We start from the raw sequence: 53,086 nt of genomic DNA on the forward strand, positions 1-53,086 counted from the left end.
AGATGCCAGAGCCCTTTTAAGTAGCACGGATTGGGTAATTACTAAGATCGGTGAGGCTCGAATTACTGGAGCTGATGATACTGCCTTAATAGAAAAATATGCTTCAGTTTTGGCAGAGCGGGAAGAGGCTCGGCAGCTTATTAATGAGCTTGAATCCTAGTCTACTACCAGCGCCTTGAGCGCTTTTTTTGTGCCAGAAATACGCAGCCTAGTGCGTACTAGCGCTGCGTATTTCTATCGATGCGCACTAATCTCGACACTCGCTTTTCTGCCTTAAGATGGCTTTGAGTGAGTCCTGCAGCTCTTCGATCTGTTCAATGAGTTCGGGTTGAGAGTCTGTAGGGGCTTGTGAGATGTCTGCGATTAAAACGGAGGCGAGTTCGCAGTAAAGGCGTGAGAGTTGTTCCATGATCAATCTTCCTTGATTGTTAGTTGAGATTTAAGAGTAGGGCATCCTGCCCAAGATATCCATAAAGCTCCCTCGTGGGAGTGGTAGAGAGAAAGCGACTCAAAGAAAGTACCAGTTTCAGTGAGCCGTCAGATCACGTAAGCGTGCTACGTGAACCAACCCAGGGCTTTCCCACCTTGTCGACAAGGCGCGGAGAGTCTATCAAAACTTTTGGTAGGTTCACATGCAAAATTTACGATGCAAAAGATGTAATAAATTATTAGCTAAAGGGGCGTTTGCTTATATCGAGATTAAATGCCCGCGCTGCAAACTGTTAAACGCGAGCACCACGAGTGCCAACTGCGGAGTACCAGACCGTGGCAAAACCAATCATTCCTAGGATCGGCGGGAAGCGCCAGCGGGGGGGCAGTGTAAGCAGATATAAACTAATATCTTTCCCGAAATCTCTTTGCGGCGGCAATCATGTTGCCTTGAATAGTTGCATCATTGAGCTTGTCATGAGCTGGTGGGTCTTCAACGGCTAATATACAAAAATAATTTTGATTAAATAAGCCTCTGCAATAGATGATAAAGCGATCACTAGTGCGAAACTCTTGAGCTTTATTGAGCCAGTTTTTGTGATTTAGTTCAGAGTTGGTAGTGGCTATATGGATATGCCAAATATCTGCATAAACTGCTTCATCAGGCCTATCGTTCGGCTTGTCTTTGCCAAAGTAGGGTATATCAAGCGGGTAAGAGGTTAAGTTATGTTCGGCTATTAGATTTGGATTTGCCATGTCATCAGCTACCTCACGAACTAGGCGATCTAGCTTGTACGCCTTGAGGTCTAATTGAAACTTATTTAGCTGTTCACGAGCTGTGTAATAATGCTCTAAAGAGGGGTAGTTTTCAGGCTTGTTTAGTTCTGGGAACAAAAATACTTTTACTTCCATGTACTTTAATCAAGAAGTTAAACGAAACTCCAATCCTCATCTTTGTAATCCGAATTGGGCTTTTTGCTGTAAGCTTTTAAGCTCGTTTCAGCTAAGATACGAACCGCCTCATCAGATGGCATATAGGCTCTAGTAGATTCGTTACGCGCAGAAACGCCCCCTGTTTTTTCAGGGCTAACTTTTGATGCTGAACGACGAGAAAGCCCTTTCATACGATGAGGCCCTCTCTTTTGTCCAGCTTTAACAAAGTTAAATGTTGTAGCGCTCATAGTCATCACCATTGTGTTAATACATCTACAAGTATCGTATTAATATAATCAAAGCGCAAATCTACCAGAAGGTTAAATTGTGATCAACTGAAACAATGTGAAAAATGAAAGCGTGTTTGCAATCTCTGATTCCCTGATCTACTATCCGTTTTGAGGCGTCAGAACCTCTTGTAAGCGGATGAGCAACCAACCCCGTCAGCGTTGGCTTTTTTATGCCCAAAATTTATGGGCAGCACTCCTGTTATGTCGGGAGGGCAGTAGTCATACAATACCTTCGGGGAAAGCTACTCGCGGTTTCTTACAGCCGTTCTGAACCTCCTGACACCCAATCAGCTATTGGGAAAATTCAGAAAATTGTAAGGGGATCATGATGATCACAACAGGCAAGAGGCCGACTCTAAACAAGCGTTTTCGCTTTTCCTCTAAACACCTAGGAGTCAACGACCCAGCGTCAAACTGGGATGTCACACCAACCGATAACTACCGCTTAGCGTGCTTAAATGGCCGCAGACTGGCGGCATGTTACTTATTGCAAATTCAATCCGATCCGAGTCTCGCTGGCACTGGCCTATTAGGCCATATTGCGGGTGATATTGATTTTCAGGATCAAACGGCCACTAAAGGCCACTGGGTAGGCTTCTTCAGCTACCTCGAAGAGCAGCTTTATAAGGCTGCATCCATTTGCGACATTTACTTAGACCTAGCAAAAGCCCAACAGCAATGGGATGACATTGCTGCACAGCGCGTACAGCTCGAAAAGCAGGAGGAAAACCTATGAACATTATGCCGTTTCAATTTCACTCTGCACCAGTTCGGGTGGTGGAGCGCGAAGGTGAGCCATGGTTTGTAGCGAAAGATGTTGCTGAGTTGCTTGGCTATAAGCGTTCGAGGGATGCTATATCGCAGCATTGCAAGGGGGCGGTAAAACACCGCCTCCCTACAGAAAGCGGAACGCAAGACATGCAAATTATTCCCGAACGAGATGTTTATCGGCTGGTTATGCGTTCCAAGATGCCAGAGGCCGAAGCATTTGAAGAGTGGGTGGTGGGTGAAGTATTGCCAGCGATCCGCAAGCAAGGCTCATACTCACTAAACAAGCCGGAAGACCTCAGCAAAATGGACGTGCTCAAAATGGCACTGGAGTCCGAAGAGCAGCGGCTAAAGCTGGAGCAAGAGAAACAAGACCTAATCGCTCAGATAGAGGAGGCCGCACCGAAAGTCTCATTTACTGAACAAGTTCAACGAGCGCCCGATACGATCAGCGTTGCCGAAGCCGCTAAGATCATAGGCACTGGCCAGCGGCGCTTATTCGACTTTCTCCGCAATATTGGCTGGATTTCACGAAGAAACGAACCATACCAAGAGAAAATCGAACAAGGTTTACTTAATGTGAAGCTCAGCAACTTTCAGCACCCAGAGCACGGATTAAAGCAATCCGTGACTACCGTGGTGACAGGAAAGGGGCTAACGAAGCTCAAGCAATTGTGGGATAAACACCACCCACAGCTTCATTAAGTTATACAGCGCGCCCCTGATAGGGGGGCGCTTCTTCTAAATCTTTACCTATAACATCCTCGTTCGTGACGGCCACCAAGAAATAAGTTGCTATCAACAATAGCGCTCAAGCTGTATAATCCCGCGCAATTATTTCTTTTAATTTCATTTTATCCCGTTGTATCTCACAAAGATAAGTACACAGTTGAGTACATAAATTTTTACAACGGGCTTAATTAGGGTCAAAATGTCTAATAAAATCAATCATATACGCAATTTTAGTATTATTGCCCACATCGACCACGGTAAATCAACGCTGGCCGATCGTTTTATACAAAAGTGTGAAGGGTTAACTGAGCGTGAAATGGCGGCTCAAGTCCTAGATTCGATGGACATCGAACGTGAACGCGGCATCACGATCAAAGCGCAGAGCGTAACGCTTGATTACCACGCTCAAGATGGCAAGGTGTATCAATTGAACTTCATTGACACTCCTGGTCACGTGGATTTTTCATACGAAGTGTCTCGCTCTCTGGCGGCATGTGAAGGTGCGTTATTGGTAGTCGATGCAGCTCAAGGTGTAGAAGCACAATCAGTAGCCAACTGTTATACCGCTATTGAGCAGGGGCTTGAAGTGATGCCAGTGCTTAACAAAATAGACCTACCACAAGCAGAACCTGAACGTGTGTGTGCTGAAATTGAAGAAATTATTGGTATTGACGCAATGGATGCGGTCACTTGTTCCGCAAAAACAGGTGTCGGTGTCGATGATGTACTGGAGCGTTTGGTTGCAACGATTCCCCCTCCTGAAGGAGATGTCGAAGCGCCTCTACAGGCACTTATCATAGACTCTTGGTTTGATAATTACTTAGGTGTTGTTTCATTAGTTCGTATTAAACAAGGCACACTTAGTAAAAAAGATAAAATATTTATAAAATCCACGAAGCAGAGTTTTCCTGTGGACAGTGTCGGGATCTTCACACCGAAACGTAAGGAGACTGGTGTCTTACGGGCTGGTGAAGTAGGTTACGTAATCGCTGGCATCAAAGATATCCATGGTGCGCCTGTGGGCGATACGATTACACATTCTAGTACACCTGACGTCGACCAACTTGAAGGTTTCCAGAAAGTAAAACCGCAAGTTTATGCAGGTTTGTTCCCTGTAAGTTCGGATGATTACGAAGACTTTCGAGAGGCACTTGATAAGTTAACGTTGAATGACGCGTCGCTATTTTTTGAGCCGGAGTCATCGGATGCGCTTGGGTTTGGTTTTCGCTGTGGCTTTCTCGGAATGTTGCACATGGAAATCATTCAGGAACGATTGGAGCGCGAATACGACCTAGACCTTATTACTACCGCGCCTACGGTAGTATATGAAGTAGAATTGAATTCGGGTGAAATAATCAATGTCGATAGCCCGTCGAAGATGCCAGACCCTGGTTCTATCAAAGAGATGCGTGAACCAGTTGTCGAAGCAAATATTCTGGTTCCTCAGGAATATTTAGGTAACGTTATATCATTGTGTGTTGAGAAGCGTGGCATGCAAAAAGATATGTTATATGTCGGTAGTCAAGTTCAGTTACGTTATCACATGCCAATGAACGAAGTAGTATTGGATTTCTTCGATCGCCTTAAGTCTTGCAGTCGTGGGTTTGCCTCATTGGACTATGCGTTTAGTCATTTTGAAGCGGCACCACTGGTGCGTTTGGATGTACTAATTAATGGTGATCGAGTGGATGCTCTTGCGCTAATTATGCACCGAGATAATGTTCAGCAAAAAGGCCGAGCGTTGTGTGAAAAAATGAAGGAGTTGATTCCTCGTCAGATGTTTGATGTCGCCATTCAGGGGGCCGTTGGAGCCAAAGTTATTTCGCGAACGACGGTAAAAGCATTGCGTAAAAACGTTACGGCGAAGTGTTACGGCGGCGATGTGAGTCGTAAGAAGAAACTGCTTCAGAAGCAAAAAGAAGGTAAAAAGCGTATGAAACAGGTCGGTAATGTGGAAGTTCCACAAGCTGCCTTCCTCGCTGCGCTCAAAGTAGACAGTTAAGAAGATTTAGCCAGGGCCGCATTTCAGTGCGGCTCTTTTGCTTGGAGAAGCTGTATGGATTTTGATTTTGAATTGATCCTCGCCGTTGCATTTATCGTTGTGGCGCTTGCGTGGGGTTATGATCGCATTGTTTGGGCACCAAAGCGTAAAGCAGTCATGGCAGGCATGACACCTGAGGCGTTGGCTTTGTTAGATAAGGAGGCCAAGCTCAAACTTGCTGGAACCCCTAAATGGTTGCTTGAGGCTAAGTCTTATTTTGTCATTATTGCTGTGATATTTGGTTTGCGATCATTTGTCGTAGAGCCGTTTCAAATTCCGTCTGGTTCAATGTTGCCAACATTGAAGATTGGTGACTTTATTTTAGTCAACAAGTTTGACTATGGTGTCCGGCTACCCGTTTTGAATACTACTTTGATTCCAACCACAGAACCGCAGCGCGGTGATGTTGTCGTATTTAAATACCCAGAAAACCCAAGCTTAAACTATATTAAGCGTATGGTTGGCTTGCCTGGTGATGTGATCAGTTACCACGACAAGCGTCTAATGATAAATGGGAAGCTAGTTGAAGAAGATTTATTGGCTGAGCTTCCAGTTTCTTTGAACCCTAATCGTGAGCCAGTAGCGGTCTTTGAAGAACAACTGGGTGATGCGGAGCATCAGATATATAAAAGTTATCGCCGCAATCCACTAGAAGGTGACTGGGTGGTACCTGAGGGGCAGTATTTTGTTATGGGAGACAACCGAGATAACAGCGCTGATAGCCGTGTCTGGGGGTTCGTACCAGAAGCGAATTTAAAAGGCCGAGCATTTTATGTTTGGCTGCATTGGGATGATTTTTTTAGCCTCCCAAGTTTTAAGAATAATGGTTTAATTGAATAGTCGTTTTTGGAGAAGTTTTGAACTCTTTTTATGAAAAATTGAGTCGTCGCATAGGTTACTTTTTTGCTGATCTAGGGCTGTTAGAGTTGGCGCTTACCCATCGTAGTTTTGGTGGGAAAAACAATGAGCGCCTAGAATTTTTGGGTGACTCTATTCTTAATTACGTCATCGCAGAAGATTTGTTTCACCGCTTTCCTAAAGCCAAAGAAGGTGAGCTCAGCCGTTTGCGAGCATCGCTGGTGAAAGGAGATACGTTAGCTGAGCTGGCTCGTGAATTTCAGCTTGGAGATTGCTTAAAGCTTGGTGCTGGCGAACTTAAGAGTGGAGGGTTTCGTCGTGATTCGATTCTCGCTGATGCAGTGGAGGGGATCATTGGCGCAATCTATTTAGATGCCGGTATGGATGTTTGCCGTCAGCACATTTTGGAATGGTACAAAGAACGTCTTGACGCGACGTCGTTGAAGGTCGTAACTAAGGATGCCAAGACTCGCTTGCAGGAATTTTTGCAAGCGCGCAAGCATGCTTTGCCGCAATATGAAGTCGTCGATATTGTTGGCGAGCCCCATGCGCAAACATTTTTTGTCTATTGCCAAATTGAGTTGTTCGAGGCTCCTGTGGAAGGTAAAGGTAACAGTCGTCGTATAGCTGAACAGAATGCCGCAGCAATAGCGCTTAAACAATTGGAAAAGAAATAGATGCAAAACGAAGAAGCTATACAGGACATTACCCATTGTGGATTTGTGGCGATTGTGGGTAGGCCAAATGTTGGCAAATCTACGCTAATGAATCACATATTGGGTCAAAAGCTATCCATTACGTCCCGTAAACCGCAAACGACTCGTGACCAGATATTAGGTGTTCAAACCAAAGGCCATATTCAAACGGTATATGTTGATACCCCCGGTTTGCATAAAGGTCAGGACAAAGCCATAAACCGCTTTATGAATCGTACAGCATCGTCTGCATTGAAAGATGTGGACGTGGTGTTGTTTGTTATCGATGCCGAGCGTTGGACAGATGAAGATGATGTTGTGCTATCTAAGCTCCGTTTTGTTGATTGTCCGGTTGTGCTTGTCGTCAATAAAATCGATAAGTTGGAAGAGAGGGACGCTCTATTACCAAGAATGATGGAGCTTTCTGAGAAGATGGATTTCGCGCAAATAGTGCCTATTTCTGCGTTGCGAAACAAAAATTTAGATCGACTAGAAGCGTTAGTTGAAAGCTATATCCCTGAAGGTAGCCAGTATTACCCCGAAGATCAAATTACCAATCGCAGTTCACGATTTTTGGCGTCAGAAATTGTACGAGAGAAAATTACACGACAACTGGGGCAGGAAGTTCCATATGAAGTGGCAGTACAAATTGAAGAGTTTGTTTTTGAGGGGGCCACAATCCACATCAGCGCGTTGATCTTAGTGGAGCGTGACGGACAGAAGCGCATTATCATAGGTGATAAAGGCTCTAAAATTAAACTAATAGGCAAAGAAGCTCGAATTGATATGGAAAACTTATTTCAGCAGAAAGTGATGCTGAATCTATGGGTCAAAGTACGTTCAGGGTGGTCTGATGATGAACGTGCGTTGGCTAGTTTAGGGTATCAAGACGAGTAATTTTAGTGCGAGTGACAGGGTATGTGATCCATACGCGGCCGTTTCAGGATGCTAAAATATTAGTAGATCTGTTTACAAAAGAGTTGGGATTGGTTCGCTGCGTACTTAGACGTAATGCAAAAGAGGCTCGGGCAACCCCCGGGTCTTTTTTATTGCATGAGATAGAGCTTGCGGGACGTGGAGAGCTTAAGACCATTAGATCTATTGAGGCATTGGAAAGTGGCTCGACACTTCAAGGAAATAGCCTATACAGTGCTTTTTACGTACATGAGATTATAGAGCGATTAGTGCCGACGAATCTGCCATTGGAATCACTATTTTTACTCTATCAATGGTTGGTTAATAATCTTCGTCAAGGTGTTTCTATCGCGCCCTTGCTACGTCGATTTGAAATTGGGTTGTTTGAAGAGCTTGGCATTGCCATCAATATGGCAAGTACTGCGCGAGGCGATCCATTACAGCCACTTCAGCTGTATCAGTTTCATGCGAAGTTCGGTTTGCGACCTTATTTTGGAGATCAGCCTAAAGTAAGACCCATAATTTATCTTGATGGACGGATCGCGCAGGCTTATGCCGATGGAAAATGGACGGATAAAGCGGTATTGGCTATGGCAAAAGAGCTCCATCGGGCTTGGTTAGATAACGCCTTAGGAGGAAAAACTTTGAAATCTCGTTCCCTGTTACCCTCGCGTTCCCATGAAGGTAGGCGGCTTTGGCAGGTACCCGTATTCGAGTACAAGGACTATATATGATTATTGGTGTAGGAACCGATATTGTCGAAATTAAGCGGATTTCTGCTTCAATTGAACGTTTAGGTGCTAAATTTATTAAGCGAATACTGACGCCCTCAGAACAGGAGCAGTATTATGCTATTGCTCAAAGGGAAAAAGCGGATGCTTTTGTTGCGAAACGTTTTGCAGCAAAAGAGGCGGCGGTTAAAGCAATGGGAACGGGTTTTGGCTCCGGTGTGAGTTTTCAACACTTTTGCGTGAAAAATCGGCCGTCTGGGCAACCTTATTTAGAAGTGGATGAGGTGATTGAAAATATGCTTGGAGAGTCCGCTAGTTGGTTTTTGAGTTTATCTGATGAGCATCATTATGCGCTTGCGTTTGTGACGCTGGAGGCCATGGAATAAGAGTTTGTATATTCTCTAGGCGGCTAATTGCGTCTGTAAAATCTTGGAATATTTCATCAACTTCGTCAAAACCTAACTCTTTTAGGTGTGTTTCTAAAAAGTTTGCATGCTTCGTTACTTCAATGGTTCCTGAGTACTTACTGGCGCCATGAATTCTGTGTACGGTAGCAATCAGTTTATTCAGATCTTGGGCTTGATAGTGGTGATGGAGCAGCCTTTTGTCTTCTTTTAAAGACTCCATGAACATTTCAAAAAGCTCTTTTGCTGCATTTGTTTTATTCCCAGCCATCGAGAGTGCTCGATCAAGATGGAAAACTTGAGCAATTTGTTGAGAAACTTGAGTGCTATGATTTCGCTCTTCATGGCACCACTTCAATATGGTGTTGATTAGGATATCTTCGTTAACGGGTTTGGTTAAATAGGCGTTCATGCCGCTGGCCAATATAGATTGCTGTTCTTCTGCTAGAGCGTGAGCCGTTAGCGCAATAATAGGAGTTTCTTTATATGCTGCCATTTGTCGCAGACGTTTAGTGGTTTCCATTCCATCCATTTGCGGCATCTGGATATCCATCAAAATCAAATCAAACTGCTGATTTTCTGCCATATCAATGGCCTGAATCCCTGAATACGCTAGGCTAAGTTTGATTCCATGTGGGTCAAGCCAGTGGCCTAATAGTTGCAAGTTTATAGGGGTGTCATCTACTGCAAGGATATGAATTCCCGATAGATTTATGTGATTGTCAGTCACGTTCACGTGGTCAGTTTTAGGGTCATCATCTGGGATGGTTAAACTATGTTTAGCATCAAATGCGGTTTGATTGATTTCAACATTTGTCAGTGCTTGATAGAGTTTGCTTGGATTTATAGGCTTTAACAAAATGTGGCTTACAGATTGGTGTAATTGAGAATGTTGAGAGATATAGCCGGTCGGCTTCGTCATTAAAATGCAAGGGACGTTAAAGCGCGTGCTTAAATACTGGACGAGTTGATGAGTATCTTGACTAGTTTGAGCGGTGCTTTCTACATGCAATAAGGCGCAATCGAACGGCTTATTTTTCTTGTGAAGTGTACTGACGAGCTGGTCAATTGTATTGGTGTATTCATAAGTGACCTCAATGTCATCTAAGCAGCTTCTTAGATAGTTACGATAATTGGTATTGGGCTCCATGATAAGAACATGCTTGTTCAATGGCTGCAGAGGGGTGCTGCACTTATCAGAGGGGGTTAACTGAATACTAAAATAGAAATTTGATCCTCGGCCAAGTTCACTGGTTACGTTAATGGATCCATTCATTTGCTCAATGAGCTTTCTGGTGATCACTAGCCCTAGGCCTGTACCTGCAAAGTTCCGTGAGCGGCTAGGGTCGACTTGAGAAAAAGGTTTGAATAGTTGATTGAGTTTGTCATCTGGGATGCCCATCCCTGTATCAATGACTTGAATACTGATTCCTAATGTGTTTTTGCTCTGGCTCGTTAACGTAGCGATTACTTGTACTGATCCAGCCTGCGTGAATTTGATTGCATTCCCAACTAGGTTTGTAAGAATCTGCCGTACGCGCACCGCATCACCTCTTACCCATTCAGGCAATTGAGCGCTATACGATGGAATGAGATCTATGTTTTTGTCGTCGTTTAGAAGTGTCGAGGACAGCGTTTGAAAGACTTCATCGATGATATCTCTTAAATTGAAGTCGCTTGGTTCTAAAATGAGTTTGCCGGCCTCAATTTTAGAAAAGTCCAAGATATCTCCGATAGTTGCCAGTAAGTTATTCGTAGAGAGTTCTATGGTATCGACGTAAGAGCGTTGTTGATTACCAAGATCATCTTTTTGTAACAGTTGTGTGTAACCTAAAATAGCATTGAGAGGGGTTCTGACTTCATGAGATATGTTTGCCAGAAATTGTGATTTTAAACGGTTTGATTCCGTTGCTTCTTTATTAGCTATGTGTAATTGAGCACTTTTTTCTTCCAGTTGCAGAGCATGCTCGCGAGCTTCCTGTGTCGTTTGTGCGATCTCTTCTTCTAGCTCGGAGCGATAATTGTCCAGGCGATTGGCGATGTAGCGAAGTTCGCTTTTGGTCTGAAGCATGTTTACGGGGAGCTGTATATCCCGAGCTTTTGCGTAATCTCCATTCGCGATGTGGGTGACCGCATCAACAGTGTGTGACCAAGGTCTCGTGCAGTGTCGAATGTACCAACGACATGCAAAACCACAGCCAATCAAGAAAGTGATGACGTATAGAAGGCTGGCAGCAATGTTGCTGATGATGCTTAGAAGTAAATCATTGGTGGATGCTAAAACTTGAATCCAGCCAAGTAGATCGCGGTTAGGCCCTTCGTTGCTGGCCGTAGCACCTACTATTGATAATTGTTGAGAGTCGGTGTTTGAGTTGGAGAGATTGTTGAGGTTTGCATTGTCGTTACTTGAATAAAAAACAGGAACAATTACGACAAACAAATCACGTTTTTTTATATAGAAATGTTCTGAATCTGGTTGCAGATCGACAGAAGCTTTATGCTCTGTACCTAGACTATCAATACGACGACCTTTGCTATCATAGTAGCTTACACCAACAACATCAGGTTGACGCAGTAAGCTTTGAATATTGTTAGACAGTAAGTTTTGGTCGTTAAAAAGTAGAGCATATTCGCTGGCGCTGGCTGATTGTTCGGCGAGATAAATGTTGATTTGTTCAAATTGGTCAATCTGCTTAAAAGTTTGATTGACGGACGAGTAAATAGCTGCCAGCAAGCTGAGTGCTAATATGGGGATAAAGATAGCTCTCCAAAGCGCGGATTGGATTGAAACGGGTGGCGTGTCGCGCATTGAATTTCCTACTTATCTAAGGCCAATCTAGTAGCAAGCTATGTTACCTTTACCTTTTCGTCTTGCACATTCGCGTTCGTAGTTTTCACAAGCAAGTACTTTTGTTCGTGAGGGGTTGCTGATGGTTTTGCACTCACGCCATTTCTTACGAAGCTCCGCATCGGGTATATCTGCGGATGGACCTGCGAACATATCACAGCCAGACAGCGAGGCTATCACTAAAATGGTACCAACAGTTATCGGCATACGCATGGTTTGTCACTCCTAATGCAATAGTATAGACCTAAGTTTATAACGACTTTGTATTGTAATCTGAATTTGAAGTGCTTTCTAATAGGTTCTAGTTACAAAGCGTAAAACATTAATTTTAAACGAATCTCTAGTATCTGGCTTTTATGAAAGAATATCCAACAATTGAATCCATTATTGGCAACACTCCCGTTGTGAAGCTGCAACGTATAAATCCTAATCCAAGCAATACAATTTTGCTTAAACTTGAAGGTCAAAATCCCGCAGGTTCAGTAAAAGATCGTCCAGCGCTTAACATGATCGCCGAAGCAGAACGCAGGGGGGGCATCAAGCCAGGTGACAGTTTAATCGAAGCCACCAGCGGTAATACGGGAATTGCGTTGGCCATGGCGGCTGCGATTAAGGGGTATACCATGCACTTGATCATGCCAGACAATATGAGCCAAGAGCGGAAATCAGCGATGTCCGCCTACGGAGCAGTTTTGCATCTTGTGACCAAAGAAGAAGGTATGGAGCGAGCCAGAGACTTGGCGGCAGAAATGGAAGCTGCGGGAAAGGGGAAAGTTCTGAATCAGTTTGGAAATGACGATAATCCAAATGCTCATTACGTATCGACAGGCCCAGAAATTTGGCAACAAACTGAAGGAACTGTCACGCATTTTGTCAGTTCGATGGGAACTACCGGCACGATTATGGGGATATCAAGATACCTTAAAGAACAAAATTCAGAGGTACAGATTATTGGTTTGCAGCCGTCTGAAGGCAGTAGTATTCCCGGGATACGCCGTTGGCCGAGAGAATATCTTCCTTCAATATTTGATGAAAGTCGCGTCGACCATGTAATGGATGTGGAACAAAATGATGCTGAAATTACAATGCGACGACTTGCCAAAGAAGAAGGGATTTTCTGTGGTGTATCGTCTGGTGGAGCAGTTAGCGCCGCGTTAAGACTTTCTGAGCAAGTTGAAAATGCCGTAATTGTGGCAATTATATGTGATCGTGGTGATCGTTATTTATCAACGGGTGTTTTCAATGATTGATTGGCAATGCCTAGCCTAGGTAGAGAGCACGATATGCGGTATTATTGGCCCACTTTTTTTTGCTAGAGATAGAACCTTGAAAAGCAGATCTCCTCGCCGCCCTCATGGTCGTAAGAAGGCCACGTCTCCTATTAATCCGATTCGCATTCTCAATATTGAGGATATGACAAACGAAGGAAATGGTTTAGCCCGAGAGAGTGGCAAAGTGACTTTTGTTGAAGGTGCTTTAAAAGGTGAGAGCGTTGAGGCTCGAATCACCAAGGAAAATAGCAAACTGAATCAGGCCGTCACGACTAAAATACTGACAGCTAGTTCTCAGCGCCAAATACCTGAGTGTGAGCATTTTTCCCAGTGTGGAGGATGTCAGCTTCAGCACCTAAATATCGACGGCCAGCGAGATTTGAAAGTTGAATGGCTGAAGAATCAGCTACGTCATATTGAGATCCCTTCTTACATCTCGATGCTTAGTACGCAGGAGTTTTCATACCGCCGCCGCGCTCGTTTAGCCGTGCTTGCTAAGAAAGGTGACGTGTTTATTGGTTTTCGAGAGAAGTCCTCAAAGGGGATCGTCGATGTGAAGATGTGTCCTGTTTTAGTTCCTGCTTTACAGGAAGTTTATCAGGCGCTTCGCCTAGAATTATTGAAAACCCCATTAACAGCAAAGATTGGTCATATTGAGCTTTTGGAAGATGCTCAAGGGGCAAGTGTCGTCTTGCGTTTGGCTCGTTCAGCTAACCAGGCTGAGAAAACTTTGCTCGATCATTGGGCTCAGTCGCAGGGCGTTGCACTATATTGGCAGCAGCCAGATGAAGAGCGTGTCGTGTGTGACGCCTCACATTTTTACAGTGTTGACAATTCTCAGATTAATTTTCATCCCCAAGACTTTATTCAAGTGAATGAAACCATTAATTTGTCAATGGTGTCACAGGCTGTGGACTGGTTGGAATTAACGGCTGACGATGTCGTATTGGACCTATTTTGTGGTGCGGGTAACTTCTCATTACCTCTGGCAAAGCGAGCTGGTCGGGTTCTTGCAATAGAAGCAGTAGAGTCAATGGTTGACAAGGGGCGTTTAAATGCTGAGCAAGCTAACCTTAGCAATGTGGAGTTCATTGCTGCGGATCTTACACAATCACCACCGAACAAGATTAAAAAAGCCAATGTTAGTAAGGTTTTGTTGGATCCCCCTAGAGCGGGGGCGTTGGAGTTTCTGCCAACGTTAGTCACGTTAAACCCTGACTATATATTGTATGTTTCTTGCAATGCTGCAACGCTCGCACGAGATGTTGCGTACTTAGTTGAAAAAGGATTTCGAGTGACTAAGGTTTGTATGATGGATATGTTTCCTCAAACCACTCATATTGAAACAATGATGTTACTGCAGAAAGTGTAAAAAGATACCAAAAGGGCAGTTTATGGTTACAGTGCGAAAGGATCACCCTGTACTTGCGGATGGTTCCGTTGACATCGATGCTTGGATGTCACAATTTTCAGATAAGATCGACGAAGGCAGTCGAGTGCCATTACGCATGGCCTGTGCTCTTGCGCGTCAGGCGGAAGCTGCCTCAGGCCGACCGTCTTTTTGGGGGCCGCAAGCCAGTACGTTTCGTGCAGGTCTTGAGATGGTTGAGATACTTGCAGGTTTCCGAGCGGATCAAGATTCATTGATTGCGGCAGCTCTATATCGTGTCGTACGAGAAGATCAGTTAGACCTATCCAAAGTTAGCGATATGTTTGGTCGAAAAGTAGCCTCTCTAGTTGAAGGGGTTATGCGCATGGGGGAAGTATCAAAAAACCTCTCCAAAGATGCTACTGCCGAAGTTTTAGGTAGCAACGACAACCAACTCGAATCATTGCGGAAAATGCTTGTATCCATTATCGATGATATTCGTGTTGTACTGATCAAATTAGCTGAAAGAGCATGCGCGATTAAAGAGGCAAAGCACCAAGACCATGATCGCAAAGAAGCGGTTGCTCTAGAGGTGCAAAGTGTCTACGCCCCGTTAGCCCATCGATTGGGTATAGGGCATATTAAGTGGGAGCTTGAAGATCTATCCTTCCGTTATCTTTATCCGAGTGAATACAAACGCATAGCCACCTTATTGGACGAAAAGCGCCTTGATCGCCAGCAGTTCATCGAAGACGTGATATCGGTATTGCGTGAGCGAATGGAAGCAATCGACATCCATGCGGATATTATGGGGCGAGCAAAACACATATACAGTATTTGGCGAAAAATGCGTCGAAAAAACATCGGCTTTGATGAAGTATATGATGTTCGGGCTGTTCGGATTTTAGTTGACGAACCAATGCAGTGTTACGGTGTTCTAGGGATCGTCCACAATCTTTGGAAGCCAATCCCCCAAGAATTTGATGATTACATTAGCAACCCGAAATCTAATGGTTATCAATCGCTTCATACTGCAGTGATGGGCCCCAGAGGCCGTGCCTTAGAGATTCAAATTCGTACTCATAAAATGCATGAAGATGCAGAGCTGGGTGTATGTGCTCATTGGAAATACAAAGGCACAGATTTATCTTCAAACAGCTCAAGCTACGAAGAGAAACTGCAATGGTTGCGCACCATTTTAGATTTTCATGAAGTGCAGGGTGATTTAGAGTCGCTCAGTGAGCAAGTGCGCAATGATATCGAGCAGGATCGTATCTATGTTTTCACGCCGGGTGGTCATGTTGTTGACTTGCCCGTTAATGCGACAGCGGTAGACTTTGCGTATCGGGTGCATACTGAGATTGGTCATCGATGTCGTGGAGCAAAAGTAAATGGCAAAATCATATCGTTGGTGACTCACTTAAAAACGGGCGATAAAGTCGAAATATTGACGACGAAAGAAGGTGGGCCTAGTCGAGACTGGTTGCACCCCGCATTGGGTTATGTAAACACTAACCGAGCCCGAGCAAAAATACACAGCTGGTTTCGTAGAGAGGATCGTGAAAAGAACTATGAAGCGGGTCGTAATGTCCTCGACAAACAGCTTAAACGTCTAGGTATTGAAGAGAGTAAACTCGACTTTAAAGCTATTGCTGAGCGCTGTAACTTTTCAAATGGTGAAGAAGTATATGTTGCACTGGGTGCTGGTGATCTTCAGTTGTCTCGAGTTTTGCGGATTATCGATGAGCAGCATGGCCTAGATGGCACACCAGCAGTGCGTCCTATACGCGTTAAGAAAAGTCGTCATAAGTCGTCAGATAATGATATTACCATTCGTGGTGTAGGGAAGTTGCTTACTCAAATAGCCAAATGCTGCACGCCCATACCTGGGGATGACATCGTAGGTTATATCACCCAAGGGCGTGGTGTATCGGTGCATCGACAAGATTGTATCAATATGGCACAGCTTACTTTAGATGAGCCAGAGCGGGTGGTTGAAGTCAGTTGGGGGGAAGAACTTGATAACCTCTACCCGGTTAATATTCAGGTTCAAGCCTATGATCGAACAGGCCTATTGAATGATATTACGGCTTTACTAGCGAACGAATCGGTAAACCTGTTATCGATGAATACACTATCCGCCAAAGCAGATCATACTGCGTCGATTCGATTTACGATTGAAGTTGGGGAAATCAGTGTTTTGTCTAAGTTGTTGCATCGTATCAACCAATTACCCAATGTCCTGAATGTTTTCAGGGAGCGAGATAAATGAGATACGACATGGATGATCTATTAGCATTAATGACTATGTTGCGGGATCGTCAGTATGGATGCCCTTGGGACATCAAACAGAATTTTGAAAGCATTATCCCCTATACGCTTGAGGAAGCCTACGAAGTACTTGATGCGATTGTTCGTGAAGATCGCGTAGAGCTTAAGGAAGAGTTGGGGGATTTGTTATTTCAGGTGGTGTTTCACGCTCAAATCGCAAGTGAAGAAAATGCCTTTAATTTTTCTGATGTAGTACAAACGATTATACAGAAAATGATTCGCCGGCATCCCCATGTGTTTCCTGATGGCACCTTTGATAGCTTTGGCAAGCCTTCAGTGTATAGCGATGAGGAAATGTCACAGCAATGGAAAGCAATTAAAGCCGAAGAAAAGCGTTTGAAAGGCAAAGCTGAGCAAGGGCTGTTAGATGTAGTTCCTGAAAGTATGCCAGTCTTGATGCAAGCGGTTAAGCTTCAAAAAGAAGCGAGTAAGGTAGGCTTTGATTGGGATAACATTACCCCTGTTTTTGATAAGATTCGTGAAGAGCTAGACGAACTAGAAGAGGCTGTAAAGGAATTATCGAGAGATGAGGCTGAGGCTGAAATGGGGGACGTATTGTTTGCTATCGCTAATTTATCGCGTCACCTTTCCATTTCACCTGAGCAGGCTTTAATGCGAACTAACGTAAAATTCCGGCGCCGTTTTCATTATATAGAAACCGCATTGTCGCAGAATAAGAGACCATTAAGCGATTGCTCCTTGGATGAATTGGACCAATTGTGGGATAACGCTAAAGCTCAAGGTTTGTAAGATTTGTTCGTGCCTTCGAGTGACCTCAGATTGAAAGGAGACGTGTTGTGACCGATCGTCAGGCTTCGTTAAGAGAAAATGTACGTTTGTTAGGTGATTGCTTAGGAGAAACAATGAGTAATCACTTAGGTAAAGAGTTTCTGGAGACTGTTGAAAATATTCGGTTGCTGTCTAAAGATGGTCGCCAAACAGGGGACTCTAGTGCATTAATCGAAGCACTAGAGGCGTTAGATGATAAAGATATTGTTCCAGTTGCGAGAGCATTTAACCAATTCTTGAATTTATCAAATATCGCTGAGCAGTACCATCGTGTCCATAGGCGTCGCACCAATGAGAGTTTGGGGATTTATAAAAACCCTGTTGGTGATTTGCTGGCGCGTCTTAAGGAACAGCAGATCAGTCCTGAGCAGATGATTGAATCATTGCGCTCCCAAGCGATAGATTTGGTATTGACCGCGCACCCTACTGAAGTGGTTCGACGCTCATTGATACGTAAGTTTGATAACATATCCAGTGAATTAGAAGCGTTAGATAAAGATAATATTCTACCACTTGAAGAAACCAAGCATGTTCGCCGTTTAAATGAAATTATTACCCAAGCTTGGCACACTGACGAGATTCGTGATCAGCGGCCGACCCCAGTGGACGAAGCTAAATGGGGGTTTGCAGTTATTGAGCAATCACTTTGGCAAGCTGTCCCGCGATTCTTCCGTCAGCTTGATGAACAGTTTGGTGAGTATACTGACCAAGAGCGACTGCCGCTTGATTTAGCTCCCATTCGATTTGCAACATGGATGGGGGGAGATCGAGACGGAAACCCTAATGTGACTCACTCTGTGACTGAAGAGGTGGTGTTGTTAGCGCGTTGGATGGCGGCTGATCTGTACCTTAAAGATTTAATGAATCTTCGCTCTGAGTTTTCTATGACTCAATGTAATGACGCATTGCGTGCAAGAGTTGGTGACAGTACGCAACCATACCGTGAAATCATAAGGCGTTTAGAAAACAAGATCTCGAAAACCAAAGATTGGGCTAAGGCTCGCTTAGACGGCCAGGCGATCAGCGACGAAGGAATAATGCTGGACAATCAAGAGCTGATCGAGGATTTATCTTTATGCTATCAATCGCTTTTAGATTGCGGGATGAAGGTTATTGCCAATGGGTCGGTCTTGGACCTCATTCGTTGTGCTGCCACATTTGGTATGACCTTAGTTCGTCTAGATGTGCGCCAAGATGCGTCTAAGCATATTGAAGTCTTATCTGCGATTACGCGTTTCTATGGCCTCGGAGATTATGCTGAATGGGATGAAGCTTCCCGCCAAGCTTTTTTACTGGCAGAGCTTAACTCTAAGAGACCTTTAATACCGAATGATTGGTCTCCAGAGCCGATGGTCGAAGAAGTACTTAGTACATTTAAAACCATTGCTAGCGGTTACAAAAACTCTTTTGGTTCGTATGTTATTTCAATGGCGAGTGCACCTTCAGATGTGTTGGCGGTCGCCTTGTTACTAAAAGAGTCTGGCGTGCAATTCCATATGCGCATAGTGCCCTTGTTTGAGACGCTGGCCGACCTAGATAATGCGGAACCCATCATTGAGCAGCTGTTTTCTTTGCCTTGGTATAAGGCGTATATCAATGGTCATCAAGAAGTGATGATTGGCTATTCTGACTCCGCCAAGGACGCGGGACAAATTGCAGCGACATGGGGGCAATATCGAGCGCAGGAAGCTCTGACTAGGTTATGTCAAAAACATGGTATTCATTTGACCCTATTTCATGGCCGAGGTGGTACGGTTGGGCGAGGCGGCGGTCCCGCACATGTTGCGATTTTGTCTCAGCCCCCTGGTTCGGTGAAAGGCTCGATCCGCGTGACTGAGCAGGGTGAGATGATTCGTTTTAAATTTGGTATTCCCGATATCGCAGTGCGTTCACTGGAGTTATATTGCTCAGCGGTATTAGAGGCCTCATTGATACCTTCGGCTTCGCCAAAAGAAGAGTGGCGTGCGCTAATGGATGAAATGGCTGAGGAGGGCATGAACCAATATCGCGCGATAGTGAGAGGGCATGAAGACTTTGTACCGTATTTTCGTACGATCACTCCCGAGCAAGAGCTTGCCAAATTGCCACTAGGCTCGCGTCCTGCGCGTCGAAAATCTGATGGTGGTGTTGAGAGTTTACGCGCAATCCCGTGGATTTTCGCATGGATGCAAATCCGTATGATGCTACCTGCTTGGCTTGGTGCGGAGAGTGCGTTGCAACAAAGTGTCGATTCTGGAAACCTTGAAAAGCTTCGTGAAATGCATAAAGAGTGGCCATTTTTTGGTGCTTATCTTGATATGTTGGATATGGTGTTGGCCAAAGCAGAGCCCGATATCTCCGAGTACTATGAAAAACGCTTAGTACCTGAAGAACTGCAAGGACTAGGTCGGTTGCTAAGACGAAAATTGTCTCAAGTGCGTGATTTGGTTAAAGAGGTTAAACAACAAGAGCGTCTCATTGAAGATAACAAAACGATTAGGCAGTCGATCGATGTTCGCAACCCCTATATTGACCCTTTGCATTACTTGCAAGCAGAGCTTTTACATCGAAGCCGCATTGATGATAACAATAGTGCGGTGAATAAGGCTCTTATGATTACCATGGCAGGTATTGCCAGTGGCATGCAAAACACGGGCTAAATATAGGGAAAAGTCAAAAATATGTAACATAACGGCACTGTTAGGCCCTAAATATACTGGATTGTTTGCAAATTTAGCTCGGCTTTCTGTATTCTAGGCTGCCCTAAATTTTATGTTAGCGAGCGTAAGAAGGCTTTGCCACAGTATGTTTGTGGTGTAAGCCAATGACGAATACTTCTTATAGGCTCGCGATTACCAGTTTTAAAGCAAACTTTTGGAGATATATTTATGCGAGTTATTTTGTTAGGCGCTCCAGGCGCCGGTAAAGGTACTCAAGCCCAGTTTATTACTGAAGAGTTTGGCATTCCGCAAATTTCGACAGGCGACATGCTTCGTGCGGCAGTAAAAGCGGGTACAGAACTTGGTTTAAAAGCAAAAGCGGTAATGGATGCAGGGCAACTAGTATCTGACGATATTATCATTGGGTTGGTTAAAGAGCGTTTGAAAGAAGACGATTGTGTCAAGGGGGCGCTATTTGATGGTTTCCCTCGTACTATCCCTCAAGCTGATGCCTTGAAAGAAGCAGGTGTAGCGATCGACTTTGTAGTAGAGATCAATGTTGCTGATGAAGAGATTGTGAAGCGAATGAGTGGTCGCCGAGTTCATGAAGCATCCGGCCGCACGTATCATGTTGTGTATAACCCTCCAAAAGTAGAAGGGAAAGACGATGAAACAGGCGAGGAGCTCATTCAGCGACCAGACGATACAGAAGAGACTGTGCGCAAGCGTCTTGGTATTTATCATGATCAAACAGCACCACTTATCGGGTATTATCAAGCTTGGCAAGAAACAGATGCCGCAACAGCTCCTAAATTTGTAAAAGTGGATGGCGTTGGTGATTTGAATGAAATTAAACAAGGCTTGATTGCAGCACTAAAGGCTTAATCGTTAAATGACCGCTATTCTCTCTATCGATACATCAACGCCAGCATGTTCTGTGGCGTTGATCAAGGATGGGGCTGTCCTCGAAGACTTTCGTATGGCACCGCGTCAGCATAATGACTTGATTCTTCCTATGGTGGATCAGATTTTATCCCAAGCAAACCTAACGTTGTCTCAATTAGATGCCATTGCATTTGGTCGAGGACCAGGCTCATTTACGGGGCTGCGCATTAGCGCTGGCGTAGTACAAGGGCTCGCATATGGAGCAGATCTGCCGGTAGTTCCGGTGTCCACTTTGGCAGCAATGGCATTGGAAGGTGGTTTGGAGACCAACCATACTTCTTGGTTATCTGCATTGGATGCCCGAATGGGCGAGATATATTTGGGAGGATATGAGCTTCACCAAGTAGAAGGACGCTGGGTTGCAGATGAGACGTTTCCAGAGCGAGTTATTAAGCCTGACAACCTCGAGCCGATAAAGATTAGTTATCAAGGTGTCGGGTCTGGTTGGGTCTATAAAGATGAACTCAATAGTGTTTTGCCGCAAACAGCGGAAAAAGTCATAAAGAGCATCGCTCCTCGAGCGGCATGTATTGCGCAGCTAGCTGAGCATCTATTTCATCAAGGTAAAACTGTAGACGCAGATCAAGCACTGCCAGTTTACCTAAGAGACGAAATAACATGGGAAAAACAACCCGCTAGAATAGGGAAACGCTAGTATTATGCTGTGGTATCACATAGTTTTTTTAGCTTTGATTCAGGGGCTAACGGAGTTCCTACCTGTTTCTAGCTCCGCTCACCTTATATTACCTGCACAGCTTTTTGATTGGGCTGATCAAGGGTTGGCATTTGATGTTGCGGTGCATGTTGGTACGCTTACTGCTGTCGTCACTTATTTCTGGCGTGACATTTGGAACGTGGCGAATGGTTGGATTGCGTCGTTGGTGACTCGTCGTAGTACTGATGACAGCCGATTGGGATGGTGGATCATTATTGCGACCTTACCTGCTTGCGTTGCAGGTTATGTTTTTGAGAGCTTTATTGAGACGCATCTTCGTTCTATGGAAGTAATTGCGTACGCTACCATTGGCTTTGGTGTGTTACTTTGGGTGTCGGATCGTTTTTTTCCAAGTCACTTTGAACAACAAGATTTCTCTCTTAAAAGCGTATTATTTGTTGGTTTTGCGCAAGCTCTAGCACTTATACCTGGAACATCTCGTTCGGGCATTACTATGACGGCGGCTCGTTTTTTAGGGTTTTCTAGAGCCTCCGCTGCACGTTTTTCATTTCTATTATCCATTCCTTTGATTCTGGCTGCAGGTGGTCTCAAGTTTCTAGAGCTTATTTCTAGTAATACAGAGGTAGGCTGGTCTGCTATCATATCAGGGGTTGTGCTATCAGCATTCAGTGCTTATCTTTGTATATATCTGTTTTTGAAATGGTTAAATAAAATAGGCTTTTTACCATTTATGATATATCGATTGGTTTTAGGTGTAGCGTTATTGATTGTCGTGAATTTAGGGCGTTAATATGAGAGTCGACGGCAATTTACCTATTGTTTCACAGCCAAGGCAGAAGACGAATACGACTTTACCCGCTGTGACCGCATCGAGTGAACCGACTCCATTGACTCACTCCTCTAGTCCTATTCAGCAATTTGAATCTTATGCTAACGGAGAGTCGAGTCGCTTTTCCAAAGTAGAGGGCTTGTCTGCTTTTGCTCAAGAGGCTCTTTCTGCATATCAAAGTACACAATCCCTTGCCTCCTCAAATCCTCGTAATCTATTGATTGGTGTTGATGTCTACGCATAATCTAGCCGTTGTTATTAATGGCGACTATTCTAAAGAGCTAGCGAGGCAGTTAAGACTCCCGACATTTACTTTAAAGACAGAGTTAAAATATGTCACTCAGTATGAGTATTTGCTTATACATGAGGACGGGGTGCTCGCAATAGCGAAAACAGGTAAGGGAGCTCCAAAGCCTGTGTCAGTAGAGTTAGCAAGTGGAGCCGTTGATCATCGTCGTAAATTTGGTGGTGGTAAAGGTCAAGATATCGCTAAAGCAATTGGCTTGAATAAACGTTCTAGTATTCAGGTCATTGATGCAACGGCAGGATTGGGGCGAGACGCGTTTGTTTTGGCTTCTTTGGGGTGTTCTGTTGAGTTGTATGAGCGAGTTGGGTTTGTTCGAGCTCTGCTCGCTAACGGTATTGAGCGGGCGCGCCTAGTAGTAAACTTAGAAGATATCATGTCTCGTATTAGTTTAGCTCCGAAAACGATATTTGAGTTACCGGATGCCGAAACAACAGACGTCGTTTATTTGGACCCCATGTTTCCTCATAACGACAAATCGTCTGCCGCTGTGAAAAAAGAAATGGCGTTTTTTCGTGATGTTGTTGGGCCGGACTTAGATGCCGATAGCTTATTTCCTAAAGCTTGGCAGCTTGCGCGACATCGGGTCGTGGTCAAGCGGCCGAAGGGCGCGCCCTACCTACATAATGAAGAGCCAACATATCGTATTGATGGTAAATCTGGCCGCTTTGACGTCTATGTTAAACGTTCTCTTGAGAAAGAAGAGCTATAGCCTTAGTAATGAGGAGGGCGTTCGCTACTGTCACTAACGCCTACCTGCTGCTGCCTGTTTGCTTCCAACTGTTTTGCGATCAGTTTTATTTGCTCTTTAAGTAATAATAAGTCTTTTTGTTGCAGCGTTAGGGCGTGATTTAAGGCATCGATCGTTTCTTCTTGAAACTGGGATTTCATTTCCAACTCATCGATTCTATTAAGTAAGTCTGAGGTATTCATATATAGCCGCTATATGGTAGTCTTTTGATGTGCTAAGTACTTATTTTCGCGTCCGTTGCTAACGATATAATCTTAAGACCGATGCATAGGGTCGATGGCGCGAATTTTGCTAACACTCGATATACTGATACTGCTTATCTATGGTGTTTGATGAGTGATTTTCAAGTACTCTAAGCATGTATTATTGTTCCATTTAATAGGATGCTCGTTTCCATAAGAGTGGTTAATACTTGCGCTTCGCTAGAAGGGCAATGTTGTTATAGGAACTTACAACAAAAACATCGTCAATATATTCAAGGAACTCAAATGTTTTTTTCAGTACGTGCATTTATTGTTAGTCTTATTTTGGCGTTAGTGGCGCCTTTAGTGATTGCACCGTTGGTCGGAGTGAATATCGCTCAAGACTATTTAGTTTATTTTGCTGTTACGTTGGTAGCGGTATATCTTGGTGCAGTTTTTTCTCAAGAAAGCTCTTCTACAAAGACTCAGTCTTCTTCTGAAGACGATCTACAAGATGATGAACAGGACGATCGAGAGATCGGGACTGTTAAATGGTTTAATTCATCTAAAGGTTTCGGCTTTTTGACGATGGAGAGTGGTGATGACGTATTTGTTCACTACCGCGCAATTCGCGGCCGTGGTCGCCGCTTTCTAATTGAAGGCCAGAAAGTCCGTTTTTACGTTACCGAAGGTGAGAAGGGCAAGCAGGCTGAAAACGTATCTATTGTTAAAACTAACTAAGCGACATCATCAATTAAGAGGTTGAAATGGCGACTGTAACTCTAAAAGGTAACCCAATCGAAACGGTAGGCAACTTGCCTGCGGTTGGCTCAAAAGCACCAGCTTTTGAGTTGGTTAAAACAGATCTTTCTGTAGTTTCTTTAGCTGATTACTCAGGTAAAAAACTCGTACTAAATATATTCCCGTCAGTTGATACGCCGACTTGTGCTACATCGGTTCGTAAATTCAATGAAGCGTTATCAAAACTAGAAAACACTGCTGTATTGTGCGTGTCTGCAGATTTGCCATTTGCTGCTGCACGTTTTTGTGGCGCTGAAGGGCTGGACAATGTCGAAACTGGCTCATCATTCCGCTCTGATTTTGGTGCCGCTTACGGCGTAACGTTTACCACTGGGCCATTGGTTGGGTTGCTGTCACGTTCGGTAGTCGTTATTAGTGAATCAGGCGAGGTACTGTATACAGAACAAGTCGCCGAGACTGCAGACGAGCCTGATTACGATGCAGCGCTTGCGGCATTAAGTTAAGCGCGCATTTAGTACTAATTTAAAAGGCCATGCTATATTAGCATGGCCTTTTTTGTTGCCTGTAAGCTGACGGCTAGTCAACTTGCACAGGAATTGTATGGGTTGTTCGTTCGACAGAGTTGTCGTTGTTTAGGTAAACGAGCTTGGGTTTGAAAGTGGTTGCTTCCGCTTCATCCATTTGACCGTATGCAGCAATGATGACACGATCACCTACCTGCACCTTGCGTGCCGCTGCGCCGTTCATTGATATCGTACCGGATCCTGCTTCGGCTAAAATCACATAGGTGTGAAAGCGCTCACCGTTATCAACATTATAAATGTCGATTTTTTCAAATTCTCTAAGCCCAGCGAGTGTCACCAGATCACTATCAATGGCACAGGAGCCGTCGTACCAAAGTTCTGCTTGAGTGACGGCTGCCATATGAAGTTTGCCTTTCAGCAATGTAATTTGCATAGTTTGTCTTTACTCTCAAATGTATGGCGTGATGGTGGAGCAATATTAGCGCCAAATATAGGGGCCTTCGCCATGTGAGTTAATGCGCCACCATAGGTCGGGATCGTCCTTAGAGTCTTCTTGCCATCCCTGTATGTTGCACCGTATTTCACATGCTAATGCTTCATAAGCTTGCTTTGCACATTCTGCATCGTTATCCCAAGGAGTGTGAGCAGAATCAAACCAAACTGATGTAAAACGCTTACCGGCTGCTCTCTCTAGAATTGTCACAGGGATAATAGCCGTATTGTAAGTTATTGTGAGCTTGGCCCCCGTATCATTGGTTGCTATGCCTGAGACTTCAAAATCTTGATTAAGCCAGTTGATAATATTCTCAGTAGGGCAAGATAATACGTATATTTCGATATCGGGCTGCATAGGAGCTAGTCCTTTTTATTTAGCATGTGATAAATACGCAATACGCTCATGGATAAATATCCTATGAGCGACCATGTAATACCTATACCAGCTATACCCAATCCAAGAAGCGCAATGATTTCTCGCGACAGGGAATCTAGCAAGAGGTTGTCGGCAACAAATATCATGAGCACTCCAAAGGCGAAAAGTAAGCCGCCTTGTATCAACTTCATTAACGCAAGCTTTGGGTTATTGCCAAGCTTCAATGCCAGTTGGTGAATAAAGTTAAGGAGTTTGTTCATGAAAAAGATTAGTTTGCCATTAGGTTTTCTAGAATACGCTGGTAGATGGTTGAAAGCTGGTTAAGGCTCTCTGCTTCAACACACTCGTTTAATTGGTGAATTGTCGCATTTATGGGACCTAATTCAACTACTTGCGTACCCATTTTAGCGATAAAGCGGCCATCTGATGTGCCGCCAGACGTTGACAGTTGAGGGGTCACGTTGACAGTACGCTCAACTGCATCAATCATCGCATCGACTAGGTTACCGGGTTTGGTAAGAAAGGGGAGCCCATTGTAAGTCCACTCAATATCATAATCGAGTTGATGCTTGTTTAGAATAGTGACCACTTTCTCTTTAAGATCCTCAAATGTTAACTCAGATGAGAAACGGAAGTTAAATTGAGCAGAGAGTGTTCCAGGTACAACGTTTGTTGCGCCAGTTCCAGAGTGGATATTGGAAACTTGGAAGCTAGTAGGGGGAAAGAAGTCGTTACCGTTATCCCATTCAGTAGAGGCGAGCTCGTCGAGTACAGGTGCTGCTAAATGGATAGGGTTTACTGCTAGGTGCGGATAGGCAACGTGGCCTTGTTTGCCATAGACCGTTAAATCTCCACTAAAAGAGCCGCGGCGGCCGTTTTTGATAATGTCGCCTAACGTGTGAGTGCTAGAGGGCTCTCCAACAATACACCAATCAACTTGCTCATTGCGTGCCATTAGCGCGTCGACTACGCGTGTCGTTCCGTCGACGAATGGACCTTCTTCATCGCTAGTGATCAAAAAAGAAATCTGTCCATTATGATTTGGATGGGCGGTAACAAAGGCCTCGACAGCGGTGATCATCGACGCCAGGCTGCCTTTCATATCCGCCGCACCGCGCCCATAGAGGACTCCATCAATGATTTCTGGTTTGAAGGGGGGAACTGTCCACTCGTTCTCAGGGCCAGTTGGCACGACATCTGTGTGACCTGCAAAGCACAAATTAGGACCGCTGTTACCTCGTTTGGCATAAAAATTTTTTACATCTCCAAAAGGCATGCGTTCGATGTCAAAACCGAGTTTTTCGAGGCGGGCAATCATCAGATCTTGGCAGCCTGCGTCCTCAGGCGTGACGGATGGTCGGGAAATCAAGTCTAAAGCAAGCTCTAGAGTCGGTGTTAATTGGGTCATTCTTTACCTTTGCCTTATGTTTGGTTACTTTAGCTCTTTGCCTACACGACAAACAACTAGGATGACGTAATGAGATTTGGTGTATTGGGGCTTGTGACTATTCTATTATCAGGTTGTAGTTTTTTTCACGACAGTAGCGGTGAAAAACAAGTACAAGAGGCTTATTATGTACCAGTAATCCGTGGTGACGGAAGGTCACCTAGAGAAGAGCGAGTTCGCCCAGTTCAAATTTCAGATAAAAAGCTGTCTGAAACCTCTCCTTATACGCCGGTTCTTAAAGAATAGCTTGAGCTTAGATGCCGAAAATCTCTGAATATTGTTCTGGTTTAAAGCCGAGCGTGAGCGTGCCGTTGTGGTCTAATAATGGGCGTTTGATCATCGCTGGTTTATCCAAGAGTACAGATATGGCCAATTCATCAGTCATATTTTCTTGTTGCGTTTTATCTAATTGACGCCATGTTGTGCCGCGCTTATTAATTAAGTTTTCCCACCCCAAGACCTCAATCCACTGCTCTACTTGCTCATGGGTTAGGCCATCTTTTCGGTAATCATGGAAGACGTAAGTCACGTTGTTATCATTAAGCCAACGTTGTGCTTTTTTCATGGTGTCGCAGTTTTTTATGCCATAAATGGTGGTCATGTCATGCTCCGAGAACAGAAATGAAAAATGCCGAAGGTGGTTACTTCGGCATTTTGATAGCATTATCTTAGTTATGTGCGTGTAATGCTTCGTTTAACGCGATGGCACTTTTGTTTGTTTTGCATTCGATAGCGCCAGTTTCAGAGTTACGACGGAATAAAAGGTCGGATTGACCTGATAGTTCACGTGCTTTGACGTTTGAAACAACTTGGTTATTTTCATCAAGAACCGCGACTTTTGAGCCAGCAGTGATGTACAAGCCAGATTCGACGGTACAACGATCACCTAAACCAATGCCAATGCCTGCGTTCGCACCGATCAAGCACTCTTCACCGACAGCAATCACGATATTGCCGCCTCCAGAAAGAGTCCCCATCGTCGAGCAGCCACCCCCCAAATCAGAACCGTTGCCAACAACGACGCCAGCAGAAATTCGACCTTCTACCATGCTTGTGCCTAGTGTGCCTGCATTGAAGTTCACAAAGCCTTCATGCATCACTGTCGTGCCTTCTCCTAGGTGCGCCCCTAAACGTATCCGAGCGGCGTCGCCAATACGAACACCTGTCGGTACCACGAAGTTGGTCATTTTAGGGAACTTATCCACACTGAACACTTCGATTGTGCGGCCTTCCATACGAGCAGTGAGTTGGCGGTCAGCTAATTCACGTACATCAATAGGACCTTCGCTGGTCCACGCTGTGTTAACGAGTAAGCCGAACATGCCGTCTAGAACAGTATTGTGAGGCTTAACTTGGCGATGGGAGATGAGTTGTAACTTCAAGTAGACTTCTGCGGGATTCGCTGGGGCTTTGTCTTCTTCTAGGATGCAAAGTACTACAGGCTGCGTGGATGCTTTTAAGCGTGATGCACGTTCGGCCAGCTCAACGTGTCCTGCTTTAAGTAGTGTTAAGTGAAGGCGATTAAGGTCGCTTTCGTCCAAGACTAAGGTTGCATTGCCGCCTTCGTAGTTAGTGCTTTCGATCACGGCATCAATAATACTTTTATCCGGTGAAACACTTGGTGAAGGATAAAACACTTCAAGCCATGTGCCTTCTTTGTTTTGGGTGCCGATACCTAAGCCAATTGCGAATGTAGTGTTACTCATTTAGAAAAATGCTCCTAAGAATAGGGTTAATTAAAGGGGTTTATTATGTTTGTTTATGAAGCGGGCAATGCGTTGGGCTGCTTCGACACACTCGGATTCTTCCGCAACCAGCGCCATACGTACGTGGTTTGTACCAGGGTTGTGTCCGTCGACATCTCGGCCCAGGTAGCTTCCCGGCAGTACCAATACTGATTCCTCTTCATAGAGTTTTATACAGAATGTCTCGTCGTTCATGGGAAGTTTGGGCCATAAGTAGAACCCTGCTTCAGGCTTGCTGATATCCATAACAGGCGCAAGTATCTCCAAGACTTGATCAAATTTACGCTGGTAGATGTCACGGTTTAAAGAAACGTGTGCCTCATCGCTCCATGCTGTAACGGATGCGTCCTGATGATGTATTGGCATAGCGCAACCATGATACGTTCGATAGAGCAAAAACGGTGCAAGAAGCTCGGCATCTCCTGCAACGAAGCCAGAACGAAGACCTGGTAGATTTGAGCGCTTTGAAAGCGATTGGAATATCAAACAGTTTTTGAATGATGGGTTACCTAGCTGTGTACAGGCGTCGAGCAACCCAAGAGGTTTTTCATCGAAATATATTTCTGAATAGCACTCATCTGCAACAATGGTGAAATTATACTGTTTGGCTTTGTTGATGAGGTATTCGTATTCCTCCAGCGTTGTTACGCTTCCTGCGGGGTTGTTTGGGGAGCAGACGAATAAAAGCTCACATCGTTGCCAAACCTTATCAGAAACCGCTTTATAATCGATTTTGTAATGATTTTCAGCGTTACATGGAAGGTAGTGCAGTTCGGCACCGGCTAAAATGCCAGCGCCTTCGTAAATTTGATAAAACGGGTTTGGACTAACGACAAGAGGTTGATCTTTTTCGCCAACTAGTGCCTGAGTAATAGCGAAAAGTGCCTCTCGGGTCCCTGTGACTGGCAAGATCTGAGTGTCTGCGTCAAGCGATGTAAGGTTGAAGCGATTGCTAGCCCAATTGGCGATGGCTTGGCGTAAGCGCGCCTCACCTTTTGTTGCTGGATATTTTGAAACACCATCTAAGGATTTTTTCAGTGTATCAATGACAATACTTGGCGCTTCGTGTTGAGGCTCACCGATGGTTAGTTTTATCAGTGGCAACTCTGGGTTAGGTTGGAGGCCATTAAGTAAGTCGGCAAGCTTTTGAAACGGGTAAGGATGTAGTGATCGAATAAGAGGATTCATGAGTTTATTGTTCCGTGGCCTGAGAGAAGCGGTCAATGCTGTCTTTCAGAGTGTTACAAAGATGGTCCATGCGCACAGGGTCGGTGATTAAATCACCATTATCTTCAGTGATATAAAAAGTGTCTTCCACTCGCTCGCCTAAAGTGGCGATTTTAGCTTTGTGTAGCATCAGTTTTTGTTCCATAAAGAACTGACCAATCATAGCTAGTAAGCCTGGGCGATCGGGAGCCGTGACCTCTAAAGCAGACCACACCTCTTCTGGTTGACTTACAAAGTGTACGGTAGACGGAGCGTTGAAAATCTTTAAGTGACGAGGAGTGAACCGCTTAATCACGCTTTCATAAAGTGATGGTGAGTCGAGCTGCTCAATTAAGGTCTCTTTCATGATTTCTATGCGGTCTTTGTCTAGATATAAATTCGTGTCGTTGTTATCTAGATTCTCCATTACGACAAACGTATCAAGACTATAGTTGTCGGTGGTTGTATTAATTTTAGCATCGAGGATGGTAAGCCCCATTTGCTCGAATAGGGCTGCCGTCACTGCGAAAAGGTGGCTAGCGATAGGGGTGTAGATAAAGACCTTGCTTGCACCAGAAAAATTGCGCCCGCCAAGAGAACTAATTGCAACTAAGGGTTTTGTGCTGGGGCGATGTTTTAAAATCGCTTCTGTATTCCACGCAATTTCATCGCCACTGGAACGAATGAAATACTCTTCTTCGATTTTTTCCCATATTTCTTCAGCGTCGATCATGTCGATATTACGCTCTATCAAAATCTCGAGGGCTCGCTGCTTGTGTTCGTCGCTTTGCATTTCAGCATCAATAGGGGAGTCAAGTCCACGACGAAGCGCGCGTTTCGTTTCTAAATATAGTTGTCGCATTAAGGCAGCGCGCCAGCTGTTCCACATGGTGGGGTTGGTTGCATTGATATCAGCTACCGTCAGTAGGAAAAGGTAATCGAGATGCTCTTGGTCTTTAACAATGCTCGCAAATTCCCAAATTACTTCTGGATCAGAGATGTCTTTTCTTTGAGCTGTAACAGACATTAGTAAGTGGTGCCTTACTAGCCAAACAATTAAATCCGTCTCACGTTTGCTTAGGTTATGGCGCTCACAAAATTCTCGTGCATCAACGCACCCCAGCTCTGAGTGATCGCCACCTCTACCTTTTGCAATATCGTGATAGAGGCCTGCGATATATAGCAATTCTACTTTTGGCACATGGCGGATTGTTTGGGAGGAAATAGGAAATTTAGCGCGACTTTCTGGTAACCAGAAACGACGGAGGTTCTCTACCAGCTGCAAGGTGTGGGCATCGACGGTATAGATGTGAAACAAGTCATGTTGCATCTGTCCGATGATGCTGGCGAACTCAGGTAGGTATCGCCCCAGCAAACCAATATGCTTCATTGAACGCAACGCCCGAGTCATGCGATAGGGGCTCGCAATAATATCTAAAAACAGTTGGGTATTCTCGGGAGTGTTACGATAATCATCATCGACTAGATCAAGGTTGTCGCGAAGTGCTCGCATAGTATACGCGCGGATGCCTTGTATGTTGTCGTGTTCTCCCATGATTTTGTATAGCTCAAGCATGGCAGATGGTGTTTTTTGAAAGACATCTGGCGAACGAATTTCAAGTTGCCCATTTACGATTTGAAAGCGCTCGTTAACGATCTCTATATCTGGTTCCTGTTCTGAAAGCAGGAAGGATTCTTCAAAGTGCTGTAGAAGTAGATCGTTCAGTTGTTGAATGGCAGCAACACTTTGGTAATAGCCTTGCATAAAGCGTTCAACGTTTCGCTTAAGGTCTTTGTCATCAAAGCCAAAAATCTTTGCAAGAGTTCTTTGATGATCAAAAAGAAGGCGATCTTCCTTTCGGCCAACGGTCATGTGTAGTGCCCAGCGAATCCGCCATATAGAGGCTACAGCCCCTTTCAATTGGATGTATTCATCTTCAGAGAGGAATTCTTTATCGATAAGAGCGCTAAGTCGATGAGTGTGTAGGTGGCGTTTGGCTACCCAGTCAATCACCTGCATGTCTCGTAAGCCACCAGGGCACTCTTTTATGTTGGGCTCTAAGTTATAGGCGGTGTTCTGATATTTTGCGTGGCGTTCTTCCTGCTCAGCTATTTTGGCTCGGTAAAATGACCTACCATCCCACATATGGTTGACGTCGATTTTGAGCTTTAAGTTGGCAAGAAGCTCTGGGTCGCCAGATAAGTTTCGTGACTCAATTAAGTTTGTGATGACTGTTACATCGTTGGCAGCGAGTTCTGCACATTGAGATACTGAGCGTACTGAGTGGCCGACATCTAATTTCAAGTCCCAAAGGAAGGTAATAAACGCTTCCATTTTTTCTGCTGAAGGCTCAGCACCGTCGCGAATAAGAATGAGTAGGTCTATGTCCGATTTCGGGTGAAGCTCTCCCCGGCCATACCCGCCGACAGCGATCATTGCAACACCCTTTTCAAGGTCTAGCCCTGCTCGTTGCCAAGCCGCTTGCATCACTTCGTCATAAAGCCTGGAAAGCCCCTTAACCAATTTATCAATTGGATAAAGATCATGAAATAAATCGTCGTAGGATTTTGTTTTTTCATTGATCAGTTCGCGGAACCGTTTGGCTCCGGTTTTAGCAGACGCCATCTCAAGCTTTTCAGCTTCGCTAAATAAAGGTGGGGCATCTGGAAAAGCAGGGAAATCCATACAGGGCCTCTTTAAAGTGTCGGCGGAGAAATAGGTTTAAATTGTTTCTTCTGGACGTAGCGTGAGTACTTCTACGCCATCGGCTGTAACCAGCAATGTGTGCTCGTACTGCGCTGACAAGCGGCCATCTTTAGTTTTCGCAATCCAGTTATCAGGGCCGGTATGCTTAACTTGCTTTTTGCCTGCATTGATCATAGGTTCGATGGTTAGTGTCATACCTTCCTCAAGCGCGACTCCTGTACCTGCTTTGCCGTAATGTGCAACTTGAGGTTCACCATGGAATGTCGTTCCCACTCCATGGCCACAGTACTCCTCCACTACAGAGTAGTGATGTTTATGGGCATGGTCGGATATCGCAGCACCGATATCACCAAGACGTACACCTGGTTTTACCATTCGAATGGCAAGGTACAGGCTCTCTTGGGTCACTTTACATAAGCGTTCTGCATGTGGTGCGACTGACCCTGCAAAAAACATCTTGCTGGTATCGCCATAGTAACCATCTTTGATAACGGTAATATCGATGTTGACAACATCACCTTTTTTTAGAAGTTTGTCGTTCGGAATGCCATGACAAATGACATCGTTAACGGACGTGCAACAAGATTTCGGGAACCCGTGATAGTTTAGTGGGGCAGGAATGGCGCCTTGTTCCGCAACAATGTAGTTATGAGCGATAATATCGAGCTGCTCAGTAGAGACGCCTGGTACAACATATTGTTCAAGCATTGTCAGTACTTCGCTGGCAAGTCTGCCAGCAGTTCGCATGCCTTCAATATCGTTTATGTCAGTAAAACGGGTCGCCGCAGGGCGTGGTGTCCAAACGGGAACGTCTACCCGACCGTTAGCGGTTAGCTCATTAACTTTTTGTAGGATCTCATTGCTCATAATAAAACTGTCTTAAATATTCAATAGTCTAAAGATGTGCAATATTCTACATGAGTTGAGGTCGTTATTCCCCCATGAGGAGAGAAAAAATCTTACGCGGGAGTGTATGTAGGTAGAAATATGTGCTTTTGAAAAAAGTGGGAATATGGTATAACACGCCCGCTTGATTCTGATTGCAGAATTGAGCATAACTATTAGACAATCTAACGACCTTGTTGCCTAATTAAAATAGCGTCTCTGGGGTGCCTGAAATTGCTTTAAATTTCAATAGGCTGAGAGGCTAGGGCTAGCAAGTTAACCTAACCCAAATGCGAAGGATATTTAAAATGCCTACAGTTTCTATGCGCGACCTACTACAGGTTGGTTCACACTTCGGTCACCAAACTCGTTACTGGAACCCAAAAATGAAGCCTTTCATTTTTGGTGCTCGTAACAAGATTCATATCATCAACCTAGAGCACACTGTTCCTGCTCTTAACGAAGCGCTTGAGCTTGTTAAGAACATGGCTCAGAACAAGAACAAAGTGTTATTTGTTGGTACTAAGCGTGCAGCATCTAAAACAATTGCTGAGCAAGCATCTCGCGCGTCTATGCCATACGTTAACCACCGTTGGTTGGGTGGTATGTTGACAAACTACAAAACGATCCGTGCTTCTATCAAGCGTCTTCGTGAACTAGACGGTCAACAAAACGATGGCACGTTTGAAAAGCTAACTAAAAAAGAAGCTTTGATGCGTACTCGTGAGCTTGAAAAACTTGAGCGCTCTTTGGGCGGTATTAAAGATATGGGTGGTCTACCAGATGTGCTTTTCGTTGTAGACGTTGATCACGAGCGTATTGCAATCAAAGAAGCTAACAAGCTAGGTATCCCTGTTATCGGTATCGTTGATACTAACAGTGATCCAGATGGTATCGATTACGTTATTCCTGCAAACGATGACGCAATTCGTGCAGTACAATTGTACGTTTCTGCATTTGCAGATGCGGCCCTAGAAGGTCGTGCTGCAGCAGCGGGTAGCGCTGACGAGTTTGTTGAAGTAAGCGAAGCCACTGAAGCTTAATTTTACGGATCATAACTGGTCTTGTTTCTAAAGGGGGGAGATCTCTCTCCCTTTTTTAAATTTGTTATCGTACGAGGGGAATACACATGGCCGCAGTATCTGCAGCAATGGTAAAAGAACTACGTGACCGCACTGGCTTGGGCATGATGGAGTGTAAAAAAGCTCTGACTGCAGCAGGTGGTGACATTGAAGTAGCAATTGAAGAGCTACGCAAATCCAGTGGCATGAAAGCAGCTAAGAAAGCTGGCCGTACTGCTGCTGAAGGTACTATCATCATGAAGATTGCTGATGATAATTCTTACGGTGTATTGGTTGAGATCAACTCTGAGACTGATTTCGCGGCGCGTGACGAAGGTTTCCTAGCGTTTGCCAATAAAGTTGCTGACGCTGTCTTTGCTACAAAAGAAACTGATATGGCGGTTGTGATTTCTGGCGAAATGCTTGAAGCTCGCGAAGCGCTTGTTCAGAAAATTGGTGAAAACATCACACCTCGTCGTGCAGTGTTAGTAGAAGGTGGTTTGGTTGCAGGCTACTTGCATAGCAATGGTCAAATCGCTGCTCTAGCTCAGCTAGAAGGTGGAGATGCAGAGCTTGCTAAAGATGTAGCAATGCACGTTACAGCGGTTAACCCACGCGTTGTCCGTGGTGAAGATATGCCTGCTGATATCCTTGCAAAAGAAGAAGAGATTATTCGTGCTCAGCCAGACATGGCAGGCAAGCCAGCTGAAATCGTTGATAAAATGATTGGCGGCCGTATCAAGAAGTTCTTGGCAGAAAACAGCTTAAACGAGCAAGCGTTTGTTAAGAACCCTGAAGTGAAAGTTGGTCAGCTAGCGAAAGATGCTGGTGCGACTGTAACTTCTTTCATTCGCATCGAAGTGGGTGAAGGTATTGAGGTCGAAGAGACTGATTTTGCTGCAGAGGTTGCTGCTCAATTGAAAGGCTAATTCAGCTGGACGTTTGAGTATAAAAAAGGGGCAGCTTGACTGCCCCTTTTTATGAATATCGTACTGAAGTTTGCTTTGTGCTGCTTGAGTGCGCACTTCTCACCATGACCGGAGGTTGGTAATGCCTAAAGAAAAGAATTCAAAATACAAGCGCATTTTGTTGAAATTGAGCGGTGAAGCTCTCCAGGGAGATGAGACCTTTGGTATAGATCCAAAAGTGCTGAGTCGTATTGCGTTAGAGATTGGTCAACTACGCGGTATCGGTGTGGAAGTTGGAATAGTGATTGGTGGTGGTAACTTGTTTCGCGGTCAAGCATTAAGTGAGGCTGGGATGGATCGAGTAACCGGCGATCATATGGGAATGCTTGCTACGGTTATGAATGCCTTGGCGATGCGAGATGCTCTTGAGCGTGCAAATATTTCTACTCGTGTGATGTCTGCTATTACGATGACAGGTATTGTTGAGCCTTACGATCGTCGTCGTGCGATGCGCCATCTAAAAGATGGTGATGTGGTTATTTTTTCAGCGGGTACGGGGAATCCATTTTTCACCACAGACTCTGCTGCGTGCTTGCGTGGTATTGAAATAGATGCGGACGTTGTGCTGAAAGCGACAAAAGTTGATGGGGTTTATTCTGCAGATCCAATGAAGGATCAAAATGCAGTGAAATATGATACATTAACTTTTGATGAGGTTTTAGAAAAACAGTTAGGCGTCATGGACTTAACTGCAATTTGTTTGACCCGTGATCACCAGATGCCAGTTAGAGTTTTTAATATGAACAAACCAGGCGCTCTGATAAACATCATGACTGGTGGTGACGAAGGCACCATTATTAAGTGAGGAACCAATGATCAACGATATTTTGAAAGATGCGGAAGACCGCATGGGTAAAGCTGTTTCTTCAGTTGAGATAGCGTTTAACAAGATTCGTACTGGCCGTGCGCACCCTAGCTTGTTGGATCCAGTTAAAGTGAACTATTACGGTAGTGAAACCCCACTTAGTCAAGTGGCTAACATTACAGTTGAGGATGCTCGTACACTTGGGATCTCCCCTTGGGAAGGGAATATGGTACCTGAAATCGAGAAGGCCATTCTTAAGTCTGATCTTGGCTTAAACCCATCCACGACAGGTAATTTGATCCGCATACCTTTGCCTGCGTTAACCGAGGAAACTCGCGGTAACTACTTTAAGCAAGCAAAAGCCGAAGCAGAAAACGGCCGCATCGCGATTCGAAATATTCGTCGCGATGCAAATGGTACGCTGAAAGATCTAGTTAAAGAAAAAGAGATTTCTGAAGACGACGACCGTCGTGCTCAGGATCAGGTGCAAAAAATCACAGATAAGTATGTTGCTCAAATTGAAGAGCGTCTTGCTGCGAAAGAAAAAGACCTGATGGAAATCTAAAAAGAGGGCAGGCAGATAATGCCTGCCTTTTTATTTTGACTAGGTAGCTCTATGTCTGATCAAGAGTTGGCTGCTGAAGGCCAATCCGCTCCTGCTCACGTTGCTATTATAATGGATGGCAATAATCGCTGGGCAAAGAAAAAACATCTTCCAAGTATCGCGGGGCACACTGCGGGAGCTAATGCTGTTCGTAAAACAGTTGAGGCTGCGGCGCGTCAGGGTGTAAAAGTACTTACGCTATTCGCTTTCTCAAGTGAAAATTGGCGTCGCCCCCAAGTAGAAGTTGATGGGTTGATGAATTTGTTCATGCGTTCTCTGAAAAAAGAAGCTAAGCGTATGGCACAGCATTCAATCCGCTTGATCGTGGTTGGCGATAAAACCGGGTTCAGCGAGAAACTTCAGGAGCAAATTGCAGTTGCTGAGCAAGCAACGCAGCACAACGATGGTATGGTTCTCGCTATTGCGGCCAATTACGGCGGTCGGTGGGATATCGCCCAAGCGGCCAAGGAAGTGGCGCGGCAGGTAAGAGATGGCGAAATCTCGTTAGACGACATTGATGAGCGAGCATTAGGGCGGCATACCTGTCTTGCAGGGCTGCCCGAACTAGATTTAATAATTCGTACATCTGGTGAAGAGCGTGTCAGCAATTTCTTGCTTTGGCAGCTGGCTTACGCTGAATTTATTTTTATGCCGGTTCTCTGGCCTGACTTCGATGGCGATCACTTCAATGAGGCACTGACGATCTATCAAGGTCGTCAGCGTCGATACGGCGGACGTTAGTTTATGCTTCTACCCAGAGTTTTAAGTGCCATGGTTATGGCGTTTCTATTTATCTATGCAGTGTTTGGTTTGGAGCCGGCAAGCTTTGAGTTAGCCATCGGTGGAGTCGTTTTGGTTGCAGGCTGGGAGTGGGCTAGATTGGCCGGAATTCACCGTCAGCAAGGTCGATTTGCCTTCGCGGGGTTAGTGGGGACACTTTGTTATGGCGTTGCGCTTTTTGATCTTTATTCTGTGACCCTACTTATTGCTCCCGTGTTATGGCTGCTGGCGTTGCTCTGGGTGGTGAAATATCCTCAGAATACGGGGTGGAGAACTCGTATCGTTCGAGTGTTATTTGGTCTCTTAGTGCTGTTGACGACATGGGCTTCTTTGGTGGTGCTGCGCGGTTCAGAGCATTTCGTAGTTTGGGTTTTGGTGTTGATGGGAATGATTTGGGGGGCAGACTCTGGTGCTTACTTCTCAGGTCGCGCGTTTGGTAGACGCAAATTAGCCCCATCTGTTTCTCCGGGGAAGTCTTGGGAGGGTGTCTACGGTGGCTTGATTGTTGTTCAATCTGGGGTCGTGATTTTTTCTGTTCTAAATGGTTACAGTGTCAGTGCATGGGCTGTGTTGGCGACTATTGCGCTGGTGACGGTACTCACATCAGTGCTAGGTGATTTAACAGAAAGTCTTTTTAAGCGGCATGAAGATTTGAAAGATTCTAGTCAGCTTATTCCAGGTCATGGCGGTGTTATGGATCGTGTAGACAGTCTTACGTCTGCAGCACCGCTGTATGCGCTAATGTTGACGTTGGTAGGTTGGTTGTGAAACAGAAAATATGTCTACTCGGTGCGACTGGGTCGATAGGCTCCAGTACCTTGGATGTCATCGAGAAGCATAGTGATCAGTTTGAGCTAGTAAGTGTTGCAGCTAATTCTAGTGTCGAGCGAATGGCAGAAATATGTCGGCAGTTTTTGCCGCAGCGTGCTGTTATGGGATCCGAAAAAGCGCGTGATGCTCTTGCAAAATTGTGTCATGGCCTTCCTATTCAATTCGAATGGGGAAGCGAGGCGATGGAAGACATTGCCTCTGATGATGCTTGTGATCAGGTTATGGCAAGCATTATGGGGTTCGCGGGATTGCGTCCTACTCTGGCTGCAATTCGGTCTGGTAAAAGGGTTTTGCTTGCGAACAAAGAGAGCTTGGTGACCGCTGGTCGTTTGTTTATGGACGAAGTGGCGAAGCATAATGTGGTCTTGATGCCTATTGATAGTGAGCATAACGCTATTTATCAATGTCTGCCTCAAACAAAGCAGGGCGCCATAAAGCGAGACGTGGATAAAATTTTATTAACTGCATCTGGTGGGCCCTTCCGTGAGTTTTCTATGGAGCAAATGTGCGCTGTAACCCCAGCTCAGGCTTGTGCGCATCCTAATTGGACGATGGGGCAAAAGATATCGGTAGACTCTGCAAGTTTGATGAACAAGGGCTTGGAGTTGATCGAGGCGTGCTGGTTGTTTGATGTGACGCCTGATCAAGTGCAAGTGGTGGTGCATCCTGAAAGTATCATTCATTCGATGGTTTCTTATAAAGATGGCTCCGTCATTGCGCAAATGGGTAACCCTGATATGAAAATTCCGATTGCCTACGGTATGACTTGGCCTAAAAGGGTGGAAACTGATGTTCCTCCACTTGATTTATTCTCGGTGTCCCAGCTTAATTTTGAAGCGCCCGATATTAAGCGGTTTCCTAATTTGAGGCTGGCAAAAGAAGCGTGGTTTATGGGAGGAACAGCCATGGCAACGTTAAATGCGTCAAATGAGGTTGCTGTTGCGGCGTTCCTTAATAAGCAAATCAGCTTTTTAGATATAGCTCGCATAAATGAAAAGGTACTTGAACGCTCAGAGATAAGTGTTGTCAATGAACTCGGTGCGGTGTTTGATGCGGACTTTGAAGCCCGCTCAATGGCATTGCGTGTAATTGACACGGAGACTAAATAGATGGCCCAGAATGTTCTGTCCTTTGTGGTGGCATTGGGAGTACTGATCACATTTCATGAGTTTGGTCATTACTATGTTGCGCGTTTATGCGGCGTAAAAGTGCTGCGCTTTTCTGTTGGTTTCGGTAAGCCTATTTATACCTATACAAGTAAGTCGGGCACTGCATTCACTTTAGCTATGATACCGCTCGGTGGCTTTGTGCGGATGTTAGATGAGCGGGAGGGAAATGTCCCTAGGGAGTTGCGCTCACAAACGTTTAATTGCAAATCTGTTGGACAGCGCATTGCTATTGTCGCTGCAGGACCTATTGCGAACTTTATATTGGCTATTGCGCTTTATGCTGTTATCGCGGGAATGGGGTTGCAGTCAATTGCGCCTAAAATTGATGGTGTGACTCCAGGCTCCCCGTTAGCGCAAACGTCAATTTCTCATGGAGATGAGCTAACGCAAGTGAATGGCGTCGTGACGCATTCTTGGGAAGATGTAAATCTAGTGTTAGCAGACTTGATTGGCCAAACAGGTGTATTTAGTGTTCGCTATTTACCTAGTGATACGACCGTCGAGCAGCAGGAAACGTTTTCTTTGAATAGATGGTTGGTGGGATCTGAGGCAAACAATTTGATCGCTGAGTTTGGTGTGCGACCTTGGCGACCGACCGTTGACCCAGTTATTGCTCATGTAGTGGAAGGGGGCGCAGCACAACAAGCTGGGGTTATTCCTGGCGACAAAGTGCTCAGTGTTAATGATGACCAAGTCGATACATGGCAACAACTGGTAGCTTGGGTGCAATCTAGCCCCAATGCCCCGCTGGATCTTATTGTTGAGCGCGCAGGGCAACGTAAATCTTTAGTTCTAACGCCAAGCGCTCGAGAAATAGATGGTACTATGACCGGGGTTGCTGGGGTTGGTGTTGAGCCGCCAGTTTTGTCATCTGAAGATCTAAGAGAGCGGCAATTTGGTTTTTTCGGTGCGCTTGAATACGGTGTTGTGCAAACATGGAAGATGACAGCTTTGACTGTTGGTTCCATCGGAAAAATGCTTCAGGGTTTGTTATCGCTTGATAATCTTTCTGGACCAATTACGATCGCAAAGGTTGCTAGTGCCTCGGCTGATTCTGGGGTGCAGTCTTTCCTGAAATTTATGGCTTACTTGAGTGTTAGTCTTGGTGTTTTAAATTTGCTTCCGATCCCGATGCTAGATGGTGGGCATTTGTTGTTTTTTGGTATAGAAGCTGTGCGACGTAAACCTGTTTCAGAACGGATTCAAGGCGTCGCTTATCGTATTGGGGCTTCGCTGTTGTTCGCGATGATGGCTGTCGCGTTATTTAATGATATTGCCCGCTTGTAGAGAGGTATATGTGAAAGTCTTTGTTGCCGTATTGTTGGCGTGTTGTAGTGTATATAGTTTTGCAAAGACGGTGGCCGATGTTCGAATCGATGGCTTAGTGCAGATGTCTGCAACCCGAGCATTTGACACTATCGGTTTTAAGCAAGGCTCAGGTTATGATTCTTCGAATGTATATGATGCAGTAAATAGTCTTTTTTCGACAGGCTACTTTAGTGATATCGATGTGTATGAGGAAGATGACGTTGTTATCTTTAAGGTGGTTGAGCGTCCCTCAATTGGTCAGCTGACGATCGAAGGAAATGACATGATTTCCAAAGATGATCTACAGCGTGGCCTTAAATTATCAGGTTTAGAGGTAGGAGAAATCTATAAACCTGAAACGTTAAACCAAATAGAGCAAGAGCTACAGAGACAGTATTACTCTTTAGGTCGATATAGCGCAAAGGTTGATATTGAGGTGGAGGAGTTGCCTCGTAGTCGCGTTGCTATTCGCATAAACATTGAAGAGGGTGTGACGGCCAAAATTGTCCACATTAATATAGTGGGTAATAAAGCGTTTGATACCGAAGAGTTGACTAAAAACTTTGCGTCCGCAGAGACTGGTTATTTTAACCCTTTTAGTTCTGCCGATGAGTATTCGAAACAAAAGGTTCAAGGTGACCTTGAAGTCCTTAGAAGCTTTTATCTAGATAGAGGGTATTTGGATTATCAGCTTATTTCAAATCAAGTAAGTGTCTCATCTGATAAGCGAGATGTGTATGTCGTCGTTAACATTGAAGAGGGTCAGCCATACTACATTAATGATGTAGCATTGAGCGGGTCTTTGCCTATTACTGAAGACTTGGTTTGGCAACACATCGATCAGGAACAAGGAGATGTTTTTTCTCGTAAACAAGTCACTGATATAATGGAGGCAATCTCTACACAATTAGGTGATGACGGTTATCTGTTTGCTAACGTGAATGTTATACCCTCGAAGCTTGATAATCATAAAGTAGATTTGACCTATCACATTACGCCAGGCCCGAAAGTGTATGTACGGCGTATCAATTTCTCGGGTAACTCCGAAACGAAGGATGAAGTATTGCGTCGAGAAATGACGCAGTTTGAAGGCGCTCTAGCCACCCACACAAAAATACAGAGTTCGAAACGAGCGATTGAGCGACTGGGCTTTTTCTCTAAAGTCGATTTAAAAACTCGTTCCGTACCTGGCACTACCGATCAAGTAGATATAAATGTAACAGTTGAAGAGCAGCCTTCTGGCAGCATTCAAGCCAGTATTGGTTACTCTCAATCAGATGGAACAGTTTTAGGTTTTGGCGTCTCTAAGCGTAATTTCTTGGGCACGGGTAATAAGTTAGCATTTAATATGAGCCGCACTAATCAAACTCAGAATTATACGCTTTCTTATGATAATCCTTATTTTACTGTTGATGGGGTGAGTCGCGGATATAGCTTATTTTACCAAGTAAGTGATCATGAGCAGGATGATGTAGAAGATTATGATCTGGATAAAATAGGCGCTTCTGTTAGCTTTGGTTATCCGGTTAGTGAAACGCAGAGATTGAGTTTTGGTGCAACAGTTAAAACCACGACTGTAGACTTAGGATCCAATCCATCGAATGAAACCAGTGATTACTTGAATACTTACGGTGATTCTTACGATGATGTTTTAGCTAATATCGCGTGGAGTGACAGTGATATTATTGGAGGTGTCTTGCCGACGGATGGCTATTCGCACCGTGTAACACTGGATGTAGCGACGCCTATTGGTGATCAAAGTTATGCGAAACTAGGAGTAACTTCTCAAGGATACTGGAACTTAACGGACAACAAGCTATGGTTATTCCATCTTAAAGGCCGAGCAGGTTATGGGATGGGGTATGGAGATACAGATCGCCTGCCATTTTTTGAGAATTACTACGCCGGAGGTGTTTATACAGTACGTGGCTATCGTGCGTCCTCACTTGGCCCCAAGAACTCTTATAGCAATGGTACTGATACCGACTCAATTGGTGGGAATATTTTGCTGGCAGGTACTGCTGAATTGATTTTTCCTATGCCAATGGTTGAAGATCATCGCTCTGTACGCACCTCTATATTTCTGGACGCCGGTAACGTGTTCACAGACTTTTGTCTAGCGGGCAACACGACATGTAATGAAGGTATAGATGTCTCTGAGGTTCGATACAGTCTTGGTCTGAATTGGACTTGGATTACGCCTATAGCACCACTATCGTTTAATTTATCTCGAGCGTTGAACCCGAAAGATGGCGATTCTACAGATTTCTTCCAGTTCCAACTTGGTACAACATTCTAAAATTTAGGAGGGTTTATAATGAAAGCGTATATAGGGCTAGTGTTTGCAGCGCTAATTAGCGTACAGGCGTATGCAGCGGAAATAGCTGTGCTTGATTTTCATGGAGCTCTATTGCAAAGCAATGCGGGTCAAGAAGCTGCCAAAGCTCCGCGTCAGCAAGTGGATCAGATGAGAGTTCGTTTAGATAAGGAAGATGATGCTTTGCGGGAGATGGTGGAGTCCTTGAAGCGAGACGAGCTGACACTCGCGCCAGAAGATGTACAGAAGCGTCGTCAGGCGATCAATGAAAAGCAGAACCAGCTCCGTAGTATGGTGTCTGCTATGCAGCAGCAGGCGCAGCAGATGGAGCAAAAGCTTATTCGAGACCTGACTCCCAGAGGTGAGGCAGCGTTAAAAGAGATTATTGAGGAGCGGAAGCTAGACGCTGTTCTTAACCGTCAGGCGGCCCTTTATACGAATAACTCGGTTGATATTACCGCCGAGTTGATTGAGAAACTTAATAAAGAGAAATAGTGAATGAGTTACACACTGTTAGAGATATCGAAGCATGTTGAGGGTGAGTTGCTTGGTGATCCTGATTATGTAGTGAGCTCGCTCGGTTCACTACACAAAGCGAAGCCTGAGCAGTTGAGCTTTATCTCTAATCCTAAATATGCGAATCAGCTTTCTAGCAGTGAAGCCGGGGCAGTATTAATACGTGATCTAAAGGATGCCTCAAAGGTGCGCAACGCGATTCTCGTGCGTAATCCTTACCTAGCGTTTGCTAAGGTGTCGCAATTATTCGTTTCAGATCCACAAGGTTGGAGCGCAAATATTCATCCATCCGCACAAATTCATCCAACAGCAACAATGGGGCATGGTGTTGTATTGGGGCCTAATGTTGTGATCGGTGCCAACACAGCTATTAGCGATAACGTGATGATTGGTGCAGGCACTGTTTTAGATGAAGATATTGTAATCGGAGAAAAAACTCGTATCGCCGCAAACGTGTCACTCTATAGTGGCGTGGTTTTGGGGGCTCGATGTATCGTCCACAGTGGAGCTGTTATCGGCTCTGATGGGTTTGGTTTCGCGCCTGACCAAGGTGCTTGGAGGAAAATACATCAACTGGGCTCAGTGATTATAGGGGATGATGTTGAAGTTGGGGCGAATACTACTATTGATCGCGGAGCGATTGATAACACGATTATCGGTAACGGAGTGAAGATTGATAACCTTGTACAAATTGCTCATAACGTCGTAATCGGCGATAATAGTGCGATTGCAGGGTGTGTCGGTATTGCGGGAAGTTCTATAATAGGCAAATCGTGTACGCTTGGCGGTGGTGTCGGGTTAGCTGGACATTTATCAATTACTGATAACGTGCATGTCACTGCTATGAGTTTGGTGACACGCTCGATTCATGAACCTGGCTCTTATTCTTCTGGCACAGCGCTAGATAGTACTCCCAAATGGCGACGATCTGCAGCCCGCTTGCGTCGTATAGAGAATATGGCGGCGCAAATTACAAAATTGGAAAAACAAGTTTCTACGCTTTTAACAAAAGGTTAATGCACAAATGATGGATGTGAATGAGATTCGCCGTTATCTTCCCCACCGTTACCCGTTTCTACTTGTAGATCGTGTTGTGGATATTACATTAGGGGAATCAATCGTTGCGTATAAAAATGTGACGGTGAATGAACCGTTTTTTAATGGTCACTTTCCTGATCATCCAGTGATGCCGGGTGTTTTAATTATCGAGGCGATGGCTCAAGCAGCGGGCATTCTAGGTTTTAAAACGATGGGTAAAACGCCTGAAGATGGCTCTATCTACTATTTTGTGGGGGCTGATAATACGCGATTTAAACGTCCCGTTGTACCTGGAGATCGTCTACAATTAGAAGCGAAGATTTTAACAGAGCGCCGTGGTATCTGGAAATTTGAAGTCAAGGCGTCAGTTGAGGGAGAGCTCGTGTGCTCTTCAACTATATTGTGTGCTGATAGGAAAGTTTAAGTGTTGATACATCCAACTGCGATAGTTGATCCCAAGGCTGAACTAGACAGTGATGTTGAAGTTGGGCCGTTCTGTGTCATTGGACCTAATGTTCAGATCGGCTCAGGCACCGTTATCAAATCTCATGTCGTTATTAATGGACATACGATTATCGGTGAGCAAAATGAAATATTTCAGTTTGCTTCAGTTGGTGAAGCGAATCAGGACAAGAAATATAAAGGGGAGCCGACAGAGCTCATTATCGGTGACCGCAATGTTATTCGAGAAAACGCTACGTTGCATCGTGGCACCATCCAAGATCAAGGTATCACTAAAATAGGTAATGATAACCTATTTATGGCGAGCACCCATGTTGGTCACGATTGCATTGTTGGTGACAATAATATACTCGCCAACTATGCCGCATTAGCTGGTCATGTACATGTAGGTGATTCTGTTATTCTTGGAGGGTATACGGGGATACACCAGTTCTGTCAGATTAACTCATTTAGTATGTGTGGTATGGGATCTATGGTTACTAAGGATGTGCCACGCTTTATGATGATTTCTGGAGACCCAGCTAAGGCTCATGGAATGAATTTTGAGGGGATGCGTCGTCGTGGCACTGCCCCTGAAATTATTAAGGCTCTACGGTCGGCCTATAAGACGGTCTACCTTAAATCACTCCCATTAGAGAAAGCATTGGCTGAGATAGAAGGGAGTGAGATCTTTAAAATCCAGGATGTCGCGGACTTTGTATTATCTATTCGTCGCTCAAGACGAGGTATTGTTCGTTAGCAAAACATTGTGTAGCAAAGAAACCCCGATCTTTTCGGGGTTTTTTTATGAAGGTATTACGGCATGCAAAAGCGATTTGTGATAGTGGCGGGTGAAGCATCTGGAGATATTCTCGGTGCAAACTTGATTAAGCATCTAAAGCAGCGATACCCCGATGCGATTTATGAAGGTATCGGCGGGCCATTGATGATAGCGGAGGGGTTTCATACGCGTGTCCCCATGGAGCGCTTATCTGTTATGGGGTTGTTTGAAGTGCTTGGGCGTCTGAGAGAGTTGTTGGGTATTAGAAAATCTTTGTTTCAACATTGTTTGTCAGTTCAGCCTGACGCCTACATTGGTATCGATTCGCCAGATTTTAATTTACCTTTGGCAAGAAAACTGCGAGAGAGAGGATTGAAAACCATCCACTATGTTAGTCCATCAGTATGGGCTTGGCGTCAGAAACGCATTTTCAAAATCAAGAAGTCGGTTGATTTGATGCTAACACTGTTTCCCTTTGAACTAGAAATATACCGAGCGCATCATATTCCAGCTGTCTGCGTGGGCCATACTTTAGCCGATGATGTTCCCATGGAGTCAGATAAGGTGGCAGCGCGCCAAGCTCTGGGCGTAGATCAGCAGGGTCGGTGGTTGGCCATTTTACCGGGATCGAGAGGAGGAGAGGTTAGTCGCTTAATGCCATTGTTTGCCCAAACGATGAAATTGCTTCAAGCACAGTATCCCGCTACTCAGTTTCTGATTCCTTCAGCAAACGCAGACCGTCGAGAACAAATTGAAGCGATTCTGAAAGAATATAATCTGTCGGCAGTGATAGTGGACGGTCGTTCTCGAGAGGTGATGGCGGCTGGAGATGCGATTTTGCTAGCGTCAGGTACAGCAGCATTGGAGGCAATGTTGGTTAAGCGCCCTATGGTGGTTGCCTATCGTTTTACAGCACTGACTTATGCCATTATGAAGCGCATGTTTAAGGTGCCATACGTGTCATTACCGAATTTGCTGGCAAAAAAGCGTTTGATTCCAGAGCTCCTTCAAGATGACGCTACGCCAGAAAAGATGGCATCAGCCTTATTGGAGCAAGAAGTGCGTTTTCAGCAAGATGAGGAATTACATAAGACATATGTCTCGCTTCATAAGATGCTTAAGTCTAATGCTGGTGAAGCGGCAGCAAATGCTATTGTTAAGGAGCTAGGGAGTGAGTGAATTAGTTCCTTTTGAAAGCCTTGAATACAGTGGCTGGCTGCTGGCGGGAGTTGATGAAGCAGGGCGTGGCCCGTTAGCCGGTGATGTTATCGCGGCGGCAGTCATTTTAGATCCATTGCATCCTATCGTAGGCCTGAACGACTCTAAAAAGCTGAGTGAAAAGAGACGAGAAGCACTATATGAAGATATTATTAACAATGCATTGTCTTACAGTGTGGCACGAGCGAGTGTCGAAGAAATTGACGAATTGAATATATTGCATGCCAGTATGTTGGCAATGCAGCGGGCGGTAATGTCACTCTCTGTGGCACCCGAGCATGTATTGATTGACGGAAATCGAGTCCCAAAACTTTTGCCGTGTCCCGCTGAAGCGGTTGTCAAAGGGGATGCTCGTCAATCAGCGATAGCTGCAGCGTCGATTTTGGCGAAAGTGACTCGAGACAGAGAGGTCGTAGCCCTAGATGCGCATTATCCTCAGTATGGTTTTGCTAAACACAAAGGCTACCCTACAGCGCAACATCTAGCGGCAATAAAAGAACATGGTGTGTGTGATATTCATCGTCGTAGTTTTGCCCCAGTTAAACGAATCTTAGAAGGTTAATACATGTCCTCTTTTATCCACCTTCGCGTGCATACTGAATATTCCCTAGTAGACGGGCTTGTTAAGGTCAAAGGCTTGGTTTCTGAGGCCGAACAGCAAGGTATGCCGGCCGTTGCAATGTCCGATGAAAATAACCTTTGCGGGTTCATACGCTTTTATACAGGTGCTATGGGTAAAGGTATTAAGCCCATTTGCGGTGCAGATATTGTACTTGAGGCGACCGATGAGATAGAGCAAAGAACTCGAATGACGTTGTTGGCCATGACCAATGATGGCTACAAAAATGTGATTGAGGTGATTTCAAAAGGATATCAGCATGGTCAAGTAGATGGACGACCGATTATTAAGCGAGAGTGGGTCGCTGAGCACTCCGGAGATGTGATCGCTTTGTCTGGAGGTATGCACGGTGATGTTGGCTTTTTGTTAGCTAAAGGGCGAATGTCAGAAGCAAAAGTTTACTTGCAGCGTTGGATGGACACCTTTCCAGGGCGTTACTACGCTGAAGTAGTGCGTACACTTCGATCAGGCGAAGAGGATTATATACACAGTATTGTGCCGCTCGCTGCCGAATTAAGCTGTCCTGTAGTGGCAACGAACGATGTCCGCTTTTTAAAACGAGAAGATTTTGAAGCGCATGAAGCTCGAGTTTCGATCCATGATGGGATCACATTGGGGGATCCTCGTCGCGTTCGCAAGTATTCGGAAGAGCAATACTTTAAGACTGCTGATGAAATGACAGAGTTGTTTTCTGATTTGCGTGAAGCCATCGAAAACACAGTTGAGATTGCTAAACGCTGTAACGTTGACGTTTTATTAGGCACTTACTTCTTGCCGGACTTCCCTGTGCCAGAGGGAATGACTATGGAAGACTACTTTCGTGAGCTTTCACATGCAGGCTTAAAAGAGCGGTTTGATTTGCTGGTAAAAAAAGGTGGCGATCGGATTCTTGCGAAAAAGCAGGAATACATTGATCGGCTGAACTTTGAACTCGATATCATCAATCAAATGGGGTTTCCAGGCTACTTCCTTATCGTGATGGATTTCATCCAGTGGTCTAAAGATAACGATATTCCTGTTGGACCAGGGCGTGGTTCGGGTGCGGGTTCCCTTGTAGCTTATGCATTAAAAATCACTGATTTGGATCCCCTTGAATACGATTTGCTGTTTGAGCGTTTCTTGAACCCAGAGCGTGTTTCGATGCCAGACTTCGATATCGATTTTTGTATGGATAACCGCGACCGAGTGATTGACTATGTTGCTCAGCGCTATGGTCGAAATGCAGTGTCTCAGATTATCACGTTCGGCCAGATGGCAGCGAAGGCGGTTGTGAGGGACGTCGCTAGGGTTCAAGGTAAGCCATATAGCTTAGGAGATAAGTTGTCGAAACTTATTCCTTTTGAGATTGGCATGACATTGAAAAAAGCAGTAGAAGAAGAGCCGGCTTTAGTTGAGTTTATCGAAGGCGATGAAGAAGCTGCTGAAGTTATGGAAATGGCGTTTAAGTTGGAAGGTACGGTTCGTAACTTCGGCAAACATGCTGGTGGTGTGGTTATTGCGCCTACTAAATTAACGGATTTCGCCCCGCTATACTGTGAAGAAGACGGCTCCGGCCTTGTTACTCAATACGATAAGAATGATGTTGAAGAGGCAGGCTTAGTAAAATTCGACTTCTTAGGGCTCAAAACGCTTACAGTGGTGGATTGGGCTCTGGGTATGATCAACGACCTGCATGCACGCCAAGGAAAGCCGCCATTGGAAATCGAGCTAATCGATTTAGAAGATAAAGCGACTTACGACTTGTTGCAGAGAGCGGAGACAACGGCTGTATTTCAGCTTGAGTCACGGGGCATGAAAGAGCTGATTAAAAAACTATTGCCGTCTCGTTTTGAAGATATTATCGCATTGGTGGCGCTTTACCGGCCTGGGCCTTTAGGGTCAGGGATGGTTGATGATTTTATCAATCGTAAACATGGTCGTTCTGAACTTGCGTTTCCTCATCCTGATTACCAACACCAAGACCTAAAGCCTGTCTTAGAGCCCACTTACGGTATTATTTTATATCAAGAACAGGTTATGCAGATTGCTCAGGTATTGGCAAAGTTCTCTCTTGGTGGCGCTGATTTGTTGCGACGAGCGATGGGTAAAAAGAAGCCAGAAGTTATGCAGGAGCAACGCCTAATATTTATGGAGGGCGCTGCAAAAAACAATATTGATAAAGATCTCGCCGGTAACATCTTTGATTTGATGGAAAAGTTTGCTGGATATGGGTTTAACAAATCCCACTCAGCAGCCTATGCGTTAGTGTCCTATCAAACTGCATGGTTAAAGCAACACTATCCTGCTCCCTTTATGGCGGCTGTATTATCTGCTGATATGCAAAACACTGACAAAATAGTTATCTTTGTCGAAGAATGTCGCGCAATGGGGTTGGCGCTTGATCTACCAAATGTCAATGAGTCTGTTTATAAGTTCACGGTAAACTTAGAAGGCACGATCATATATGGCTTGGGAGCGATTAAAGGAGTAGGAGAAGGTCCAATTGAGGCGATTGTTAACGCTCGTAAAGAGGGCCCTTTTGAGCATATCTTTGATTTCTGTCAGAGGGTAGGGCGTAAAGTCAATAAGCGTGTTTTAGAGGCTTTGGTTAGATCTGGCGCTTTTGACACCATTGGGCCAAATCGTGCGACCTTATATGCGTCTATTGATGAGGCGTTGAAACGAGCGGATCAAGCGGCAAAAAGTCATGATGCGGGAATGGGGGACCTGTTTGGTATAGCTGTTGAGGAAGCGACAGATAGCGCATACGATGAAATAGGTGTGCTAGAAGAATGGCCAGGACGTCAGCGTCTAGATGGTGAAAAAGATACACTAGGCTTATATGTCACTGGTCACCCGATTGACGATTATGAGAAAGAAATACGTCGATTCGCCCGCTCCAAAATCGTTGATCTTCAGCCCAAGCGCGATACCCAGATTATTGCTGGGTTAATTGTAGAAATGCGTGTCACAAAAAGTAAGCGAGGCGGTAATATCGCGTTTATTACATTAGATGACCGATCTGCACGTATTGAAGTCGCAGTTTTTACTGAAGTGTTTGAAAACGTAAAACAATACTTGGTGCCTGATCAGGTCGTGGTGGTTGAGGGTGAAGTTAGCTTTGATGAGTTTCGTGGCGGGCAAAAGGTATCTGCCCGTAATGTGCTTGATATTGCTATGGCGCGTGTGCGATATGTTGAAGCACTGCGAATTGATTGGACTGAGCAAGAAGTTAAACAGGCTCATATTGAACAGTTGGTGAAGCATATTTCTCCATATAGAGGAGAAGGGTGTGATGTAGTGATTGGTTTTGATACTGATAAAGCATCTGGTGATATCAGGCTTGGACCTCAATGGAGAATTCGCCCTGATGACGATTTAATTTATGAACTTCAGAAACATTACGGTAAACAAAATGTGCAGTTGGTGTATACTTAGCGCCATTTTATGATCCTATCAGCCTTTGAATGGCGATAGGGTGTTCGAAGCTAAAACTTTCTGTAGAATATCCGGCAACCTAACAGCAGTGTGTAGAAAATGAATTTAGATTACTTACCTTTTGAGCAGCCGATTGCTGAGCTCGAACAAAAAATTGAAGAGTTACGTTTGGTCGGTAACGATAATGATCTGAACATCAGTGAAGAAATCAGCCGATTAGAAGAGAAGAAAGTTGCGCTTACACAAAACCTATTTAGTAACTTAGGTGCTTGGGAAGTCTCTCAATTGGCGCGCCATCCAAAGCGCCCTTATACCTTAGATTACGTTAAGCATGCTTTTACTGATTTCGAAGAAATGCATGGCGATCGTCATTATGCCGATGATCGCGCCATTGTTGGAGGTATTGCACGCATAGATGGTCGTCCAGTAATGTTGATTGGGCATCAGAAAGGTCGTGAAGTTAAAGAAAAGGTACTTCGGAATTTCGGTATGCCGCGACCAGAAGGATACCGTAAAGCTTTGCGTCTTATGGAAACCGCAGAACGCTTTAAAATGCCAATCGTTACTTTGATTGATACACCGGGGGCTTATCCAGGTATTGGCGCTGAAGAACGTGGTCAAAGTGAAGCGATTGCGTACAACTTAGCAGTTATGTCACGACTTAAAACTCCGATAATTTCTACTGTTATCGGTGAAGGTGGTTCTGGTGGCGCTTTAGCTATTGGCGTATGTGATGAGCTAATGATGCTTCAATATGGCACTTATTCCGTTATTTCTCCTGAGGGATGTGCTTCAATTCTATGGAAGAGTGCCGATCGAGCCTCCGATGCCGCTAAGGCGATGGGCATCACAGCGGACCGCCTGCAAGAGCTGGGCTTTGTAGATACTATCCTGCAAGAGCCATTGGGTGGAGCTCATATTAACCATGAGGAAATGGCGCTACGTTATAAAGAAAATGTTTTGTCTGTCTTGGATCGACTGGATTCAATGTCGACTGACGAATTATTGGAGCGTCGATACGAACGGTTAATGTCGTACGGTCTGTAAAGGATCCCTACTACTAGTTGTGTCGAAAGCCCGCCTTACTAGGTGGGCTTTTTTGTGTCGTTAATTAATTTCAAAAAAATGAAAAAAGGGGTTGCGTTAAAAATTCGCGAAGGTATTATACGCACCCACTGACACGGACAACGCTTCAGAGTGACGAAGCAAAACGAGTCAGACGCTCTTTAAAATAGATAATCAGATAATTTGTGTGGGCGCTCGCTGGAGACTTCAGCAGACCTCTTAGAGGTCAAAAAAGATTGAAGTCTTAGATGAGTGAACACGTCAATTCGCT

The 53,086-nt window shown here is 44.8% G+C and carries 55 protein-coding genes (1 of these 55 running past the window's edge); 40 read left to right on the top strand and 15 right to left on the bottom strand.

Going from position 1 to position 53,086, the window contains the following annotated elements; translation table 11 throughout:
• Window positions 1-160, top strand: the 3' portion of a protein-coding gene (locus tag DN730_RS09980) for a hypothetical protein (protein WP_115467964.1). It extends 77 nt beyond the left edge of the window; the window shows 160 of its 237 coding nt (coding positions 78-237); its start codon lies off the left edge, out of view; its stop codon occupies window positions 158-160.
• 87 nt (window positions 161-247) lie between these two features.
• Here DN730_RS09980 and DN730_RS19080 read toward each other — a convergent pair whose 3' ends face one another.
• The gene (locus DN730_RS19080) at window positions 248-409 is read right to left on the bottom strand and encodes a hypothetical protein (RefSeq protein WP_158541201.1); all 162 of its coding nucleotides are present in this window, start codon (window positions 407-409) and stop codon (window positions 248-250) included.
• A 223-nt stretch (window positions 410-632) separates the two neighbouring features.
• Here DN730_RS19080 and DN730_RS19445 point away from each other — a divergent pair, with 223 nt between their 5' ends.
• Window positions 633-788, top strand: a complete 156-nt coding sequence (locus DN730_RS19445; RefSeq protein ID WP_115467965.1) for a Com family DNA-binding transcriptional regulator — start codon at window positions 633-635, stop codon at window positions 786-788.
• Between the two features lie 46 nt (window positions 789-834).
• Here the strand turns inward: DN730_RS19445 and DN730_RS09990 are convergent, their stop codons facing one another.
• Window positions 835-1,341, bottom strand: coding sequence for a type II toxin-antitoxin system YafO family toxin (locus tag DN730_RS09990; protein ID WP_115467966.1), 507 nt, complete (start codon window positions 1,339-1,341; stop codon window positions 835-837).
• A 17-nt stretch (window positions 1,342-1,358) separates the two neighbouring features.
• On the bottom strand, window positions 1,359-1,610 hold the full coding sequence (locus tag DN730_RS09995; protein WP_115467967.1) for a hypothetical protein: 252 nt from the start codon (window positions 1,608-1,610) through the stop codon (window positions 1,359-1,361).
• Window positions 1,611-1,977: 367 nt separating this feature from the next.
• On the opposite strand from DN730_RS09995, the gene DN730_RS10000 reads away from it, so the two are divergent.
• The 8 genes from DN730_RS10000 (at window position 1,978) to acpS (ending at window position 8,778) form a co-directional block, all read left to right on the top strand.
• On the top strand, window positions 1,978-2,388 hold the full coding sequence (locus DN730_RS10000) for a hypothetical protein (RefSeq protein ID WP_147290574.1): 411 nt from the start codon (window positions 1,978-1,980) through the stop codon (window positions 2,386-2,388).
• A complete protein-coding gene (locus tag DN730_RS10005; RefSeq protein ID WP_115467969.1) occupies window positions 2,385-3,125 on the top strand; it encodes a phage antirepressor in 741 nt (246 codons plus the stop codon). Before DN730_RS10000 ends, DN730_RS10005 begins: the two co-directional genes overlap by 4 nt.
• 226 nt (window positions 3,126-3,351) lie before the next feature.
• The gene (gene lepA, locus DN730_RS10010) at window positions 3,352-5,154 is read left to right on the top strand and encodes a translation elongation factor 4 (protein WP_115467970.1); all 1,803 of its coding nucleotides are present in this window, start codon (window positions 3,352-3,354) and stop codon (window positions 5,152-5,154) included.
• A gap of 54 nt (window positions 5,155-5,208) precedes the next feature.
• Window positions 5,209-6,033: a signal peptidase I gene (gene lepB, locus DN730_RS10015; RefSeq protein WP_115467971.1), complete on the top strand. Its 825-nt coding sequence runs from the start codon at window positions 5,209-5,211 to the stop codon at window positions 6,031-6,033.
• A 17-nt stretch (window positions 6,034-6,050) separates the two neighbouring features.
• Window positions 6,051-6,728: a ribonuclease III gene (rnc, locus tag DN730_RS10020; RefSeq protein WP_115467972.1), complete on the top strand. Its 678-nt coding sequence runs from the start codon at window positions 6,051-6,053 to the stop codon at window positions 6,726-6,728.
• A complete protein-coding gene (gene era / locus DN730_RS10025) occupies window positions 6,729-7,643 on the top strand; it encodes a GTPase Era (RefSeq protein WP_115467973.1) in 915 nt (304 codons plus the stop codon).
• A 5-nt stretch (window positions 7,644-7,648) separates the two neighbouring features.
• On the top strand, window positions 7,649-8,395 hold the full coding sequence (gene recO, locus DN730_RS10030; RefSeq protein ID WP_115467974.1) for a DNA repair protein RecO: 747 nt from the start codon (window positions 7,649-7,651) through the stop codon (window positions 8,393-8,395).
• Window positions 8,392-8,778 carry a holo-ACP synthase gene (gene acpS, locus DN730_RS10035; protein ID WP_115467975.1) on the top strand — a complete coding sequence of 129 codons (387 nt, stop codon included), beginning with the start codon at window positions 8,392-8,394 and terminating at the stop codon, window positions 8,776-8,778. Before recO ends, acpS begins: the two co-directional genes overlap by 4 nt.
• On the opposite strand, the gene DN730_RS10040 is transcribed toward acpS, so the two are convergent.
• A complete protein-coding gene (locus tag DN730_RS10040; RefSeq protein WP_115467976.1) occupies window positions 8,705-11,605 on the bottom strand; it encodes a response regulator in 2,901 nt (966 codons plus the stop codon). The two genes, acpS and DN730_RS10040, sit on opposite strands and share 74 nt — an antisense overlap.
• 27 nt (window positions 11,606-11,632) lie before the next feature.
• Window positions 11,633-11,857: a hypothetical protein gene (locus tag DN730_RS10045; protein ID WP_115467977.1), complete on the bottom strand. Its 225-nt coding sequence runs from the start codon at window positions 11,855-11,857 to the stop codon at window positions 11,633-11,635.
• A 143-nt stretch (window positions 11,858-12,000) separates the two neighbouring features.
• Between DN730_RS10045 and cysM the strand changes: the two genes are divergently transcribed.
• The 10 genes from cysM to DN730_RS10095 all read left to right on the top strand — a co-directional run bounded on the left by cysM (window position 12,001) and on the right by DN730_RS10095 (window position 23,509).
• Window positions 12,001-12,894: a cysteine synthase CysM gene (cysM, locus tag DN730_RS10050; protein ID WP_115467978.1), complete on the top strand. Its 894-nt coding sequence runs from the start codon at window positions 12,001-12,003 to the stop codon at window positions 12,892-12,894.
• 76 nt (window positions 12,895-12,970) lie between these two features.
• The gene (gene rlmD, locus DN730_RS10055; RefSeq protein ID WP_115467979.1) at window positions 12,971-14,287 is read left to right on the top strand and encodes a 23S rRNA (uracil(1939)-C(5))-methyltransferase RlmD; all 1,317 of its coding nucleotides are present in this window, start codon (window positions 12,971-12,973) and stop codon (window positions 14,285-14,287) included.
• A 22-nt stretch (window positions 14,288-14,309) separates the two neighbouring features.
• Window positions 14,310-16,556, top strand: a complete 2,247-nt coding sequence (relA, locus tag DN730_RS10060; RefSeq protein WP_115467980.1) for a GTP diphosphokinase — start codon at window positions 14,310-14,312, stop codon at window positions 16,554-16,556.
• 8 nt (window positions 16,557-16,564) lie between these two features.
• Window positions 16,565-17,365, top strand: coding sequence for a nucleoside triphosphate pyrophosphohydrolase (gene mazG / locus DN730_RS10065; RefSeq protein WP_245957936.1), 801 nt, complete (start codon window positions 16,565-16,567; stop codon window positions 17,363-17,365).
• Window positions 17,366-17,412: 47 nt separating this feature from the next.
• Window positions 17,413-20,043 (top strand): phosphoenolpyruvate carboxylase, encoded by a 2,631-nt coding sequence (gene ppc / locus DN730_RS10070; protein WP_115467982.1) that lies wholly within the window; start codon window positions 17,413-17,415, stop codon window positions 20,041-20,043.
• A gap of 228 nt (window positions 20,044-20,271) precedes the next feature.
• Window positions 20,272-20,928, top strand: a complete 657-nt coding sequence (adk, locus tag DN730_RS10075; protein WP_115467983.1) for an adenylate kinase — start codon at window positions 20,272-20,274, stop codon at window positions 20,926-20,928.
• Between the two features lie 7 nt (window positions 20,929-20,935).
• Entirely contained in the window at window positions 20,936-21,643 is a 708-nt protein-coding gene (gene tsaB / locus DN730_RS10080; protein WP_115467984.1) for a tRNA (adenosine(37)-N6)-threonylcarbamoyltransferase complex dimerization subunit type 1 TsaB, read from the top strand.
• A gap of 4 nt (window positions 21,644-21,647) precedes the next feature.
• Window positions 21,648-22,454 (top strand): undecaprenyl-diphosphate phosphatase, encoded by an 807-nt coding sequence (locus DN730_RS10085; RefSeq protein WP_115467985.1) that lies wholly within the window; start codon window positions 21,648-21,650, stop codon window positions 22,452-22,454.
• Window position 22,455: 1 nt separating this feature from the next.
• Window positions 22,456-22,737, top strand: coding sequence for a hypothetical protein (locus DN730_RS10090; protein WP_115467986.1), 282 nt, complete (start codon window positions 22,456-22,458; stop codon window positions 22,735-22,737).
• Window positions 22,724-23,509: a class I SAM-dependent methyltransferase gene (locus DN730_RS10095; RefSeq protein WP_115467987.1), complete on the top strand. Its 786-nt coding sequence runs from the start codon at window positions 22,724-22,726 to the stop codon at window positions 23,507-23,509. The genes DN730_RS10090 and DN730_RS10095 overlap by 14 nt, the downstream gene beginning before the upstream one ends.
• A 2-nt stretch (window positions 23,510-23,511) precedes the next feature.
• Here the strand turns inward: DN730_RS10095 and DN730_RS10100 are convergent, their stop codons facing one another.
• The gene (locus DN730_RS10100; protein ID WP_115467988.1) at window positions 23,512-23,730 is read right to left on the bottom strand and encodes a SlyX family protein; all 219 of its coding nucleotides are present in this window, start codon (window positions 23,728-23,730) and stop codon (window positions 23,512-23,514) included.
• Window positions 23,731-24,036: 306 nt separating this feature from the next.
• Between DN730_RS10100 and DN730_RS19365 the strand changes: the two genes are divergently transcribed.
• Both DN730_RS19365 and tpx read left to right on the top strand, forming a co-directional pair.
• Window positions 24,037-24,471: a cold-shock protein gene (locus tag DN730_RS19365; protein WP_115467989.1), complete on the top strand. Its 435-nt coding sequence runs from the start codon at window positions 24,037-24,039 to the stop codon at window positions 24,469-24,471.
• A 26-nt stretch (window positions 24,472-24,497) separates the two neighbouring features.
• Window positions 24,498-24,995 carry a thiol peroxidase gene (gene tpx, locus DN730_RS10110; RefSeq protein WP_115467990.1) on the top strand — a complete coding sequence of 166 codons (498 nt, stop codon included), beginning with the start codon at window positions 24,498-24,500 and terminating at the stop codon, window positions 24,993-24,995.
• A gap of 73 nt (window positions 24,996-25,068) precedes the next feature.
• Here the strand turns inward: tpx and panD are convergent, their stop codons facing one another.
• The 4 genes from panD to dapE are packed head-to-tail and all read right to left on the bottom strand — an operon-like array spanning window position 25,069 to window position 27,295.
• Window positions 25,069-25,449: an aspartate 1-decarboxylase gene (gene panD, locus DN730_RS10115; protein WP_115467991.1), complete on the bottom strand. Its 381-nt coding sequence runs from the start codon at window positions 25,447-25,449 to the stop codon at window positions 25,069-25,071.
• 45 nt (window positions 25,450-25,494) lie between these two features.
• Window positions 25,495-25,866 carry a hypothetical protein gene (locus DN730_RS10120; protein WP_115467992.1) on the bottom strand — a complete coding sequence of 124 codons (372 nt, stop codon included), beginning with the start codon at window positions 25,864-25,866 and terminating at the stop codon, window positions 25,495-25,497.
• A gap of 5 nt (window positions 25,867-25,871) precedes the next feature.
• The gene (locus DN730_RS10125; RefSeq protein ID WP_115467993.1) at window positions 25,872-26,147 is read right to left on the bottom strand and encodes a hypothetical protein; all 276 of its coding nucleotides are present in this window, start codon (window positions 26,145-26,147) and stop codon (window positions 25,872-25,874) included.
• An 8-nt stretch (window positions 26,148-26,155) separates the two neighbouring features.
• Window positions 26,156-27,295, bottom strand: coding sequence for a succinyl-diaminopimelate desuccinylase (gene dapE, locus DN730_RS10130; protein WP_115467994.1), 1,140 nt, complete (start codon window positions 27,293-27,295; stop codon window positions 26,156-26,158).
• Between the two features lie 69 nt (window positions 27,296-27,364).
• On the opposite strand from dapE, the gene DN730_RS10135 reads away from it, so the two are divergent.
• Window positions 27,365-27,580 carry a hypothetical protein gene (locus tag DN730_RS10135; protein WP_115467995.1) on the top strand — a complete coding sequence of 72 codons (216 nt, stop codon included), beginning with the start codon at window positions 27,365-27,367 and terminating at the stop codon, window positions 27,578-27,580.
• Between the two features lie 7 nt (window positions 27,581-27,587).
• Here DN730_RS10135 and DN730_RS10140 read toward each other — a convergent pair whose 3' ends face one another.
• The 5 genes from DN730_RS10140 to map all read right to left on the bottom strand — a co-directional run bounded on the left by DN730_RS10140 (window position 27,588) and on the right by map (window position 33,859).
• Complete coding sequence (locus DN730_RS10140) at window positions 27,588-27,935, bottom strand: ArsC family reductase (RefSeq protein ID WP_115467996.1); 348 nt, start codon at window positions 27,933-27,935, stop codon at window positions 27,588-27,590.
• A gap of 67 nt (window positions 27,936-28,002) precedes the next feature.
• Entirely contained in the window at window positions 28,003-29,040 is a 1,038-nt protein-coding gene (gene dapD / locus DN730_RS10145; protein WP_115467997.1) for a 2,3,4,5-tetrahydropyridine-2,6-dicarboxylate N-succinyltransferase, read from the bottom strand.
• Window positions 29,041-29,070: 30 nt separating this feature from the next.
• Complete coding sequence (dapC, locus tag DN730_RS10150) at window positions 29,071-30,267, bottom strand: succinyldiaminopimelate transaminase (RefSeq protein WP_115467998.1); 1,197 nt, start codon at window positions 30,265-30,267, stop codon at window positions 29,071-29,073.
• Between the two features lie 4 nt (window positions 30,268-30,271).
• Entirely contained in the window at window positions 30,272-32,971 is a 2,700-nt protein-coding gene (gene glnD, locus DN730_RS10155) for a [protein-PII] uridylyltransferase (RefSeq protein ID WP_115467999.1), read from the bottom strand.
• Window positions 32,972-33,007: 36 nt separating this feature from the next.
• The gene (gene map / locus DN730_RS10160) at window positions 33,008-33,859 is read right to left on the bottom strand and encodes a type I methionyl aminopeptidase (protein ID WP_115468000.1); all 852 of its coding nucleotides are present in this window, start codon (window positions 33,857-33,859) and stop codon (window positions 33,008-33,010) included.
• 326 nt (window positions 33,860-34,185) lie between these two features.
• On the opposite strand from map, the gene rpsB reads away from it, so the two are divergent.
• From rpsB to accA, 17 genes are all read left to right on the top strand, one after another.
• Window positions 34,186-34,920 carry a 30S ribosomal protein S2 gene (gene rpsB / locus DN730_RS10165; RefSeq protein ID WP_115468001.1) on the top strand — a complete coding sequence of 245 codons (735 nt, stop codon included), beginning with the start codon at window positions 34,186-34,188 and terminating at the stop codon, window positions 34,918-34,920.
• A gap of 86 nt (window positions 34,921-35,006) precedes the next feature.
• Entirely contained in the window at window positions 35,007-35,867 is an 861-nt protein-coding gene (gene tsf / locus DN730_RS10170; RefSeq protein WP_115468002.1) for a translation elongation factor Ts, read from the top strand.
• A 121-nt stretch (window positions 35,868-35,988) separates the two neighbouring features.
• Window positions 35,989-36,711, top strand: a complete 723-nt coding sequence (pyrH, locus tag DN730_RS10175; protein ID WP_115468003.1) for a UMP kinase — start codon at window positions 35,989-35,991, stop codon at window positions 36,709-36,711.
• A gap of 7 nt (window positions 36,712-36,718) precedes the next feature.
• Complete coding sequence (gene frr / locus DN730_RS10180; RefSeq protein WP_115468004.1) at window positions 36,719-37,276, top strand: ribosome recycling factor; 558 nt, start codon at window positions 36,719-36,721, stop codon at window positions 37,274-37,276.
• 51 nt (window positions 37,277-37,327) lie between these two features.
• A complete protein-coding gene (uppS, locus tag DN730_RS10185) occupies window positions 37,328-38,056 on the top strand; it encodes a polyprenyl diphosphate synthase (RefSeq protein WP_115468005.1) in 729 nt (242 codons plus the stop codon).
• A gap of 3 nt (window positions 38,057-38,059) precedes the next feature.
• The gene (locus DN730_RS10190) at window positions 38,060-38,863 is read left to right on the top strand and encodes a phosphatidate cytidylyltransferase (RefSeq protein WP_115468006.1); all 804 of its coding nucleotides are present in this window, start codon (window positions 38,060-38,062) and stop codon (window positions 38,861-38,863) included.
• Window positions 38,860-40,035 carry a 1-deoxy-D-xylulose-5-phosphate reductoisomerase gene (gene ispC / locus DN730_RS10195; RefSeq protein WP_115468007.1) on the top strand — a complete coding sequence of 392 codons (1,176 nt, stop codon included), beginning with the start codon at window positions 38,860-38,862 and terminating at the stop codon, window positions 40,033-40,035. Before DN730_RS10190 ends, ispC begins: the two co-directional genes overlap by 4 nt.
• On the top strand, window positions 40,036-41,382 hold the full coding sequence (rseP, locus tag DN730_RS10200) for an RIP metalloprotease RseP (RefSeq protein WP_115468008.1): 1,347 nt from the start codon (window positions 40,036-40,038) through the stop codon (window positions 41,380-41,382).
• Window positions 41,383-41,392: 10 nt separating this feature from the next.
• Entirely contained in the window at window positions 41,393-43,702 is a 2,310-nt protein-coding gene (bamA, locus tag DN730_RS10205; RefSeq protein ID WP_245957937.1) for an outer membrane protein assembly factor BamA, read from the top strand.
• 18 nt (window positions 43,703-43,720) lie between these two features.
• The gene (locus DN730_RS10210; RefSeq protein ID WP_115468010.1) at window positions 43,721-44,215 is read left to right on the top strand and encodes an OmpH/Skp family outer membrane protein; all 495 of its coding nucleotides are present in this window, start codon (window positions 43,721-43,723) and stop codon (window positions 44,213-44,215) included.
• Window positions 44,216-44,218: 3 nt separating this feature from the next.
• On the top strand, window positions 44,219-45,253 hold the full coding sequence (gene lpxD / locus DN730_RS10215; RefSeq protein ID WP_115468011.1) for a UDP-3-O-(3-hydroxymyristoyl)glucosamine N-acyltransferase: 1,035 nt from the start codon (window positions 44,219-44,221) through the stop codon (window positions 45,251-45,253).
• Window positions 45,254-45,260: 7 nt separating this feature from the next.
• On the top strand, window positions 45,261-45,698 hold the full coding sequence (gene fabZ, locus DN730_RS10220) for a 3-hydroxyacyl-ACP dehydratase FabZ (RefSeq protein ID WP_115468012.1): 438 nt from the start codon (window positions 45,261-45,263) through the stop codon (window positions 45,696-45,698).
• Window positions 45,699-46,475 (top strand): acyl-ACP--UDP-N-acetylglucosamine O-acyltransferase, encoded by a 777-nt coding sequence (gene lpxA / locus DN730_RS10225; RefSeq protein WP_211313864.1) that lies wholly within the window; start codon window positions 45,699-45,701, stop codon window positions 46,473-46,475.
• A gap of 63 nt (window positions 46,476-46,538) precedes the next feature.
• The gene (gene lpxB / locus DN730_RS10230) at window positions 46,539-47,675 is read left to right on the top strand and encodes a lipid-A-disaccharide synthase (RefSeq protein WP_115468013.1); all 1,137 of its coding nucleotides are present in this window, start codon (window positions 46,539-46,541) and stop codon (window positions 47,673-47,675) included.
• Complete coding sequence (gene rnhB, locus DN730_RS10235) at window positions 47,668-48,276, top strand: ribonuclease HII (RefSeq protein WP_115468014.1); 609 nt, start codon at window positions 47,668-47,670, stop codon at window positions 48,274-48,276. Before lpxB ends, rnhB begins: the two co-directional genes overlap by 8 nt.
• A 3-nt stretch (window positions 48,277-48,279) precedes the next feature.
• On the top strand, window positions 48,280-51,750 hold the full coding sequence (dnaE, locus tag DN730_RS10240) for a DNA polymerase III subunit alpha (RefSeq protein ID WP_115468015.1): 3,471 nt from the start codon (window positions 48,280-48,282) through the stop codon (window positions 51,748-51,750).
• A 99-nt stretch (window positions 51,751-51,849) separates the two neighbouring features.
• Window positions 51,850-52,797 carry an acetyl-CoA carboxylase carboxyl transferase subunit alpha gene (gene accA, locus DN730_RS10245; RefSeq protein ID WP_115468016.1) on the top strand — a complete coding sequence of 316 codons (948 nt, stop codon included), beginning with the start codon at window positions 51,850-51,852 and terminating at the stop codon, window positions 52,795-52,797.
• Window positions 52,798-53,086 lie beyond the last annotated feature (289 nt).

The sequence above is a fragment of the Marinomonas piezotolerans genome (genome assembly GCF_003362755.1).
Classification (GTDB): Bacteria; Pseudomonadota; Gammaproteobacteria; order Pseudomonadales; family Marinomonadaceae; genus Marinomonas; species Marinomonas piezotolerans.

Coding starts and splice junctions, on each gene's coding strand:
- DN730_RS19080 (WP_158541201.1), bottom strand. CDS start 409: ATGGAACAACTCTCACGCCTTTACTGCGAACTCGCCTCCGTTTTAATC.
- DN730_RS19445 (WP_115467965.1), top strand. CDS start 633: ATGCAAAATTTACGATGCAAAAGATGTAATAAATTATTAGCTAAAGGG.
- DN730_RS09990 (WP_115467966.1), bottom strand. CDS start 1,341: ATGGAAGTAAAAGTATTTTTGTTCCCAGAACTAAACAAGCCTGAAAAC.
- DN730_RS09995 (WP_115467967.1), bottom strand. CDS start 1,610: ATGAGCGCTACAACATTTAACTTTGTTAAAGCTGGACAAAAGAGAGGG.
- DN730_RS10000 (WP_147290574.1), top strand. CDS start 1,978: ATGATGATCACAACAGGCAAGAGGCCGACTCTAAACAAGCGTTTTCGC.
- DN730_RS10005 (WP_115467969.1), top strand. CDS start 2,385: ATGAACATTATGCCGTTTCAATTTCACTCTGCACCAGTTCGGGTGGTG.
- lepA (WP_115467970.1), top strand. CDS start 3,352: ATGTCTAATAAAATCAATCATATACGCAATTTTAGTATTATTGCCCAC.
- lepB (WP_115467971.1), top strand. CDS start 5,209: ATGGATTTTGATTTTGAATTGATCCTCGCCGTTGCATTTATCGTTGTG.
- era (WP_115467973.1), top strand. CDS start 6,729: ATGCAAAACGAAGAAGCTATACAGGACATTACCCATTGTGGATTTGTG.
- acpS (WP_115467975.1), top strand. CDS start 8,392: ATGATTATTGGTGTAGGAACCGATATTGTCGAAATTAAGCGGATTTCT.
- DN730_RS10040 (WP_115467976.1), bottom strand. CDS start 11,605: ATGCGCGACACGCCACCCGTTTCAATCCAATCCGCGCTTTGGAGAGCT.
- DN730_RS10045 (WP_115467977.1), bottom strand. CDS start 11,857: ATGCGTATGCCGATAACTGTTGGTACCATTTTAGTGATAGCCTCGCTG.
- cysM (WP_115467978.1), top strand. CDS start 12,001: ATGAAAGAATATCCAACAATTGAATCCATTATTGGCAACACTCCCGTT.
- relA (WP_115467980.1), top strand. CDS start 14,310: ATGGTTACAGTGCGAAAGGATCACCCTGTACTTGCGGATGGTTCCGTT.
- mazG (WP_245957936.1), top strand. CDS start 16,565: ATGGATGATCTATTAGCATTAATGACTATGTTGCGGGATCGTCAGTAT.
- adk (WP_115467983.1), top strand. CDS start 20,272: ATGCGAGTTATTTTGTTAGGCGCTCCAGGCGCCGGTAAAGGTACTCAA.
- tsaB (WP_115467984.1), top strand. CDS start 20,936: ATGACCGCTATTCTCTCTATCGATACATCAACGCCAGCATGTTCTGTG.
- DN730_RS10085 (WP_115467985.1), top strand. CDS start 21,648: ATGCTGTGGTATCACATAGTTTTTTTAGCTTTGATTCAGGGGCTAACG.
- DN730_RS10090 (WP_115467986.1), top strand. CDS start 22,456: ATGAGAGTCGACGGCAATTTACCTATTGTTTCACAGCCAAGGCAGAAG.
- DN730_RS10095 (WP_115467987.1), top strand. CDS start 22,724: ATGTCTACGCATAATCTAGCCGTTGTTATTAATGGCGACTATTCTAAA.
- DN730_RS10100 (WP_115467988.1), bottom strand. CDS start 23,730: ATGAATACCTCAGACTTACTTAATAGAATCGATGAGTTGGAAATGAAA.
- DN730_RS19365 (WP_115467989.1), top strand. CDS start 24,037: ATGTTTTTTTCAGTACGTGCATTTATTGTTAGTCTTATTTTGGCGTTA.
- tpx (WP_115467990.1), top strand. CDS start 24,498: ATGGCGACTGTAACTCTAAAAGGTAACCCAATCGAAACGGTAGGCAAC.
- panD (WP_115467991.1), bottom strand. CDS start 25,449: ATGCAAATTACATTGCTGAAAGGCAAACTTCATATGGCAGCCGTCACT.
- DN730_RS10120 (WP_115467992.1), bottom strand. CDS start 25,866: ATGCAGCCCGATATCGAAATATACGTATTATCTTGCCCTACTGAGAAT.
- DN730_RS10125 (WP_115467993.1), bottom strand. CDS start 26,147: ATGAACAAACTCCTTAACTTTATTCACCAACTGGCATTGAAGCTTGGC.
- dapE (WP_115467994.1), bottom strand. CDS start 27,295: ATGACCCAATTAACACCGACTCTAGAGCTTGCTTTAGACTTGATTTCC.
- DN730_RS10135 (WP_115467995.1), top strand. CDS start 27,365: ATGAGATTTGGTGTATTGGGGCTTGTGACTATTCTATTATCAGGTTGT.
- DN730_RS10140 (WP_115467996.1), bottom strand. CDS start 27,935: ATGACCACCATTTATGGCATAAAAAACTGCGACACCATGAAAAAAGCA.
- dapD (WP_115467997.1), bottom strand. CDS start 29,040: ATGAGTAACACTACATTCGCAATTGGCTTAGGTATCGGCACCCAAAAC.
- dapC (WP_115467998.1), bottom strand. CDS start 30,267: ATGAATCCTCTTATTCGATCACTACATCCTTACCCGTTTCAAAAGCTT.
- glnD (WP_115467999.1), bottom strand. CDS start 32,971: ATGGATTTCCCTGCTTTTCCAGATGCCCCACCTTTATTTAGCGAAGCT.
- map (WP_115468000.1), bottom strand. CDS start 33,859: ATGAGCAATGAGATCCTACAAAAAGTTAATGAGCTAACCGCTAACGGT.
- rpsB (WP_115468001.1), top strand. CDS start 34,186: ATGCCTACAGTTTCTATGCGCGACCTACTACAGGTTGGTTCACACTTC.
- tsf (WP_115468002.1), top strand. CDS start 35,007: ATGGCCGCAGTATCTGCAGCAATGGTAAAAGAACTACGTGACCGCACT.
- pyrH (WP_115468003.1), top strand. CDS start 35,989: ATGCCTAAAGAAAAGAATTCAAAATACAAGCGCATTTTGTTGAAATTG.
- frr (WP_115468004.1), top strand. CDS start 36,719: ATGATCAACGATATTTTGAAAGATGCGGAAGACCGCATGGGTAAAGCT.
- uppS (WP_115468005.1), top strand. CDS start 37,328: ATGTCTGATCAAGAGTTGGCTGCTGAAGGCCAATCCGCTCCTGCTCAC.
- DN730_RS10190 (WP_115468006.1), top strand. CDS start 38,060: ATGCTTCTACCCAGAGTTTTAAGTGCCATGGTTATGGCGTTTCTATTT.
- rseP (WP_115468008.1), top strand. CDS start 40,036: ATGGCCCAGAATGTTCTGTCCTTTGTGGTGGCATTGGGAGTACTGATC.
- DN730_RS10210 (WP_115468010.1), top strand. CDS start 43,721: ATGAAAGCGTATATAGGGCTAGTGTTTGCAGCGCTAATTAGCGTACAG.
- lpxD (WP_115468011.1), top strand. CDS start 44,219: ATGAGTTACACACTGTTAGAGATATCGAAGCATGTTGAGGGTGAGTTG.
- fabZ (WP_115468012.1), top strand. CDS start 45,261: ATGATGGATGTGAATGAGATTCGCCGTTATCTTCCCCACCGTTACCCG.
- lpxB (WP_115468013.1), top strand. CDS start 46,539: ATGCAAAAGCGATTTGTGATAGTGGCGGGTGAAGCATCTGGAGATATT.
- dnaE (WP_115468015.1), top strand. CDS start 48,280: ATGTCCTCTTTTATCCACCTTCGCGTGCATACTGAATATTCCCTAGTA.
- accA (WP_115468016.1), top strand. CDS start 51,850: ATGAATTTAGATTACTTACCTTTTGAGCAGCCGATTGCTGAGCTCGAA.